This is a genomic window from Shewanella fidelis ATCC BAA-318 (assembly GCF_000518605.1).
Lineage (GTDB): Bacteria > Pseudomonadota > Gammaproteobacteria > Enterobacterales > Shewanellaceae > Shewanella > Shewanella fidelis.
The window spans coordinates 1-57,671 of record NZ_JADX01000023.1; the positions used below are offsets into that span (position 1 = coordinate 1).

53 protein-coding genes and 1 pseudogene (1 of these 54 running past the window's edge) are annotated in these 57,671 nt (G+C 42.5%); 18 read left to right on the plus strand and 36 right to left on the minus strand.

The features are described 5' to 3' along the window. Positions 1 to 178: 178 nt before the first annotated feature. On the minus strand, positions 179 to 1,600 hold the full coding sequence (gene ccoG / locus L884_RS0112050) for a cytochrome c oxidase accessory protein CcoG (RefSeq protein WP_028767746.1): 1,422 nt from the start codon (positions 1,598 to 1,600) through the stop codon (positions 179 to 181). A gap of 88 nt (positions 1,601 to 1,688) precedes the next feature. Between ccoG and L884_RS0112055 the strand changes: the two genes are divergently transcribed. From L884_RS0112055 to L884_RS0112065, 3 genes are all read left to right on the plus strand, one after another. After that, a complete protein-coding gene (locus L884_RS0112055; protein WP_028767747.1) occupies positions 1,689 to 2,039 on the plus strand; it encodes a hypothetical protein in 351 nt (116 codons plus the stop codon). 130 nt (positions 2,040 to 2,169) lie between these two features. Continuing rightward, a complete protein-coding gene (locus tag L884_RS0112060; RefSeq protein WP_028767748.1) occupies positions 2,170 to 3,072 on the plus strand; it encodes a 1,4-dihydroxy-2-naphthoyl-CoA synthase in 903 nt (300 codons plus the stop codon). A gap of 175 nt (positions 3,073 to 3,247) precedes the next feature. Continuing rightward, entirely contained in the window at positions 3,248 to 3,445 is a 198-nt protein-coding gene (locus L884_RS0112065; RefSeq protein ID WP_028767749.1) for a DUF2061 domain-containing protein, read from the plus strand. On the opposite strand, the gene L884_RS0112070 is transcribed toward L884_RS0112065, so the two are convergent. Next, entirely contained in the window at positions 3,442 to 4,638 is a 1,197-nt protein-coding gene (locus tag L884_RS0112070) for a potassium/proton antiporter (protein WP_028767750.1), read from the minus strand. The genes L884_RS0112065 and L884_RS0112070 overlap by 4 nt on opposite strands. A gap of 548 nt (positions 4,639 to 5,186) precedes the next feature. On the opposite strand from L884_RS0112070, the gene L884_RS0112075 reads away from it, so the two are divergent. From L884_RS0112075 to L884_RS0112100, 6 genes are all read left to right on the plus strand, one after another. Continuing rightward, a complete protein-coding gene (locus L884_RS0112075; protein ID WP_028767751.1) occupies positions 5,187 to 5,996 on the plus strand; it encodes a phosphate ABC transporter substrate-binding protein in 810 nt (269 codons plus the stop codon). A gap of 67 nt (positions 5,997 to 6,063) precedes the next feature. Beyond that, positions 6,064 to 6,969: a phosphate ABC transporter permease subunit PstC gene (gene pstC / locus L884_RS0112080; protein ID WP_028767752.1), complete on the plus strand. Its 906-nt coding sequence runs from the start codon at positions 6,064 to 6,066 to the stop codon at positions 6,967 to 6,969. Beyond that, a complete protein-coding gene (pstA, locus tag L884_RS0112085; RefSeq protein WP_028767753.1) occupies positions 6,969 to 7,820 on the plus strand; it encodes a phosphate ABC transporter permease PstA in 852 nt (283 codons plus the stop codon). The genes pstC and pstA overlap by 1 nt, the downstream gene beginning before the upstream one ends. A 10-nt stretch (positions 7,821 to 7,830) precedes the next feature. Continuing rightward, a complete protein-coding gene (pstB, locus tag L884_RS0112090) occupies positions 7,831 to 8,580 on the plus strand; it encodes a phosphate ABC transporter ATP-binding protein PstB (protein WP_028767754.1) in 750 nt (249 codons plus the stop codon). A gap of 228 nt (positions 8,581 to 8,808) precedes the next feature. Next, on the plus strand, positions 8,809 to 9,084 hold the full coding sequence (locus tag L884_RS0112095; RefSeq protein WP_037410873.1) for a hypothetical protein: 276 nt from the start codon (positions 8,809 to 8,811) through the stop codon (positions 9,082 to 9,084). A 322-nt stretch (positions 9,085 to 9,406) separates the two neighbouring features. Continuing rightward, positions 9,407 to 10,450 carry a GMP reductase gene (locus L884_RS0112100; RefSeq protein ID WP_028767756.1) on the plus strand — a complete coding sequence of 348 codons (1,044 nt, stop codon included), beginning with the start codon at positions 9,407 to 9,409 and terminating at the stop codon, positions 10,448 to 10,450. A 138-nt stretch (positions 10,451 to 10,588) separates the two neighbouring features. Here L884_RS0112100 and glmS read toward each other — a convergent pair whose 3' ends face one another. The 19 genes from glmS to mioC all read right to left on the minus strand — a co-directional run bounded on the left by glmS (position 10,589) and on the right by mioC (position 30,570). Beyond that, entirely contained in the window at positions 10,589 to 12,418 is a 1,830-nt protein-coding gene (gene glmS / locus L884_RS0112105) for a glutamine--fructose-6-phosphate transaminase (isomerizing) (protein WP_028767757.1), read from the minus strand. Positions 12,419 to 12,493: 75 nt separating this feature from the next. Continuing rightward, entirely contained in the window at positions 12,494 to 13,264 is a 771-nt protein-coding gene (locus tag L884_RS0112110; protein ID WP_028767758.1) for a DeoR/GlpR family DNA-binding transcription regulator, read from the minus strand. A 160-nt stretch (positions 13,265 to 13,424) separates the two neighbouring features. Next, complete coding sequence (locus L884_RS0112115) at positions 13,425 to 15,557, minus strand: TonB-dependent receptor (RefSeq protein ID WP_028767759.1); 2,133 nt, start codon at positions 15,555 to 15,557, stop codon at positions 13,425 to 13,427. 265 nt (positions 15,558 to 15,822) lie between these two features. Next, positions 15,823 to 17,187: a bifunctional UDP-N-acetylglucosamine diphosphorylase/glucosamine-1-phosphate N-acetyltransferase GlmU gene (glmU, locus tag L884_RS0112120; protein ID WP_028767760.1), complete on the minus strand. Its 1,365-nt coding sequence runs from the start codon at positions 17,185 to 17,187 to the stop codon at positions 15,823 to 15,825. A gap of 118 nt (positions 17,188 to 17,305) precedes the next feature. Further along, positions 17,306 to 17,662, minus strand: coding sequence for a DsrE/DsrF/TusD sulfur relay family protein (locus L884_RS0112125; RefSeq protein WP_028767761.1), 357 nt, complete (start codon positions 17,660 to 17,662; stop codon positions 17,306 to 17,308). 381 nt (positions 17,663 to 18,043) lie between these two features. Next, positions 18,044 to 18,472 carry a F0F1 ATP synthase subunit epsilon gene (locus L884_RS0112130; protein ID WP_028767762.1) on the minus strand — a complete coding sequence of 143 codons (429 nt, stop codon included), beginning with the start codon at positions 18,470 to 18,472 and terminating at the stop codon, positions 18,044 to 18,046. 31 nt (positions 18,473 to 18,503) lie between these two features. Then, a complete protein-coding gene (atpD, locus tag L884_RS0112135; protein ID WP_028767763.1) occupies positions 18,504 to 19,880 on the minus strand; it encodes a F0F1 ATP synthase subunit beta in 1,377 nt (458 codons plus the stop codon). Positions 19,881 to 19,915: 35 nt separating this feature from the next. Then, positions 19,916 to 20,776, minus strand: a complete 861-nt coding sequence (gene atpG / locus L884_RS0112140; protein WP_028767764.1) for a F0F1 ATP synthase subunit gamma — start codon at positions 20,774 to 20,776, stop codon at positions 19,916 to 19,918. A 48-nt stretch (positions 20,777 to 20,824) separates the two neighbouring features. Then, complete coding sequence (gene atpA, locus L884_RS0112145; protein WP_028767765.1) at positions 20,825 to 22,366, minus strand: F0F1 ATP synthase subunit alpha; 1,542 nt, start codon at positions 22,364 to 22,366, stop codon at positions 20,825 to 20,827. 14 nt (positions 22,367 to 22,380) lie between these two features. Further along, positions 22,381 to 22,914: a F0F1 ATP synthase subunit delta gene (atpH, locus tag L884_RS0112150; RefSeq protein WP_028767766.1), complete on the minus strand. Its 534-nt coding sequence runs from the start codon at positions 22,912 to 22,914 to the stop codon at positions 22,381 to 22,383. A gap of 16 nt (positions 22,915 to 22,930) precedes the next feature. Beyond that, entirely contained in the window at positions 22,931 to 23,401 is a 471-nt protein-coding gene (gene atpF, locus L884_RS0112155) for a F0F1 ATP synthase subunit B (RefSeq protein WP_028767767.1), read from the minus strand. Positions 23,402 to 23,428: 27 nt separating this feature from the next. Further along, entirely contained in the window at positions 23,429 to 23,686 is a 258-nt protein-coding gene (atpE, locus tag L884_RS0112160; protein WP_012157432.1) for a F0F1 ATP synthase subunit C, read from the minus strand. A gap of 33 nt (positions 23,687 to 23,719) precedes the next feature. Continuing rightward, entirely contained in the window at positions 23,720 to 24,550 is an 831-nt protein-coding gene (gene atpB, locus L884_RS0112165) for a F0F1 ATP synthase subunit A (protein WP_028767768.1), read from the minus strand. A gap of 12 nt (positions 24,551 to 24,562) precedes the next feature. Further along, positions 24,563 to 24,946: an ATP synthase subunit I gene (locus L884_RS0112170; protein WP_028767769.1), complete on the minus strand. Its 384-nt coding sequence runs from the start codon at positions 24,944 to 24,946 to the stop codon at positions 24,563 to 24,565. 223 nt (positions 24,947 to 25,169) lie between these two features. Further along, complete coding sequence (locus L884_RS0112175) at positions 25,170 to 26,057, minus strand: ParB/RepB/Spo0J family partition protein (RefSeq protein ID WP_028767770.1); 888 nt, start codon at positions 26,055 to 26,057, stop codon at positions 25,170 to 25,172. Positions 26,058 to 26,066: 9 nt separating this feature from the next. Further along, the gene (locus L884_RS0112180) at positions 26,067 to 26,855 is read right to left on the minus strand and encodes a ParA family protein (protein WP_028767771.1); all 789 of its coding nucleotides are present in this window, start codon (positions 26,853 to 26,855) and stop codon (positions 26,067 to 26,069) included. Between the two features lie 183 nt (positions 26,856 to 27,038). Further along, on the minus strand, positions 27,039 to 27,662 hold the full coding sequence (gene rsmG, locus L884_RS0112185) for a 16S rRNA (guanine(527)-N(7))-methyltransferase RsmG (RefSeq protein WP_028767772.1): 624 nt from the start codon (positions 27,660 to 27,662) through the stop codon (positions 27,039 to 27,041). Between the two features lie 118 nt (positions 27,663 to 27,780). Next, a complete protein-coding gene (mnmG, locus tag L884_RS0112190; RefSeq protein ID WP_028767773.1) occupies positions 27,781 to 29,670 on the minus strand; it encodes a tRNA uridine-5-carboxymethylaminomethyl(34) synthesis enzyme MnmG in 1,890 nt (629 codons plus the stop codon). Positions 29,671 to 30,129: 459 nt separating this feature from the next. Further along, positions 30,130 to 30,570, minus strand: coding sequence for an FMN-binding protein MioC (mioC, locus tag L884_RS0112195; RefSeq protein WP_028767774.1), 441 nt, complete (start codon positions 30,568 to 30,570; stop codon positions 30,130 to 30,132). A 359-nt stretch (positions 30,571 to 30,929) separates the two neighbouring features. Here mioC and L884_RS0112200 point away from each other — a divergent pair, with 359 nt between their 5' ends. Further along, positions 30,930 to 31,901, plus strand: coding sequence for a nucleoside hydrolase (locus tag L884_RS0112200; protein ID WP_028767775.1), 972 nt, complete (start codon positions 30,930 to 30,932; stop codon positions 31,899 to 31,901). A gap of 62 nt (positions 31,902 to 31,963) precedes the next feature. On the opposite strand, the gene L884_RS0112205 is transcribed toward L884_RS0112200, so the two are convergent. Then, positions 31,964 to 32,608, minus strand: a complete 645-nt coding sequence (locus L884_RS0112205; protein ID WP_028767776.1) for a LysE family translocator — start codon at positions 32,606 to 32,608, stop codon at positions 31,964 to 31,966. Positions 32,609 to 32,891: 283 nt separating this feature from the next. Here L884_RS0112205 and L884_RS23310 point away from each other — a divergent pair. Together L884_RS23310 and L884_RS0112210 are read left to right on the plus strand one after the other, a co-directional pair. Continuing rightward, positions 32,892 to 32,939, plus strand: a pseudogene (locus tag L884_RS23310) (prepilin-type N-terminal cleavage/methylation domain-containing protein); the annotation flags it as partial. A 93-nt stretch (positions 32,940 to 33,032) separates the two neighbouring features. Next, positions 33,033 to 33,401 (plus strand): MSHA biogenesis protein MshA, encoded by a 369-nt coding sequence (locus L884_RS0112210; protein ID WP_245603121.1) that lies wholly within the window; start codon positions 33,033 to 33,035, stop codon positions 33,399 to 33,401. Between the two features lie 622 nt (positions 33,402 to 34,023). Here L884_RS0112210 and mnmE read toward each other — a convergent pair. The 5 genes from mnmE to rpmH all read right to left on the minus strand — a co-directional run bounded on the left by mnmE (position 34,024) and on the right by rpmH (position 37,866). Continuing rightward, positions 34,024 to 35,385: a tRNA uridine-5-carboxymethylaminomethyl(34) synthesis GTPase MnmE gene (gene mnmE, locus L884_RS0112215; RefSeq protein ID WP_028767778.1), complete on the minus strand. Its 1,362-nt coding sequence runs from the start codon at positions 35,383 to 35,385 to the stop codon at positions 34,024 to 34,026. A 113-nt stretch (positions 35,386 to 35,498) separates the two neighbouring features. Then, positions 35,499 to 37,133 (minus strand): membrane protein insertase YidC, encoded by a 1,635-nt coding sequence (yidC, locus tag L884_RS0112220; RefSeq protein WP_028767779.1) that lies wholly within the window; start codon positions 37,131 to 37,133, stop codon positions 35,499 to 35,501. A 3-nt stretch (positions 37,134 to 37,136) separates the two neighbouring features. Further along, entirely contained in the window at positions 37,137 to 37,391 is a 255-nt protein-coding gene (gene yidD / locus L884_RS22885; RefSeq protein ID WP_084221438.1) for a membrane protein insertion efficiency factor YidD, read from the minus strand. After that, complete coding sequence (gene rnpA, locus L884_RS0112225) at positions 37,358 to 37,714, minus strand: ribonuclease P protein component (RefSeq protein ID WP_028767780.1); 357 nt, start codon at positions 37,712 to 37,714, stop codon at positions 37,358 to 37,360. The genes yidD and rnpA overlap by 34 nt, the downstream gene beginning before the upstream one ends. A gap of 14 nt (positions 37,715 to 37,728) precedes the next feature. Beyond that, positions 37,729 to 37,866, minus strand: a complete 138-nt coding sequence (rpmH, locus tag L884_RS0112230) for a 50S ribosomal protein L34 (RefSeq protein WP_011867659.1) — start codon at positions 37,864 to 37,866, stop codon at positions 37,729 to 37,731. A gap of 445 nt (positions 37,867 to 38,311) precedes the next feature. On the opposite strand from rpmH, the gene dnaA reads away from it, so the two are divergent. The 5 genes from dnaA (at position 38,312) to L884_RS0112255 (ending at position 45,555) form a co-directional block, all read left to right on the plus strand. Next, complete coding sequence (dnaA, locus tag L884_RS0112235; protein ID WP_028767781.1) at positions 38,312 to 39,697, plus strand: chromosomal replication initiator protein DnaA; 1,386 nt, start codon at positions 38,312 to 38,314, stop codon at positions 39,695 to 39,697. Positions 39,698 to 39,716: 19 nt separating this feature from the next. After that, positions 39,717 to 40,817, plus strand: a complete 1,101-nt coding sequence (gene dnaN, locus L884_RS0112240) for a DNA polymerase III subunit beta (RefSeq protein ID WP_028767782.1) — start codon at positions 39,717 to 39,719, stop codon at positions 40,815 to 40,817. Positions 40,818 to 40,918: 101 nt separating this feature from the next. After that, the gene (recF, locus tag L884_RS0112245; RefSeq protein ID WP_028767783.1) at positions 40,919 to 42,001 is read left to right on the plus strand and encodes a DNA replication/repair protein RecF; all 1,083 of its coding nucleotides are present in this window, start codon (positions 40,919 to 40,921) and stop codon (positions 41,999 to 42,001) included. Between the two features lie 16 nt (positions 42,002 to 42,017). Beyond that, a complete protein-coding gene (gene gyrB, locus L884_RS0112250) occupies positions 42,018 to 44,435 on the plus strand; it encodes a DNA topoisomerase (ATP-hydrolyzing) subunit B (protein ID WP_028767784.1) in 2,418 nt (805 codons plus the stop codon). Positions 44,436 to 44,514: 79 nt separating this feature from the next. Further along, positions 44,515 to 45,555 carry an HDOD domain-containing protein gene (locus L884_RS0112255; RefSeq protein WP_037410878.1) on the plus strand — a complete coding sequence of 347 codons (1,041 nt, stop codon included), beginning with the start codon at positions 44,515 to 44,517 and terminating at the stop codon, positions 45,553 to 45,555. Positions 45,556 to 45,613: 58 nt separating this feature from the next. Here L884_RS0112255 and glyS read toward each other — a convergent pair whose 3' ends face one another. After that, positions 45,614 to 47,683 carry a glycine--tRNA ligase subunit beta gene (gene glyS / locus L884_RS0112260; RefSeq protein WP_028767786.1) on the minus strand — a complete coding sequence of 690 codons (2,070 nt, stop codon included), beginning with the start codon at positions 47,681 to 47,683 and terminating at the stop codon, positions 45,614 to 45,616. An 11-nt stretch (positions 47,684 to 47,694) separates the two neighbouring features. Continuing rightward, a complete protein-coding gene (glyQ, locus tag L884_RS0112265; RefSeq protein ID WP_028767787.1) occupies positions 47,695 to 48,600 on the minus strand; it encodes a glycine--tRNA ligase subunit alpha in 906 nt (301 codons plus the stop codon). Between the two features lie 117 nt (positions 48,601 to 48,717). Here glyQ and L884_RS0112270 point away from each other — a divergent pair, with 117 nt between their 5' ends. Continuing rightward, on the plus strand, positions 48,718 to 49,284 hold the full coding sequence (locus tag L884_RS0112270; RefSeq protein ID WP_028767788.1) for a DNA-3-methyladenine glycosylase I: 567 nt from the start codon (positions 48,718 to 48,720) through the stop codon (positions 49,282 to 49,284). 2 nt (positions 49,285 to 49,286) lie between these two features. Here the strand turns inward: L884_RS0112270 and L884_RS0112275 are convergent, their stop codons facing one another. The 7 genes from L884_RS0112275 to fadB form a co-directional block, all read right to left on the minus strand. Next, positions 49,287 to 49,940, minus strand: coding sequence for a hypothetical protein (locus L884_RS0112275; protein ID WP_028767789.1), 654 nt, complete (start codon positions 49,938 to 49,940; stop codon positions 49,287 to 49,289). Positions 49,941 to 50,152: 212 nt separating this feature from the next. Continuing rightward, the gene (locus tag L884_RS0112280; protein WP_028767790.1) at positions 50,153 to 53,344 is read right to left on the minus strand and encodes an amidohydrolase family protein; all 3,192 of its coding nucleotides are present in this window, start codon (positions 53,342 to 53,344) and stop codon (positions 50,153 to 50,155) included. 358 nt (positions 53,345 to 53,702) lie between these two features. Next, positions 53,703 to 54,140, minus strand: coding sequence for an MOSC domain-containing protein (locus L884_RS0112285; RefSeq protein WP_028767791.1), 438 nt, complete (start codon positions 54,138 to 54,140; stop codon positions 53,703 to 53,705). A 37-nt stretch (positions 54,141 to 54,177) separates the two neighbouring features. Continuing rightward, positions 54,178 to 54,423, minus strand: a complete 246-nt coding sequence (gene tusA, locus L884_RS0112290) for a sulfurtransferase TusA (RefSeq protein ID WP_028767792.1) — start codon at positions 54,421 to 54,423, stop codon at positions 54,178 to 54,180. Between the two features lie 147 nt (positions 54,424 to 54,570). Beyond that, positions 54,571 to 55,038, minus strand: coding sequence for a Cys-tRNA(Pro) deacylase (gene ybaK / locus L884_RS0112295; protein ID WP_028767793.1), 468 nt, complete (start codon positions 55,036 to 55,038; stop codon positions 54,571 to 54,573). A gap of 331 nt (positions 55,039 to 55,369) precedes the next feature. Next, positions 55,370 to 56,533 (minus strand): acetyl-CoA C-acyltransferase FadA, encoded by a 1,164-nt coding sequence (gene fadA, locus L884_RS0112300; RefSeq protein WP_028767794.1) that lies wholly within the window; start codon positions 56,531 to 56,533, stop codon positions 55,370 to 55,372. An 18-nt stretch (positions 56,534 to 56,551) separates the two neighbouring features. Beyond that, positions 56,552 to 57,671, minus strand: the 3' portion of a protein-coding gene (gene fadB, locus L884_RS0112305; protein ID WP_028767795.1) for a fatty acid oxidation complex subunit alpha FadB. The gene runs 1,034 nt beyond the window's last position; the window shows 1,120 of its 2,154 coding nt (coding positions 1,035-2,154); its start codon lies beyond the right edge, outside the window; its stop codon occupies positions 56,552 to 56,554.

Here is a 57,671-nt window from a genome sequence, read left to right on the forward strand (position 1 = left end):
TTTCGCTAGGTAGTTGGCCTGCTGTGCCGTGTCAGTGGATGCGCATTATAGGGATATCTCAGATCGGCGCAAGCCCCTTTTGTAATAAAATTAGCTTTTTCGAATCAAACGCATGGATATTAAACGATACGTACAAAAAAGGGGCTAAAAGCCCCTATTTTAAGGTTTATTGCGAAATCTAATTACCAAAGAAGCGTGATTCTTGCTTCGCTTCTATCAAGCCATCATCGGTTACGACTTCAAAATTGATATGAGTCATGGTTCGGGAAAGGTCTACTGGGTCAACGGCGATGCTAATTGGTAGAGTAAGTACTTCTCCGCCTTTAATTGTTACCTGCTGAGGGCCAATCCAATCATAATTAGGTAAACCTTCAACACTCATATTATATACATGAGTATTCTCTGTCTTATTGAGGATCTTTAAAGTGAAGGTGTTTTCAACTAATCCAGCATCGGTTTCACGGAACAGTTGGTTACGGTCACGAATAATATCAATACGAATTGGCTCTATTGTTGCCGTCGCATAGATAAAGATTAAGATCATTACAGAAAGAACAACACCGTAGCCAACTAACTTTGGCCGCAATACCTTTTCTTTTACCCCCTCTAGTTTGTTCTCGGTGGTATAACTAATGAGCCCTTTATCGTATCCCATACGTTCCATAGTGGTGTCACAGGCATCAATACAGGCACCGCAGTTGATACACTCGTATTGTAAACCGTTACGGATATCGATGCCGGTTGGACAAACTTGTACACATAAGTCGCAATCAATACAGTCCCCAAGTCCCATTGCTTTCGGATCTGCTTTTCTTGATCTTGGTCCACGAGTTTCACCACGTTTAGCATCATAACCCACTATATAAGTGTTCTTATCAAACATTGCTGCTTGGAAACGCGCATAAGGACACATATGAATACACATGATTTCACGCATCCATCCAGCATTACCGTATGTCGCAAAGGTGAAGAAAATAACCCAAAAGTAAATGGCACCGCTTGCATTAAGCGTAAATACATCTCTGTAAACTTCGCTTGTCGGCACAAAATACGACACAAACGTCATAGCGGTAAGCAACGAGACTAATATCCACGCGCTATGTTTTGCCGCCTTGCGCCACAGCTTATTGAAGCTCCACGGCATTTGATCAAGCTTAATACGCTTATTACGCGCTCCCTCAAGTTTTTCTTCAAACCAGATAAAGATAAAGGTCCACACGGTTTGCGGACAAGTGTAGCCACACCATACCCTACCTAGGTAGGTAGTAATAAAGAACAAGCCAAATGCCGCTATCATCAAAACAGCTGCCAATAGCGTTAAATCTTGCGGCCAAATAGTTAAGCCAAAGATATGAAACTTTTGCTCAGCAAGATTAAACCAAACTGCTTGGCGATCACCCCATGGGATCCAAGGCAGAACTAAAAAGAACAGCATGGCTATCCAACCGATACGTCGGCGTAATGTACTCCAAATCCCCTCAACTGCACGCACATAAATACGATTGCGCGGGTTAAAGCGGTCGGCTTTGTTAGCATCGGGTTGGTGAATTTTAATTCTTTCTGCTTTTGAGAAGTCTTTTTTATTTTGTTCTGCGTTCATTTTGCAGCCTTACAGCTTTAATATTGCTAGAAAACTAGCTTATTATAACGCTTATACTACAAGTTATTCACCTAGATAGGACTAAAAGATGAAGGGCTGGATCATATTAGCGATAATTGGTGGCATTCTTTACTACCTTTATACAGAAACCGATACGCTTGATGAGCCTATTGCTGATGTTAAAGCAATATTCCAGCAGGCTGAGGATAAAGTCGATAGTATGACAGGCACTCAGCTACAACGAATTGATAATACCGTTGAGCTACTTAAGACAGATATTAAAGACCGACTTTCAACCGCCGAAGCCAAGGCTCTAGAGTCAATTAGCCAATCTCAAGCAACTCTTAACCGCTATAAAGATGACTTTTGCGGTAGCCAAGCATCAAGACACCCAGTTTTTAGTAAAGACAATCAAACTTACATCTGCGATCAGCTTTAATATTGCTCTTTATATAATGCAGCAGATCTCAGTTAATGGATTCAACGATAAACTAGATTGACCTGAGATCTGATTCAGCCTAGCCTTTAGCTATATTAGGTAATTCAACCAAGTAAAAGGCTATAGGTTCATGACACAACAAGTATCTGACATTTTTGATCCCGAGCTATGGGATGTCGTTCCTGGATTTGATTTTGAAGATGTTACCTACCACAGAGCCAAAGATCAGGGCACGGTGCGTATCGCAATCAACCGCCCTGATTGCTTAAACTCTTTCCGCCCTAAAACTGTTGATGAGCTATACGTAGCACTTGACCATGCACGCCAATGGTCAGATGTTGGTTGTGTATTATTAACAGGAAATGGTCCATCAGCTAAAGGTCAATGGTCTTTCAGTGCTGGCGGTGATCAGCGTATTCGCGGCAAAGACGGCTATAAATATGAAGGTGCCGAAGAAGGTACACCTGACGTAGCACGTATGGGGCGCTTGCACATATTAGAAGTACAGCGCTTAATCCGCTTCATGCCTAAAGTTGTCATTGCTGTTGTACCGGGCTGGGCAGTTGGCGGTGGTCATAGTTTACATGTCGTGTGCGACTTAACTTTAGCCTCTAAGGAACATGCTGTATTTAAGCAAACGGATCCTGATGTAGGTAGTTTTGACTCAGGCTACGGCAGTGCATATCTAGCTAAGATGATAGGCCAAAAGCGTGCTCGCGAAATCTTCTTCTTAGGCTTTAACTATTCAGCAGAAGAAGCCTTTGATATGGGCATGGTTAACCGTGCTATTCCTCATCAAGATCTAGAAACTGAAGCACTAAAGTGGGCTAAGGAGATTAACTCTAAATCACCTACTGCTATGCGCATGTTGAAGTATGGTTTTAACTTACCTGATGATGGTTTAGTTGGTCAGCAATTATTTGCTGGTGAAGCGACTCGATTAGCTTATGGCACAGAAGAAGCACGTGAAGGACGTGATGCATTCTTAGAAAAGCGCGACCAAGACTTCTCATCTTTCCCTTGGCACTACTAATTTACAACTAATTAGTCAGCATATGTAAACCCATCATTACGTGTATTATATTGATGGGTTTATATCCAAAGCTTATTTCCAATCTATAAATCCAATCAAACTAATCTATACAAGCCTCTTTTAATTGTAAATGATAACCATTATCATTTAAGCATCTTAAATAGGAGGCTATATTATGATTAAGACAATGACATTCGCGATTCTTCACTTCAGTGTGGCTTTTACTATTACCTACTTATTAACCGGTAGCATAGTGATTGGTGGTGCAGTTGCCTTAATCGAGCCTGCTATTAATACCGTAGTATTCTATTTCCATGAAAAAGTATGGAAAGGCATTGAGTCTAAAAATGCTGTGGCAGCAGTTTCAGCCTAAACTTTATCGCTATTGTTTAAGCCCAATTTATTTGCCAGAGGTGCTATCGCCCCTCCTTGAATAAATACCGAAAACAATACAATAAAGAACACCATATGCACGATATCTAACGCACCTGGCACACCTGCTGCGGCGGGAATAAGGGCAAACACAATTGGGGTTGCTCCCTTTAACCCAATCGCTGAAATAAACATACGCTTTTTCCAACTCGCTTTGACAAATGGCAAATAACACAGCTGCACTGCCAGCGGTCTAGCGACCAAGATAAGTAAAATAGCGGGCAATAGTGAACTAACAAACACCGAAGCTAGCGACTGTGGGAAAATTTGTAATCCGAGTACGATAAACATTAGCGCCTGAGCTAGCCAAGATAAGCTATTAAAGAAGTGCAGGTTCACCGCCTGACCACGCTTAATACCATTACCAATAACTACACCAGCAATATAGGACGCTAATAAGATATTGCCGCCGAGCAATTCAGCGCCATAAGTCGCAACAACAAAGCTTGCCAACACAAATACAGGGATAAGACCAAACTCTGATAAGTGGATGCGATTAAGTAGCGATACCGCAATTTTAGCCACCAGCCAACCCACAACCATAGCGACGCCTATTTGAGTCACAAGCTCGATAGCGATTTCTGACGCCACGACACTTTTCCCTGTCGACAAGGCCATATCCGTTAAGAAAATCACCAATAACATAGCTACGGGGTCATTGGTTGCGGATTCGAATTCCAAGACGGTATCTGTTTGCTCTTTGAGTTTAAGCTTTTTAGATTCGAGAATAGAAAACACCGCCGCAGCATCAGTTGACGACACAATAGCTGCAAATAGCAAGCAAGTAATGAAATCAAACTCGAGTAGCCAATATAAGATGACCGCAAAAAACAGTGTGGTAAACAACACACCAAACGACGCCAGCACTCCCCCCTCTTTATAAGCCACTTTAATTTTATCGGTTGAGGTATTAATACCGCCAACAAACACAATCATGTTTAGCGCTAATCCACCAATCCAAGCGGTTTTGTCTAAATCATCATATACAAAATTAAACTCGCCATTACCTAACATTAAGCCTACGCCCATAAAGATAAGCAGCGATGGGATCCCTAAGGTACGAGATGGGTGATGCAACAAAATACCGACTAAGATCAAAATCGACATACCAATCATGACCATCTCAGTCGTCATAGAAGCACCTTATTTAATATTTATGTGTGAGAGTTCATGCTTACGCATTAGAGAATAGACGCCAAAACTAATTTGGTTTGAATATATAGATTATTGCGACTCATAATTTGTACAAATATGTGGCAAACACATACTGTCATAAAAGTTTAATAATAAATTTATCCTGCGTTCTAATAACCGAAACATAACATATTTGGCCTGTCGATTTGTTAAATATAGCTTAACTTGACGTTAAACCCAGCTCGCGCCAACAAAGTGCATTTTGCGTAACCTCACGCCAACACCTAACTACAGCGGCCTTTAGCAATAGCTATCACCACTTAATAAACGCTTACTGAAATTTTGTTCATGTAACAAAAAGCAATAAAAAGCCAAAAGTAGCACTTACTAATATAGGCGAGATTAGATTTTCAAATTAATCGGCTCCATTTTTTCGTCACATAACTGTCATATAAGTCTGTCTTAATGCGCTTGCCTTCAGTGAGGCACTAACTTGGTTTTGTAAATAACTCGTATCTAAGCGACCAAACAATAGAGTGGAAATCGTAATGAAAAAAGTATTTGGCTTGTTAACTGCAGTAGGTCTAATGACAGCACCACTTGCTCATGCAAGCACAGTAACAGTATCAGGTTCAACATCTGTAGCGCACGTAATGGAAGTGCTAGCAGAGAATTATCAAAACAGCACTAACACCAATGTTGAAGTACAAAGCACTGGCTCATCAGCTGGTATTCGTGCCGCAAAAGATGGCACCAGCATGATTGGCATGTCTTCACGTAATGTAAAAGATAGCGAGCTAAACAGCGACACCAAAGAAATTGTTATCGCTCGTGACGGTATTGCCGCAGCAGTAAACAAAGCAAACCCAGTTAAAAATCTAACCCAAGAGCAAATCTCTAAGATATACCGTGGTGAGATTAAAAACTGGAGCGAAGTCGGTGGTGAAGCTCGCCCTATCGTTGTTGTTACTCGTGAAAATGGTTCTGGCACCCGTGGGGCATTTGAAGAGATCATGAAACTACAGCGCACCATCAATGGCCACAAAGTCTCAGCCATCTCACCAACTGCTCAAGTGGGTAACGGCAATGGCATGATCAAAACGATTGTTACCAATAACCCATATGCAATTGGTTATATCTCTCTAGGCAGTGTTGATGACAGCTTACGTGCTATTGACGTCAATGGTGTGGCAGCAACCGAAGCTAATATCGCCGCAGGCGACTACCAAATAGCTCGTCCATTTATCGTCCTAATCGATAAGAATGCACCAGATAACGCTAACAACTTTGTGGAATATATTCTTTCAGAAAATGGCCAAAGCATTGTGGCGAATGAAGGTTACATCCGCATTAAATAAGCAATGATACGACACAGAGAAACATCAGTTTCTCTGTGATCATTTTAATAGATGTTGAGGTTAAGTGATGACCACTGCAAGTAAAACGCACTCGCAAGGAATGCAGCTTGCCCCCGCGAAGTCTTACGACTGGAAAGAGATGGTATTTCACGCTCTTTTCTTAAGCTGCGCCATGGTCGGCGTATTGTCAGTTGCAACCATAGGGTGGTTTGTCTTTAGTGAAGGCCTACCGGCTTTTAAAGAGGCTGGCGTCTCACAAATGCTATTTGGTAAAGAGTGGCTGCCACCAGCATTATTCGGTCTATTGCCAATGGTAGTCGCCTCAATAATTTCAACCGCTGGTGCTGTGATAATTGGCGTCCCCATTGCACTGTTAACCGCAGTGTTTTTAGCTGAGTTAGCGCCTAACTGGCTGGCTAACATCATTCGCCCAGCAGTAGAGCTGCTCGCGGGTATTCCCTCAGTGGTATACGGTTTTTTCGGTCTAGTTATTATTGTTCCTGCTATTGAAAGTATATTTAACATTCCTGCAGGTAATACCATTTTGGCTGGGGTAATTGTATTGGCAATTATGATCTTACCGACTGTTATTACTATTTCAGAAACATCACTACGAGCCCTACCATCAACTTATAAAGAGGGTGCACTCGCCTTAGGTGCATCACATATTTACAGTATTTTTAAAGTACTCATTCCTGCGGCACGCAGTGGTATTTACACAGGGATAGCCTTAGGTGTGGCCCGCGCAATAGGCGAAACCATGGCAATTATCATGGTGATGGGTAATGCCCCAGCAATGCCAGGTTCAATATTAGAACCCGCAAGAACACTCACAGCCAATATTGCGATGGAGATGTCTTACGCAACCGGCATCCATGCAAGCGCACTTTACTCAACAGGTATCGTGCTATTGGCCTTTATCGTTTTACTTAACGGTTCACTGCTTTATCTCAACAGAAAGCGAGCTCACTAATGTTAAAACTTTCACGAGACAATCAAGATAAGCTGATGCTTGCGGCCATCTGGGGCGCAGCAGCAACAACGTTATTGTTCTTACTTTGGGTCGTATGGCACATCTTAAGTAATGGTTTGAGCCATGTTAGTTGGGAATTTATCACCGGAGCCTACACCCGCATTGGTGAAGCTTCAGGCATTTGGGCAATGATTGTGTCAACGGTTTATATGGTGGGGTTATCACTCGCCTTTGCCGCACCTATTGGTATTGTGACGGCAATTTACCTCACCGAATATGCCGCGCCAGGTAGCCAAGTGGTAAAGATGATCCGCTTCTGTACTGAGTCACTTGCAGGTATTCCATCGATTGTTTACGGTCTATTTGGTATGACCTTTTTTGTGACAACCTTAGGATTAGGCTTCTCAATTTTATCAGGTGCACTAACACTAGCGATGCTAATTCTGCCAGTGATCATCCGAACTACTGAAGAAGCGTTACTTGCAGTACCGATGAGTTATCGTGAAGGGGGCTACGCCCTTGGTAGTTCAAAAATCTACACTATCTGCCGCCTGGTGCTGCCAAGTGCACTACCGGGCATTGTTACCTCAATCATTTTAAGTACTGGCCGAGTCATTGGTGAATCAGCTCCAGTATTTTTAACTGCGGGTATGGTCACTCAGATCCCTGAATCGGTACTCGAATCAGGACGTACCCTTACCGTACATTTATATAAATTAACTCAAGAGCTGTTTACCCAGCATGAATGGGATCAAGCTTACGCTACAGCCACCATTCTGATAGTGCTGGTTCTAATGCTAAATATGGCAACTAAAGTCATTGCCGCTCGTTTGAATAAATCATCTAAGTAAGGTTATCTCCATGAATAAGCTAGAAGTGAACAACTTAAATCTATTTTACGGCGAAAACCATGCGCTAAAAAATATCTCATTAGCGATTCCAGCACGCCAAGTTACTGCGCTTATTGGCCCATCAGGCTGTGGTAAATCAACTTTGCTGCGTACACTAAATCGCATGAATGATTTGGTATCTGGAGTAAAAATTAATGGTGATGTGATGTTTGAAGGCAACAACATCTATCAAGATGTCGATGTAAAACATCTTAGAATGCGGGTAGGTATGGTGTTTCAGAAGCCTAACCCTTTCCCTATGAGTATTTACGAAAACGTAGCCTTTGGCCTAAAAGCCCAAGGTATTAAAGACAAAAAAGTCCTTGATGATACCGTTGAAGAATCACTGCGCAGCGCAGCACTATGGGATGAAGTGAAAGATAGATTAAACACTCCAGCATTTGGCCTTTCAGGTGGACAGCAACAGCGCTTATGTATAGCCCGTACTATAGCAATGAAGCCAGAGGTCATTTTGATGGATGAACCCACCAGCGCATTAGATCCAATAGCAACTCATAAAATTGAAGAGCTAATGGACGAACTTCGTAAGCAATTTACCATCGTAATCGTCACACATTCGATGAACCAAGCGAAACGAATTTCAGATAAAACTGCTTTCTTCTGGATGGGAGAACTGGTCGAGCACGGTGAAACCACGCAAATCTTCAACCAACCAATCGATCAACGTACTCGAGGTTATGTCAGCGGCGAATTTGGCTAACCTTCACCTACAGGATTTGAATCTGATTGCGCTTTACAGTTTTAAAGCGCAATCCCCCTACTTTTTAACTAATTCATTAAGTTAACGAGCCTTGGCTACTAGCTCATACATAAGTTTTATTTGTTTTTAATCAACGAATAAAAACGTCAATAATAAACTTACCTCTTGTTTAAGATATATTTTTAATATAGCTTCGGAAAAAGGTTCATTGATAAAGAGGCCTTGAATATGGAAAGGATCAGAGAAGCTCAAGCACATCTGCAGAAAGAGTTTGAAATCTACAATAATGCATCTGAAAAAAAGCTTCCCCCTATCGATGTTGATTGCCCTGATAACCTAGAAAGCATGCTAGAGTTTGTTACCCGTAGAGAGTCTCTTAAACAAGCAAAAAAGCTCAGTTCACCTCCTGCTGCCAAGCTAAAATCAGCAATCGCAGATACCCTATTATTACTCGACAACTTTGATATAAAGCTCTCGAAAGCAAAAGGAGCTGCAGAAGGTTAAATTTAATAACATTTCACTTTTTATAGTGATTAAGGTAATACTTTATATATTATTACCTTAATCATTTATGTAGCTAAAAATCCGCTACAACATAAAGCAAACAGCCGTAAACAATAAATTAACCGTCTTATTTTTAGGAATGTCTATTCTAATTTCAGAACTTGCTAACTGAAAATCTGTTCCTATAATGCCTAAAACCGGAGCGCCCACAAACGCTCCGGTTTTTTTGTGCCTGAAATAAGCTCAGGAAATTAATTTAATGCCCGATAAAAGTTTTTTATCGGCGGTTTTGCTGCGCGCAAATCCATGTGAGGAATATAAAATGCGTATTGAACAAGATCTAAAGTTAGGCTTCAAAGATGTTTTAATTAGACCTAAGCGTTCAACGTTAAAGAGCCGTTCTCAAGTCGATCTAAATCGCCAATTTACCTTTAAGCACAGTGGTAAAACTTGGACTGGCGTACCTATTATTGCCGCAAACATGGATTCTGTAGCAAGCTTTGAAATGGCAACTAGTCTAGCTCAGCATAATATTATGACAGCTGTTCATAAACATTACAGCGTTGAGCAATGGGGTGAATTTGTAGCAAACCAAAGCCCTGATGTATTGCAGCACGTTATGGTTTCAAGCGGTACTTCAGATGCCGACTTTATTAAATTGAGTGAGATTTTAGCGCTTTCTGATGCACTTAACTTTATCTGTATTGATATCGCTAACGGCTACTCAGAACACCTTGTTGATTATGTTCGCAAAGTGCGCCAAGCCCACCCAATGAAAGTCATTAGCGCGGGTAACGTAGTAACTGGCGATATGGTTGAAGAACTGATTATTGCCGGTGCAGACATAGTTAAAGTTGGTATTGGACCTGGCTCAGTATGTACTACTCGCGTTAAAACAGGTGTTGGTTATCCGCAACTTTCAGCCATCATTGAGTGCGCAGATGCAGCTCATGGTCTAGGCGGCCAAATCATCGGTGACGGTGGTTGTAGCTGTGCTGGTGACGTAGCAAAAGCCTTTGGTGGCGGTGCTGACTTTGTCATGCTTGGCGGCATGCTAGCAGGCCACGAACAAAGTGGCGGAGAAATCATAGAACAAGATGGCAAAAAACTCGTTAAGTTCTATGGTATGTCTTCACAATCTGCCATGGATAAGCATTCTGGTGGCGTTGCTAAATACCGTGCAGCAGAAGGTAAAACGGTTTTATTACCATTTAAAGGCAATGTAGATAATACGGTAAACGATATTATGGGTGGCGTTCGCTCAACCTGTACTTATGTTGGTGCAGCATCACTAAAAGAACTGACTAAGCGTACAACCTTTATTCGAGTTCAAGAACAAGAAAATAACGTTTACGGTAAAGAGTAAATAATTAATATCGCTAATTTAATTAATTTTAGCGGTCTAATTAAATATAAATTAAAACAGGTTTATATTTACAGTTACCAAATAAAAACGGCTACCTAAGTAGCCGTTTTTATTTATATAAATATCTATAGATTATATTTACTCAACCGTAACTGATTTAGCTAAGTTACGTGGTTGATCCACATCTGTGCCTTTAATTAGCGCAACGTGATATGACAATAACTGTAATGGAATGGTGTAGATAAGCGGCGCCATAAACTCATCACAGTGTGGTACAGGGATCACCTTCATGGTTTCATCAGACTCAAACTCAGCATCTTTATCTGCAAACACATACATCAAGCCACCACGCGCACGCACTTCTTCAACGTTCGACTTCAGCTTTTCTAAAAGTTCGTTATTTGGTGCAACCACAATAACTGGCATATCTGCGTCGATTAGCGCTAGTGGACCGTGCTTTAACTCACCCGACGCATACGCTTCAGCGTGAATATAAGAGATCTCTTTCAGCTTAAGTGCACCTTCCATCGCGATTGGATATTGATCGCCACGACCTAAAAATAGCGCGTGATGCTTATCAGCAAAGTCTTCTGCCAATGCAGCAATCGCATCATCTAAACCTAGTGCTTGTTCAACTTTAGCTGGCATTGAAAGTAGGCTCTGGCTAATTTCAGCCTGCATCTCATCTGACATACCGTTATAGCGACCAATAGCCGATGTCAGCATTAATAAACCAGCTAACTGCACGGTAAAGGCTTTAGTTGAAGCGACACCAATCTCTGCACCGGCTTTCATCATGTAAGCCATATCTGATTCGCGCACCAACGATGAACCTGGTGCATTACAGATTGTCAGCGTTGCTTTGTAGCCCATCTCTTTTGCTAAACGCAGTGCAGCTAATGTATCCGCGGTCTCACCAGACTGCGAAATAGTCACTAGCAAGCTATTTGGAAATAGATGCGACTTGCGGTAACGAAACTCTGAGGCGATTTCAACGTTACAAGACACACCCGCCCAATCTTCTAACCAGTAACGCGCAGCCATACCTGCATGGTAGCTGGTACCACAAGCGATGATCTGTACGTGTTTAATATCTTTTAAGAATTCAGCAGCATTATCACCAAATGCAGTATCAAGCACTTTGCCACCAGCAATGCGGCCTTCAAGTGTACGTGAGATTGCCGTTGGCTGCTCGTAGATCTCTTTTAGCATGTAGTGACGGTATTCACCTTTATCACCCGCATCATGAGTGACTTCAGATTCTTTGATTTCACGCTCAACCGCGTTGCCATCAACGTCAAAAATGTTAACGCTACGACGGGTCACTTCAGCCACATCACCTTCTTCTAAGAAAGCGAATGAACGAGTGACAGGCAAGAGTGCTAATTGATCAGAAGCGACAAAGTTTTCACCAAGACCGTAACCGATAACTAGTGGGCTACCTGAGCGAGCGACAATCATGCGCTCGCTATCTGTACGATCGATAACCACAGTGCCATAGGCACCTTCAAGCTGCTTAACTGTTGCTTGAACTGCTGCAAGTAGTGTGTTGTGTGTTTTTAATTCGTGATGTACTAAGTGGCAGATCACCTCAGTATCTGTGTCTGACTCAAACACGTAACCTAAGCCTTTAAGCATCTCACGTAGCTTGTTATGGTTTTCAATAATACCGTTGTGAACAACTGCGATATCGCCATTTGACTGATGCGGGTGAGCATTACGCTCGCTTGGCTCACCATGAGTAGCCCAGCGAGTATGAGCGATACCCGTACCACCAACAAGAGGAGCTGCTTCTAGTGCTGCAGATAACTCCTGTACTTTACCAACGCGACGAGTGCGATTGAGTTCACCATCATTAAGTACAGCAACGCCTGCCGAATCATAACCGCGATATTCTAAACGTCTTAAACCTTCAACAAGAATTTCAGCTACATCTCTTTGTGCTACAGCACCTACGATTCCACACATATTTATACCTAGACTCTCGATACGAGAGATAAAATTGAAGTTAATATTTGAATTTTTTGGATTGGCTCTTACGAGTTATCCGGCATAAGGAGCAAGAATGACGCGCACCCCATGTTGCGTAATACTGTCTAGCGCTTCGCTTGGTAACCTGTCGTCGGTAACTAATACGCTAACCTTACTCCAAGGCAGCTCGAGGTTAGGTATACGGCGACCAAGCTTGGTTGACTCAAGCATGACGACCACTTCTCGTGATACTTCCGCCATCACCTTACTTAAGCCGGTGAGTTCATTAAAGGTAGTTGTACCGCGCTCAAGGTCGATACCATCTGCACCGATAAATAATTGATCGAAGTTATATGAGCGCAATACTTGCTCAGCTATTTGCCCTTGGAAAGATTCAGAGTGAGGATCCCAAGTACCACCAGTCATTAACAATGTTGGCTCATTTTCAAGCTCATGAATAGAATTAGCTAACGCTAATGAGTTGGTCATGACTAGCAAGCCACGCTTATTATTCAGCTCACCAATTAAACCAGAGGTCGTACTGCCACTATCGATAATAATGCGATTGTGATCTTTAATCAGCTCAGCTGCAGCTTTGGCAATTGATAACTTATTTGGCGCAATTTTAGCGGAAAACTGCTGAGTCACCTCATCTGGCACGGCAACAGCCCCACCGTAACGACGCAACAGCAAGCCAGTTTTTTCCAGCGTAGCAAGATCTTTGCGAATAGTGACTTCTGAAGTTTCAAAACGTAAGGACAACTCTTCAACACTCACTTCGCCTTGCTGATTAAGCAGGCTAATAATGCTGTGACGTCGCTGTTGAGTGTTTCGTTTATTCATAAAACCTTTCGCTAACTTTCGATTCGAAAGATGCATTATAGTAAAACGAAACTTAATTACCAGTTTTTGTATACGATAAAATGCAAAAAGCGGCAACGCAGACACAAAAAAGCCCCAACCAAAGGTTGGGGCTTTTACCATAAAGCGATGAGGCTAAGGATTAGAACTTAGCTTCTAACGCTAAGCTGAAGTGACGACCTTGACCAACAGTCACATCAGTATTTGTACCACCAGCTAGGTAATCTTTATCAAATAAGTTCTTCACGTTTACACGCACACTAACATCACTACCCATTACGTCCATAGTGTATGCCGCACCCATATCAAAGCGCACATAACCATCTTTGCTAATAGTATTATCGGTGTTAGCAAAACGCTCACCAACATAGATAGCACCGAAGTTTAATGCTAAATCATCAGTCATCTCGTAACGAGTCCAGATATTTGCAGACCACTCAGGCGCATCTACTGGAGTCTTACCATTTAAACTATCGGTCTCAGGACGAACGTATTCTGCATCTAAGTACATCATAGAGCCCGTCATGAACCAGCTTTCACTAACTTGACCTTGAGCGCCCATTTCGAAACCTTTATGGCGCTGCTCACCAGACTGAGTTGTAATAGTGTCTTTATCGCCAATAGGTGTTTCTAGCTGCTCAGTAACAGTAACATTAGATACTGTAATATCGAATACTGCACCGGTTAATAATAAGCTGCCATCAAATAGCTCCCACTTAGTACCAATCTCATATTGCTCACCGTATTCTGGGTCTAAATTTAGTTTGTCGTTAATATCATTTTCATCATTCACACTACCTTGAGGAGTAAAACTCTTAGAGTAGTTAACGTAGATACTACCGTTATCAGCTGGCGAGTAAATCACGCCAAACTTAGGTGATACAGCATAGCTGTTATTACCTGCGCCATCTTTTTTCTGCTCGTCATAACGCACACCAGCAAGTAGTTGCCATTGATCATTAAGCGTCACTAAGTCCTGTACATAGAAACCGTAGTGCTTATATTCACTTTCGTACTTACCATCTGGATCATCGTGATAATCTAGACCTGGATTTGGAACAGGTTGACCAACCTGAACAACTTCAGAAGCACCTTTAACACGTAGCATGCCATAGTAATAATCAAGTATGTTGGCACCAATTAATAATTGATGCTCTACGTCACCAGTATAGAAGTTACCAGTGAAATCAACGTAACCAGTTTTATGTTGCCAATCGTCATAACGGTCAAATGGGCTGATCTTATAGCCATCCGTCAATGCATCTTCAGAGTAAGATGGTGACGAATCTAAACGCTGACGATTAAACTGCTGGTCGTTATAACCTGCTTTAACTTTCCAATCATCCGTAATGTTGTAAGTTAGTTCAGCGCCTAGGTTAGAAATTGTATTATCGGTAAATGCCCATGGCTGATCCCAGATAAGGTCACGACCACCAATCAAATCACCACTGCTATCTAACCAACCGCCACGGTCAATACCGGTTTTATCTTGAGTATGGTCATACTTTAATGACAGAAGTAAATCATCGGTAATATCAAACTCTAGATTTAAGTAACCTAACCAACGATCGCGCTCTTGGTTAGTACCGTCTTGATATTCACGCCAGTATTTTGTGTCTTGCTTAACAAGCACAGTACGGTAACGAATCGTTTCTGATTCATTTAAACTACCACCTGCATCTAACTGGAAGCGAGTTGAACCGTTCTCGTCGGTATCAAAACCCAATTCAAACATGTTTTCATAAGTTGGTTTTTTGGTCACCATGTTGATCAAACCACCTGGGCCTGATTGACCGTAAAGCATGCTTGATGGACCCTTTAATACTTCTACCTGCTGTAGAGTTTCAATAGGCTGAACATAGTGAGACCATTGTTGCTGGCCGTTGATCAAGTAACCAGAACCTGAATCTAATTCAAAGCCACGAATATTGAATACTTGACGGTTCCACTTTTCAGAGCCACCAGTAACACTCGAGTCGTTAACCAATACTTCAGAAAGGTTGGTTGCAAGTTGTTCGTCAGTAACAAAATCAGGAATAACAGTCACAGACTGAGGAGTATCCATAATATCGATATCACCGCGCATAGCGCCTGAAGATGAACCGACTTTATAGTCATTAAAGCTACGGCCTGTTACAGAGATACGCTCAATATTGCTATCAACAGTAACCTGTGACTCTGAAGCAGCTTCTTCAGCAAAAGCAGTAGATGAAGCCAATGCAGCAACGATAGCTAAACCTACGCGAGAAAACTTAAATGACGTCCCAACAGACATATCCAACCCCAACAATGAAACATGAATGTAATATTTGAGTCGCAATATAAATGAGAACTATTTTTATTTAAGCTTCTTTACAGTTCTTTACAAAAGCAAGTGACGCACCTCTAATAAATAGAAAAGCCGCAACATAAACAACTACAAGCGTATCAAAATGTATCGAGATTTTTGTTGAGTAATTATTAATGCTGTACGCATTTTGCTGTATAAATTTAAAGCAAAAAGGCGACCTGTAGGTCGCCTTTTCAGTGTAATATTTAAGTTATTTTTTTAACTTAATTGGTCTTGCCCAGCCAGTTAAGTGGCGCTGTTTAACACGAGTAATAACTAACTCATCTGCAGCTACATCTTTGGTAATGGTAGAGCCAGCCCCTAAAGTCGCTCCTTTGCCAATTGTTACTGGTGCAACTAACTGAGTATCACTACCAACAAACACATTGTCTTCGATGATTGTTTGGAACTTGTTCGCACCATCGTAGTTACAGGTAATAGTTCCTGCACCTATGTTAACTCCAGAGCCAATTGTCGCATCGCCAATATAAGCTAAGTGGCCAGCTTTGGAGCCTTTACCTAGTACAGCCTTTTTCATTTCAACAAAGTTACCAATATGTGCATCTTCTTGTAACTCTGCACCAGGACGTAAACGCGCAAATGGGCCTGCACTTGCCGCTACACCCACTTTAGCATTTTCAACAATTGAATATGGCTTGATCACTGCATTGTCAGCAATATCACAATTAATCAAAATAGCGCCTGCACCAATAGTCACGTTATTACCTATAGTCACAGTGCCTTCGATAACCACGTTTACATCGATCATCACGTCCATACCGACGCTGACGTCACCACGGATATCGATACGAGCAGGATCACGCAGATTTGCCCCTTCAAGCATTAACTTTTCAGCAGCACGCACTTGGTATGCACGCTCAAGCTGTGCAAGCTGTACTCGGTTATTAGCGCCTTCAACCTCAATTGCAGATTCAGGTTGAGCAGTGGTGATAGCCACCCCGTCTCGATGCGCCATCGCAACGATATCCGTTAGGTAGTATTCGCCTTGAGCGTTATCAGATGAAAGCTGGCCTAACCATGCTTTTAATTGCTTACCTGGCGCCGCCATAATGCCGGTATTAATCTCATTAATCGCAAGTTGCTCAGCATTAGCATCTTTTTGTTCAATGATCCCCACTACGCTACCTTGCTCGCGTACGATGCGACCATAGCCTGTCGGGTTAGGTAGGTTTACCGTAAGGATTGCCAAACCATTCGCTTCGCGAGCTGCTAACAAAGATTCAAGTGTTGCAGCTTGAATTAATGGTACGTCGCCATAAAGGATAAGTACTGTGTCGTCATCGGCTATATTGTCATTTGCTTGCGCAACCGCATGACCAGTGCCTAACTGCTCAGCTTGTAGCACCCAATTCAGTTGCTGCTCACCTAATTTAGCTTGTAATTGCTCTGCACCGTAGCCGTAAACTAGCTGAATCGCATCACTGCCCACTTGATGTGCAGTATCGATAACGTGCTGAACCATGCTCTTGTGAGCAATAGGGTGAAGAACTTTTGGGAGATCTGAGCGCATGCGGGTTCCCTTGCCTGCGGCTAAAATCACTACATTAAGTGCCATGGGTTTATATCCTTGAGCTAATGCTTAAGCTTGTATTGAAGCTAAAGTAGAAAATGAGGTCATTATGTGGCTATGGATTTTAAGCGATACCAAGATTAAAAGCGACTCGCTAAGCCTTTTAAAAAGTAATGGTTTTATCCGCCACCAGCACCCATTGCGCTAAATCATCCATAGTCGCCATCTCGCAACCTTCGATAACCTTTAAATCCGTTAAGCCACGAGCATGCATACATGAACCGCAAAACTTCACTTGTGCTTTTTGCGCGATAACGATTTCGAGCATCTGTTGAATATTGTACCCCTCAACAGGCTTTTGTTTAGGCAGTACTGCAGATACTGCATCTGATAGTAAAAATAGACTCACTTTGACGGGAGAATAGTCTTGCTCATTAAGCTGTATAGCTAGGCGGAGTGCGTTAAACAGTTTTTCTGAGCCATAAGGCGCGTCATTAACGATAATAAGTATATGCTGCATGGGAAAGGTCTCAGAGATTAAATTAGTGCCAGAGGGTAGCACTCAAACGAGGTAAGGGGTCTTACTTAGATCACGTTCAAAGATAAATATAGGTTCAAGCAAAACGTTACTAGGCCCTAGGACGCTGCGCTGCGAGTGCGGGCTAAAGCCCTGCTAGGAAGAGCAAAAGCAAAAGTCAGTACCATGTTCCGCTTCGGTCTACGCACTTCCATCTTTTCCGTCAGCGTAGCGTTCCGTAAGTGACGCAGTCACGTTCCCTAGGCCGAGGGGCGTTCATCTTTGCTTTCCTAGAACCTAGAACCTTTCTTAGCTTTTCCTAGGGCCTTCTTTTAGATACAAAAAAAGCGCCCTAGGGCGCTTTTTTTTCATCAAACAATAACCTTATCTGGCAATGTTCTTTTTGATGGTCTCGACAACGCGAAGCTGAGCAATCGCTTGAGCTAGCTCAACCGCTGCTGCTGCATAGTTGAAGTCAGCGCCTGCACCCGCCATAGCGGCTTCAGCACGGCTCTTAGCTTCTGCAGCTGCTTGCTCGTCAATCTCATCGGCACGCATAACGACGTCAGCCAATACTGAAATTGAAGAAGGTTGTACTTCCAGGATACCACCTGAAAGGTAAAACACTTCTTCGCTTCCATCTTGCTTGACGATGCGCGCCATGCCAGGTTTGATACTTGTTAGCAGAGCGGCGTGACCAGGCATAATACCTAGCTCACCTTCTGTTCCTGATACTTGTAGCTGAGCTACTCGACCAGAAAAGATATGATTCTCTGCACTTACCATATCAAGTTGTACTGTCATGGCTGCCATCCGTTCTCCTTAAACTAAGTCAAAGACTCAGTTATTTTTTGTTAGCTTTCTCAACGGCTTCGTCGATTGAACCAACCATGTAGAACGCTTGTTCTGGAAGGTGATCGAACTCACCCTCTAGAATGCCCTTGAAGCCACGGATTGTGTCTTTAAGAGAAACGTACTTACCTGGAGAACCGGTGAATACTTCTGCTACGAAGAATGGCTGTGAAAGATATTTTTCAATCTTACGAGCACGGAATACAGTTGTCTTATCTTCATCAGATAATTCATCCATACCTAGGATCGCAATAATATCTTTCAGCTCTTTGTAGCGCTGAAGTACAGTTTGAACACCGCTAGCAACATCGTAATGTTCTTGACCAACAATTTGTGGATCTAGCTGACGTGAAGTCGAATCCAATGGGTCAACCGCTGGGTAAATACCTAGCGAAGCAATGTTACGAGACAATACAACAGTCGCATCTAAGTGAGCGAAGGTTGTTGCTGGTGATGGATCCGTTAAGTCATCCGCAGGTACGTATACAGCTTGAACAGAGGTAATAGACCCTGTCTTAGTAGATGTAATACGCTCCTGAAGAACACCCATCTCCTCAGCCAATGTTGGCTGGTAACCTACTGCTGATGGCATACGGCCTAGCAGTGCAGATACTTCAGTACCCGCCAAGGTATAACGGTAGATGTTATCCACGAAGAAAAGAACGTCTTTACCTTCGTCACGGAACTTCTCAGCCATAGTTAGACCAGTCAGTGCCACACGTAGACGGTTTCCTGGAGGCTCGTTCATCTGACCATAAACCATGGCCACTTTATCTAGAACGCCAGAATCTTCCATCTCGTAGTAGAAGTCGTTACCCTCACGAGTACGCTCACCTACACCAGCGAAAACTGATAAACCAGAGTGTGCTTTAGCGATGTTGTTAATAAGTTCCATCATGTTAACGGTCTTACCAACACCAGCACCACCAAACAGACCAACTTTACCACCCTTAGCGAATGGACATACAAGGTCGATAACCTTGATACCCGTCTCTAAAAGTTCAGTTGTGTTTGACTGATCTTCGTATGAAGGAGCTTCACGGTGGATCACATAGCGATCTTCTTCACCGATTGGACCCGCTTCATCAACAGGCTCACCCAATACGTTCATAATACGGCCTAGGGTCGCAGCCCCAACCGGAACGGTAATTGGTGAACCAGAGTTTACAACCTCTAGGCCACGACGCAGACCATCTGAAGAACCCATAGCGATGGTACGAACTACACCACCACCAAGTTGCTGCTGAACTTCCAGCACCAAGCCTTCACTTTTGATCTCTAGAGCGTCATATACCTGAGGTACGGCATCATGTGGAAACTCTACGTCCACAACCGCGCCAATTACTTGGACAACAGTACCTGTGCTCATGATTAATCCTCTAAAACTTGTATTCGTTACCTAGCCTAAACGGCGGCAGCACCTGAAACAATTTCCGACAGTTCTTGCGTAATCGCAGCCTGACGGGCTTTGTTATAGACCAACTGCAAGTCACCGATAAGTTCACCAGCGTTGTCTGTCGCAGCTTTCATAGCAACCATACGGGCCGCTTGCTCAGATGCGATGTTTTCAACAACACCTTGATAAACTTGAGATTCAACAAATCGAACCAACAAAGTATCTAATAATAACTTTGGATCTGGCTCGTAGATGTAATCCCACTGATGAGTAAACTCATCTTCTTCTGACTTAGGCAAAGGTAGCAGCTGCTCGATCACTGGGGTTTGTGTCATAGTATTAACAAACTTGTTGAATACTACGTACAAACGGTCCAGCTTGCCTTCGTTGTATGCTTCTAGCATCACACGTACAGTTCCGATCAGGTCGGCTAGCTTTGGCGCATCACCTAAACCTGAAGCAGAAGCAGATACTTGTCCGCCAAAGCTACTGAAGAACTGGGCACTACGTGCACCAATTGTGCAGAATTCAACTTCTGCACCAGCTTCACGCTGCTTCTTCACGTCTGCGACAACCTTTTTGAAAAGGTTAACGTTCAGACCACCACAAAGACCACGGTCGGTTGACACAACAATGTAACCAACACGCTTAGCTTCTCGCACTTCCAAATATGGATGCTTATATTCGAGAGAACCTTGCGCCACGTGACCGATCACCTTACGCATATTTTCTGCATATGGACGACTAGAAGACATGCGATCCTGCGCTTTACGCATTTTACTCGCAGCAACCATCTCCATTGCAGACGTGATCTTCTGAGTGTTTTGAACACTCGCGATCTTGGTTTTAATCTCTTTAGCGTTGGCCATCTTTACTCTCCAATTCTGGACCTGAGGTGCCTATGGCACCTCTAAAATTTACCAGGTTTGGGTTTCTACGAACTTGTCCAAGCTAGCCTTCAACTCACCTTCGATATCAGCGTTATAATCGCCAGTCTCGTTGATGGTCTTCATTAGGTCAGCATGTTCACTGTTCATGAAAGAGAGCAGAGACGCTTCGAAGCTACCGATTTTGCTTAGCTCAACACTCTTCAAGTAGCCTTTTTCAGCTGCGAAAATAGACACAGACTGTTCAGCGATACTCATTGGAGCATATTGCTTTTGCTTCATTAGTTCGGTAACACGCTCACCGTGCTCAAGCTGAGCACGAGTTGCATCATCTAAGTCAGATGCAAACTGTGAGAACGCTGCAAGCTCTCGATACTGTGCTAGCGCAGTACGGATACCACCAGACAGTTTCTTGATGATCTTAGTCTGAGCTGCACCACCAACACGAGAAACCGAAATACCAGGGTTAACAGCTGGACGTAGGCCAGAGTTAAATAGGTCAGTTTCTAGGAAGATCTGACCATCGGTAATCGAAATTACGTTAGTCGGTACGAACGCAGATACGTCACCAGCTTGAGTTTCAATAATAGGTAGAGCTGTTAAAGAACCTGTTTGGCCTTTAACTTCACCGTTAGTGAACTTCTCAACATACTCGGCGTTAACACGTGAAGCACGTTCCAACAGACGAGAGTGAAGATAGAATACATCACCTGGGTATGCTTCACGTCCTGGAGGACGCTTAAGAAGCAATGAGATTTGACGGTAAGCAACAGCTTGCTTAGACAAATCATCATATACGATTAGTGAGTCTTCACCGCGGTCACGGAAGTATTCACCCATTGTACAACCAGAGTATGGAGCCAAGTATTGTAGTGCAGCAGCTTCAGAAGCTGTAGCAACAACAACAATGGTGTTCGCCAAAGCGCCGTGCTCTTCTAGCTTACGTACTACGTTAGCGATTGTAGAAGCCTTTTGGCCTACAGCTACGTATACACACTTAATGCCAGAATCTTTTTGGTTGATAATCGCGTCGATCGCTAGAGCGGTTTTACCGATCTGGCGGTCACCAATGATCAATTCACGTTGTCCACGACCGATTGGGATCATAGAGTCAACAGCTTTATAACCAGTTTGAACTGGCTGATCTACTGATTTACGCTCAATTACACCTGGTGCAATTACTTCAACAGGAGAGAAACCATCGCTATCGATAGGTCCTTTACCGTCAATTGGCTCACCTAGCGTGTTGACTACACGGCCTAATAGACCACGGCCAACAGGTACTTCCAAAATACGGCCTGTTGTTTTAACTTTATCGCCTTCTGCCAAGTTGGCATAAGGGCCCATTACTACGGCACCGACAGAATCACGTTCTAAGTTCAACGCGATTGCAAAACGGTTGCCAGGCAGCTCGATCATTTCACCCTGCATCACGTCGGCTAGGCCGTGGATGCGGATGATGCCGTCACTTACTGCAACGATAGTACCTTCGTTGCGAGACTCACTAACGACTTCGAACTGCTCGATCCGCTGTTTAATCAGATCGCTGATTTCAGTGGAATTCAGTTGCATGCTCAAACTCCCAATTACGACTGCAGCGTATCAGACAGACGCGAAATTTTTCCGCGGACCGAGCCATCAATGACTAAGTCTCCTGCCGTGATAATTACACCAGCAATAAGGCTGGCATCTATGCTGCAATTCAGCTTAACTTTGCGTGCTAGACGTTTCTCTAAAGAAGCGCTCAGCTCTTGTAGTTGCTCTGAGGTTAGCTCAGTAGCTGAAACAATTTGTGCTTCAACTTCTTTCGCATACTCACGTTGCATCTCAACAAATTGTTGAGCAACAGCAGGTAGCGCAACTAAACGACCGTTTTCAGCCATTACCTTTAACAGGTTCTGAGCTTGCTCATTGATTTGCTCACCACAAACTCCAATAAAGAGTTCTGCAAGCTTATTGCTGGCCATAGCGCCAGACAGTAGTGGCTGCATAGCTTCGTTTTCACTTACTAATGCGGCAAAGTTCAGCATTTCTGCCCAACTATCTACTGCTTTCTGCTCAAGAGCAAAGTCAAAAGCTGCCTTTGCGTAAGGACGAGCGATGGTGGTTATTTCAGCCATAACTCAAGCTCCTTATTTAAAGTTCAGCAACAAGTTTGTTAACTATGTCACTGTGTGCGGCTTCATCAATCGAACGTTCAAGAATCTTCTCTGCGCCAGCGATAGCTAATACAGCTACTTGCTTACGTAGATCTTCTTTCACGCGATTACGTTCGTTTTCAATTTCAGCGTGGCCTTGAGCGATAATTTTCGCACGCTCGGCGTCAGCTTCAATTTTTGCTTCATCAACAATTTGAGCTTTGCGTTTGTTCGCTTGCTCAATGATTTCATTTGCTGTTGCTTTAGCGTCTTTTAGCTGCTCTGTGGCTTTCACCTGAGCTAGCTCTAAATCTTTTGCAGCACGTCCTGCATCAGCTAGCCCATCAGCAATTTTCTTCTGGCGTTCTTCGATAGCGTTCATCAATGGCGGCCATACAAACTTCATGCAGAACCACACAAAGAGAAGAAAAGAAATCGCTTGGCCTAGCAGGGTAGCGTTAATACTCATAACGACAACTCCTTCTAAGGGGGACGATTAGCCTGCCAATTGACCTAAGAACGGGTTAGCGAATACGAAGAATAGTGCAACACCAACTGCAATCATAGAGATCGCATCAAGTAGACCAGCTACGATGAACATTTTAGTTTGAAGTGCAGGAGCAAGCTCAGGTTGACGAGCAGAAGCTTCTAGGAATTTACCACCTAGGATAGCAAAGCCAATACCAGTACCTAGCGCTGCTAAGCCGATCATAATTGCAACAGCTATTGCTGTAAAACTAATTACAGTTTCCATTTTATCTCCGATAAATATCTAATTTTTAATAAATTAATGGTCTTCATGTGCCATGCTTAGATAAACAATCGTCAGCATCATGAAGATAAACGCCTGCAGCACAATTACCAAAATATGGAAAATGGCCCAAGGCACTGATAACGCAAACTGAGCCCACCAAGGCATCAGTGCAATCAGAATAAAGATCAACTCACCTGCATACAGGTTACCAAACAGACGAAGCGATAATGAAATCGGCTTCGCAACCAAGGTTACTGTTTCCAAAATAAAGTTAATTGGAATTAGTGACCAATGATTGAAAGGCTGTAAGGTTAGTTCTTTAGTGAACCCGCCTATGCCCTTAACCTTAATACTGTAGAAAACAATTAACGCGAACACGCTTAAAGCTAAGCCTAAAGTTACGTTCAAGTCAGTTGTCGGTACAATCTTTAGGTAAGGTACGCCTAAGAATCGTTTGGCGGCCTCAGGTACAAAGTCAACAGGGATCAAGTCCATTAAGTTCATCAGGAAAACCCAGACGAAAATAGTTAGACCTAATGGTGCGATAAGTGCATTTTTCCCATGAAATGAGTCTTTTACAATTTTATCAACACCTTCCACGCACATTTCAACGAAACATTGAAGCTTGCCTGGAACACCAATTGTTGCCTTTTGTCCTACTTTGTAGAATAACCACAAAAATAGAACCCCTAGACCAACTGAAAACAAAAGTGAGTCAATGTGCCAAGTCCAAAATCCTGCATCTTGACATGCATAGTTAAAAGCAATCCCGCCATCAGCGGAACACATTTTCGCATTAGTCAGGTGATGCTGGATATAGTCGGAAGCCGTTACAGTTAACGTGTCATCCCCAGTTGTCGCCATGATTAATCTCACTTAATTTTGTTTGAAGTATAAAGGAGCTATCCAAGGTACGATTAACACTAGTAGATAACTGACGAATAACGGCATAAATGCCGACTTCATCAAACCAAATGCAAGCGAAAACAACACAATGGTTAATAGCAACTTTACCGCTTCCCCCAGGAAAAAAGACCGTACGACTTTTCCTGACGCTTGTGCTCCCGCATGGGAAAAAGCAAGGGTTGCGAATACAAAATTAGGGAGTACTGCAATGACACCACCTGCCAAAGCAGATAAGCCATACGGCCCCCCCCACATAGCAAAAAAGAAAATTGAAACACATCCAGCCATCGCTGCCTGTAGTAAAACCAATTTATAGGCTGACCATCGGCCACGACGTGCTAAAACCTTGCTCAATTTATCTTCTCCGCATTATAACTTCTTGTTTCGATGACCGGATTACAAATATCCGTCCAAACTCGAGGTACAAAAAGCTTGCGAAAGTATACCGTTTCAAGCTTTCAAAGCAAGTTTAACTGTTAGAAAAAGGAGACTTTTAGCGTGATCTACGCCAAAAGTCTAAAAGTATAAGATTAACGAATGTCACAAAATTACATAATATAGTGTTAACTTTGTTTTTTTAGCGGATCTTGCTGATAATACCCTCTAATTCAGCCAAGTTCTGGTAGTTTATTACCATTTTGCCTTTGCCCTTTTTATTGTGGCTCAAAGACACCTTAGCACCCAGCCTTTCAATTAATTGGCTCTCCAAACGTACTACATCATGATCTTTAGCTGGTTTTTCGACGATTTCAGTTTGGTTTAAGGTTTTATTGACCAATCGTTCTGTTTCGCGAACTGTTAATTCTTTAGATACAACCAATCTAGCTAAATTAGTTTGCTCATCACCGCTAATTGCAAGCAGTGCACGACCATGGCCCATATCAATATCGCCATACTCAAGCATACGCTTTACTGGCTCATTTAATCCATTGAGTCGTAGTAAATTTGAGACCGTTGCCCGAGATTTTCCTACTGCATCAGCTATTTGCTGATGTGTTAGCTCAAACTCTTCAATTAAACGGTTTAATGCAATCGCTTCTTCCATTGCATTAAGGTCTTCACGTTGAATATTTTCGATTAGCGCAATAGCAACTGCTGCTTCATCAGGCACTTGCTTAACAATACACGGGATCTGGGTTAAACCAGCCAATTGCGAAGCTCGCCAACGGCGTTCACCGGCAATGATTTCGTAGCTTTCAGGAGAAACTTTACGCACAACAATCGGCTGAATAACACCTTGGGCACGAATAGACTCAGCAAGCTCTTCTAATGCTTCTGGAGCCATATCTTTACGAGGCTGATATTTACCGGGTTGTAATCGATCAATATCAAGCATAACCAAATCATCATTCTTGATATCTTGTTCTTGAGCGACTGTAGCAGGTTCAGCACGCTTACTTGCTGCTTGGCTAGTACTTAACAGGGCATCAAGTCCTTTGCCTAAGCCTCTTTTCTTTAATGTCATTTTTTATCCTTAAACTTGCTCAGCCTGGGTAAGTTGCTCTGCACGGCGAATAATTTCGCCCGCTAGTGCTAGATAGGCTTTGGCCCCTGCGCTCGATTTATCATAATACATTGCTGGAGCACCAAAACTCGGTGCTTCTGCTAAACGAACATTCCTTGGGATCACAGTGCGGTAAACTTTCTCACCAAAGTGCTGTTTTAATTGGTCTGAAACATCATTAGACAAGCGATTACGCGGATCGTACATAGTACGTAAGATCCCTTCGATATGCAGACCAGGGTTAACCATTGCAGCCAATTTACTGATTGTGTCCATCAATGCCGTTAGGCCTTCCAATGCGTAATATTCACACTGCATCGGCACTAATACTGAGTCTGCAGCAGACATAGCATTAACGGTTAACATATTAAGAGACGGCGGGCAGTCGATAAAAATGAAATCGTAATCATCTTTGATTGGGGCAAGTGCATTGCGAAGGCGGATTTCGCGGGCAAAAAACTCCATCAGTTTAATTTCTGCCGCAGTTACATCACCGTTACCAGCAATAAGATCATACTTACCATTGGTATCTCGGCAAACAACCTCTTCAAATGCTTTTTCCTCAACCAATAATTCATAGGCGGTATTTTCGACTTCATACTTGTCGATCCCACTGCCCATAGTCGCATTACCTTGCGGATCGAGATCGATCAACAAAACACGGCGTTTAGTTGCTGCTAATGAAGCGGCTAAGTTTACACAAGTTGTTGTTTTTCCGACGCCACCTTTCTGGTTGGCCACGGCAATCACTTTACCCACAATATCACCCTGTAAGTCACTTTATAATATTCCTAAGTTGTATATGACTTAGAAATTTAGCGCACAAATCTAATGGTTATTCCTTAAATTGCTTGAAGCACTAAAAAATTGCAAATTTCAGCGGTTCAAGCAACATAGCTTACTCCATCTAGTCTTTAATTATCGTGACTTAGACAAACAAGCTTAATCTTGCTTGATCACACGCAGCAAATGACGCTGCTCATCAAGTTTAGGTACTTTTAACTCAAATGTATCTGTTACCACAAAGCCAGCTGGCAACTGTGACATCTCTTCTTCGCTTAATTGGCCTTTTAGCGCGTAAAAGCAACCATCAGCTTTTGGCAAATGATGGCACCATTGCAACATATCTTGAATAGATGCGAACGCGCGACTCAACACACCATCAAACAGTTCTTGCGGCTGATAAGCTTCAACGCGACTTTCAACTGAAGAGATGTTGTTGATCCCTAGTTCAAACTGTACCTGCTTTTGAAAGCGAATACGTTTGCCCAAACTATCAAGCAATACAAATTCTTTATCAGGATTTAAGATTGCTAATGGGATCCCCGGTAATCCGGGGCCGGTTCCCACGTCAATAAAGCGATTACCTTGAAGATGAGGTGATACCACTAGGCTATCCATTATATGACGGATAAGCATTTGTTCAGGATCGCGCACTGAAGTGAGATTAAATGCCTTATTCCATTTGTTTAGCATGCCAACAAAGTCTACTAGCTGCTGTTTTTGATGTTCAGTAGCAGTCAAGCCTACTTCGGCTAAATAATCATTTAATTGGGCAGATAACACTGTATGTGTCCTCAAAATAAAGCAAATAAAAATCTCTCGGTATTATGAAGTGCCGAAATGATGAAAGGAAGTCCCAAGACTTCCCTTTATCATACAAAACTACCGAATATGGCTAGCGTTAAGCGCTTTTACGTAACAATCCGCGCTTTTTAAGGTGCACTAACAAAATTGAGATAGCTGCAGGCGTCATACCTGAAATTCGTGAAGCTTGACCAATCGTTTCAGGTTTATGTTCATTCATCTTAGCAATCACCTCATTGGATAAACCTGGAACCTCTTGATAATCCAGTTCTAATGGTAATAGGGTGGTTTCGTGGCGGATCGCTTTATCGATCTCACCTTGCTGACGTTGAATATAACCAGAATATTTAACTTGGATCTGTACCTGTTCAGCAGCTCTTTGATCTTCAAGCGCTGGGCCAAATCCTTCAATTGCCATCAGTTTAGGATAATCCATTTCTGGACGACGCAATAAATCTTCAAATGTTGCTTCACGGGTGATCGGCGTATTTAAATGTGGATTTAGTGCATCAACAAGTGGCGATTTAGGATGGATCCACTGACTACGTAAACGCTGTAGTTCAGTCTCAATAGATTCCATTTTTTCGCTGAACATTGCCCAACGGTGATCATCAACTAAACCAAGTTCACGACCTTTTTCAGTTAAACGTAAATCAGCATTATCTTCGCGAAGTAATAAGCGATACTCTGCGCGGCTAGTAAACATGCGGTATGGTTCTTTAGTACCTAAAGTTGATAAGTCATCAACCAGTACGCCTAAGTAGGCTTGATCACGGCGTGGGCACCAAGCTTCTTTGCCTTGTACTTGCAGTGATGCGTTCATACCTGCCAACAAACCTTGTGCACCGGCCTCTTCGTAACCCGTTGTACCATTGATTTGACCTGCAAAGAACAAACCACTAATAGCTTTTGTCTCTAATGAGTTTTTAAGATCACGCGGATCAAAATAGTCATATTCAATCGCATAACCAGGGCGCATGATCTCAGCATGCTCCATACCTTTGATTGAACGCACTAAGTTCAACTGAACATCAAACGGTAGACTTGTAGAAATACCATTTGGATAAATCTCTGTGGTATTTAACCCTTCAGGCTCGATAAAGATCTGATGCGATGTTTTATCAGCAAAACGATTGACCTTATCTTCGATAGAAGGGCAATAACGTGGGCCAATACCTTCGATTACCCCTGAATACATAGGGCTACGATCTAAGCCTCCACGAATAATATCATGGGTGCGCTCATTGGTATGAGTGATATGGCAAGAGACTTGCTCTGGATGATCGTTTACATCACCAATGAAAGACATCACAGGTAATGGATCATCACCTTTTTGCTCAGTCATTAACGAAAAATCGATAGTGTTTGCATCGATACGTGGTGGTGTACCTGTTTTTAAACGGCCAACACGAATTGGTAACTCACGTAATCTATGGGCTAGAGCAATAGCTGGTGGATCACCTGCGCGACCGCCGCTGTAATTTTCAAGACCAATGTGGATCTTACCGCCAAGGAATGTACCGGCAGTTAATACAACAGCTGGAGCCTCAAAGGCTAAGCCCATTTGTGTGACTACACCAATAACTTTTTCGTTTTCAACAACAAGATCGTCAACAGCTTGCTGAAAAATACGTAAGTTAGGCTGGTTTTGTAAGATCGCTTGGATCTTATTGCGGTAAAGGGATCTATCAGCTTGTGCTCGGGTTGCACGAACAGCAGGGCCTTTACTTGAATTCAATGTACGAAATTGAATACCGGCAAAATCGGTTGCAACCGCCATTGCGCCACCTAGGGCGTCAATTTCTTTGACTAAGTGTCCTTTACCTATGCCGCCGATAGCAGGATTACAGGACATTTGCCCTAAAGTATCTATGTTATGGGTTAGTAATAACGTTTTGGATCCCATTCTAGCTGAAGCTAACGCCGCTTCAGTACCAGCATGACCACCACCAACAACGATTACATCAAACCGTTCATGAAATTGCATTCGACAGCCTTTGACTCTTAAAAAGGATAAATAGTTTTTGAGCAGATCATTTTAGCACTTGCTTTGCGTAAGGTGAACGATCTATTTCGCTTGTTTTGATCAGCATGGATCGACTTAATAGATCTTAAGATCTTTATATAGATCTCTTATTATGTTTACTATTAAGATCGCGCTTTTCAGTGGATAACTGTATTTTACCTTTAAATTCAACAGTTAACATCAAAACGATCTTGTGATCTGATCACGATCTAACTGAGTTAAGCTTGTGGGTAGATCGCTTAGTTATCCACAAGGTGGATCATTGAGCAGATCCGATGTGAATTAATGCAGGTGTTGATCAGATCAAAATAATAGTTTATCCACAAATTTATTAAATTAATTATTAATATGTGGATAAACTAGATCTAATCTGTGAGTTGTTGAGCGGTTATGTAAGAGTGAAGGGTGAAAAAGAAGATCTTAAATTTTCTCTTGCCACTCATTAAGCCATGATATTGCTGCTTCTTCAGCGATTGGGTTGTACTGAACGTCGATCTGGATCTTATCCACAAAAACTTGTGCACCGCATAAATTTAGTTGTTCGACGAGCTTCTCAGGCCCTTGGCAGAAAGTGTCATAACTTGAATCACCAATGGCACACAAAGCATATTTTACTGAGCTTAGATCAGGAGTATTGGCTTGGATCTCGTCGAAAAAAGGTACGATATTGTCCGGTAGATCTCCGGCTCCATGGGTTGAAGATACAATGATCCATAGTGAATTAGGGTCAAGATCCGTTAGTTGTGGGCGTAAATGAATTGCTGTTTCATGGCCTAATTCTGTTAATTGATCGGCTATTTCATCTGCGACATATTCGGTTCCACCGAGTGTTGTCCCTACCAAAATCTCTACTTTTGCCATTGTTAATCCTAATCGTAAATATTAAATATGCTTAAATAGTCAGCTGTTTAGCTGCTTAATTTAGTCTGGCGATAAAGCGCTTCGCACTTTTATAAAGGTGTAATAATAATTGAATTACTGCGCTAATTCGCAGCTTTTATCTCCTAGCCTGTATTTATAGCTTAGCTTGAGCGGTATTTATTGGCGCCATAAAGCTTGATTATTTAGCTGGAAAGGGTTGTTTTTAAATCAGTTGGCGTATTAGCCGACGACTGTTTTATGTAGCTTAAAACCCAAATCACGTTTATCGAGAAACGATAAAGGTATCTTTACAGGTTACCTACATACAAAAAAGATCGACTGATAGGATTTTTACAAAAATGATAAATAAAATAATTCTCGATAGTGACCCAGGCATTGATGATGCAATGGCAATACTTTTTGCAGAAGCGCATCCTGCAATTGAATTAAAGGCCATTACTACAGTTTACGGTAATGCGACAATCGAAAATGGCACAAATAACGCATTATATTTAAAAGAAAAGTATGGTTTTAAAGCTGACATCGTCCAAGGTACAGACAGACCTTTAGTGCGCGATCCTGTTGGACCAACCGTTATTGTGCATGGTGAAACTGGATTTGGTGACGTTCACGCGCCAAAAGTCACAACACTACAAGCTGATCCGCGTCCTGCATACCAATATATTATTGATGCAGTTAAAGCTGAGCCTGGTGAGATCACCTTAGTTGCTGTTGGTCCCTTAACGAACTTAGCACTTGCGCTAGAAGCGGCACCTGAGATCACTTCTCTTGTTAAAGAGGTCGTGATTATGGGCGGTGCGTTTGGTATGAATGAGCATCGAGGTAATGTAACACCTTATGCTGAGGCTAATATCCATGATGATCCTCATGCAGCGGACATTGTCTTTACAGCGCCTTGGCCTGTTGTTGTTATTGGTCTGGATGTCACTGAAGAAAGTTTCTTTAGCAAAGACTACTTAGATCAGTTACGTGATGATGCTGGAGAAGTAGGGCAGTTTATTTGGGATATTAGTCGATATTATCTTGATTTTTATTCTAAAAAAGTCGGTTTAGAAGGCTGTCATGTACATGATCCATCGGCTATCGCCTATGTTATTGATCCTAGTTTATTTACGCTTCGAGAAGGGCCGATCCGAGTTGTAACCGATGGTCCTGCAGAAGGACTGACAATTCAGAAGTTTGATGGCCGCAAACATCCCCATGATGACTGGGGATCAAAACCTGCTCAAAAAGTTGGGGTTAAAGTAAGAAATGAAGCATTGCTAGAGCTGTATCGTGAAACCATTATCGATTACGGTCATCAAAAATAGTTTGTGCTAGCTAATCTATAAAGCGGAGATTTATCTCCGCTTTTTTGTGGTTATTTTCTTGTTTAGCTTATGTTTTGCACTTGTGATGCTAATAACCAAATGGCGAGTATAAAGAAAATCCCGCCCATAAATTTATTCTGGTATGTTCTAAATTTATCATTTGATAACAGCGGCTTGCCAATTGTTCCAACCAAAGCTACTAGCATTAAATTGAATGCTAAGCCCATTACATTAAGTAGTAACCCTAATGCGAGCATTTGTTCCCCAGAGCTGGCTGTGAGTTGGCTAGACACAAATTGCGGTAAAAATAATACAAAGAATATTAATGCTTTAGGGTTTAACAGGTTGCTAATTACAGCTCGTTTATAGAGTTGTTTTGCTAAATTATTCTGCTGTGCTATTTCCGGCGCTTCGGCTGCGCTACTTCTAATGCAATCCCAGCCCATTTTTAATAAATAAGCTGCACCAAGAATTCGTAATACCTCTAAGGCCATAGGGTTCATTGCAATAACTGCAGAAACGCCCATAGCTGCAAGTAACGTTAATATTAAACCTGATGTGGCATTACCAAAACTGGCATAAACACCGACTTTTTTGCCATAGCTTAAGCTCGAACTCGCTATAAGTAGCATGTCTGGTCCGGGAATTAATAGCAGGGCAATAACAGTGGTTAAATATAGTGGCAATAAGCCTAAATCGATCATCATATCTATGTTGGTATAAATCTATACGCTGAAACAAGGCGCGGATTCTACAGCTATCGAGGTGGAATGAAAGTGATACAGCTAGTAAAAATGATGACGAATTTGGCAGGCTTTGTTTACAGTAATTAGTCTTTCATTACTTCTGTTATGGACACGGAATATTTATCAAATATTTACAGCAATAATCTGTTGTATTCTTGAGATAAAATCAATTTTCTTGATATTAAAGTATTATGCTGTTTTGTATAATGGTGTATGAAATTTGTTAATGTGAATGTAGGCTTAAATGAAAAAAAATGGTTTTACTCTTATAGAGTTAGTCGTAACTATTATTATATTAGCCATACTCTCAGTTATCGCAGTACCTCGATTTATTAGCTTACAGTCAGAGGCTAGAGTTGCTTCGTTACAAGGATTAAATGCGGAAATGCACGGAGTAATGAGCGTGCTTTATCCTAAGTCTGTTCTGCAAGGACTTGAAACTAAACCTAGACCAAATCCTGGTGAAGAAAACGTCATCATTATTGATGGTGAAAAAGTTCACTTGGTCTATGGTTATCCAGCTGCGGATGCCGCGAATGCATGGAGTAAGTTGATCATGGCTAAGTTTGAAGATTCTGTTTTCAACCCTGAACGTCCAGCTGATTGGTATTTTCAAAATAACCCAGCAGATCCCTATATTATATTCATGCCACAAACAAAGAAGTTTAAATCCGATAGTTGCTACCTTAAATATACAGAAGCGCAAAGCCCTTCAACACCACCAACATTTGAAATAGTCGATATTGGCTGCTAGTTAGTTTAGCTATGTCTAAACTAATAAGTATTGATTGTTATACCAATCATCTAGCCAGAGTCATTTTCGGCAAACGAATTCAAGGCATTTTACAGCAAGAATGTATACATCCTTGTGCAGTAATTCAATGCAGCATAGGCGGGAAATTGATTGGTATTGCATAGGTTTCACGTGGAACTACGTAGCGCTATTTTGCAGTGTTTATATCGTAAATTGAATGGTTTTATACACAGTTTTAAAGCGAGTTTTATCTCTTTTAATTGATATAAGCTGAATATATCGATCGTTAGTGTTTTTTTCTGAGTATAACTTATTGCTGAAGATCTATTTTATAGCGGTAAAATTAGTATCTAAAAACTAAGATCTAAATTATAAGTCCATATAAATCATCAGCTTGGGGTTAGGTTGTTAGATTTGTTATGATCTATCCACAGATCCGATTTACTTGTTGATATCTCTGTTGATACTTATCGTGAATTTGGTGATAACGATCTTTATTTTGCCGTAAATGATCGTTATTGATCGAGTTGGTGCCAGAAGGACCGAAAATAAAAACGCGACAGAATGGCTAAGACTGTCGCGCTGGTTTCTATTACAGATATTTTGCTGAGTTGGAGACTCGCTATTTACCGATACAGAATGAACTGAAGATTTTACCGAGCAGATCATCTGAAGTGAATTTACCTGTGATTTCAGACAATGCCATTTGGCACATACGTAACTCTTCAGCAAGTAATTCTCCAGCTTGGAAGACTTCGAGTTGCTCTTTACCTAACAATAGGTGGCTACTTGCTAGATCGAGTGCTTCCAAGTGACGACGACGGGCAATAAAACCACCTTCTAAGTTACTTTGGTAGCCCATAAGTGATTTTAAATGTTGCTTGAGATCTTCTACGCCTAAACCTGTTTTAGCTGAAATACGATATACGCTGTGGCCGGCTTCTTCGGTCACAGCAAGATCTTCGCCTGTCAGATCGGCTTTGTTGCGTACTACAGTCACGCCTAGGTTGCTAGGTAGACGATCTATAAAGTCTGGCCAAATCGCACGTGGATCAACGTCATTCGTAGTTGTACCATCAACCATAAATAACACACGATCAGCTGTTTTTATTTCATCCCAAGCACGTTCAATACCGATCTTTTCTACCATATCAGTGGTATCACGCAAACCTGCTGTATCGATAATATGCAGCGGCATTCCATCTAAGTGGATGTGTTCTCGCAGTACATCACGTGTTGTACCGGCAATTTCAGTCACAATGGCAGATTCTTTACCTGCTAATGCGTTGAGTAAGCTTGATTTACCTGCATTAGGGCGGCCAGCAATAACGACTTTCATCCCTTCACGAATAATAGAGCCTTGTTTTGCACTGGCTTGTACACCGTCTAATTGGCCGATAATGCCGTTCAGTGAAGCAGCTATTTTACCATCTGATAAGAAGTCGACTTCTTCATCTGGAAAATCAATTGCTGCCTCGACGTATAAGCGTAGGTTGGTGACCTTTTCGACTAAGTCATGTACTTGAGTAGAGAACTCGCCTTGTAACGAGTTAAGAGCGCTTTTAGCGGCTTGTTCACTGGTGGCATCAATTAAGTCGGCAATAGCCTCTGCTTGGGTTAAATCAAGCTTGTCGTTCATAAAGGCTTGTTCGCTGAATTCACCAGGCTTTGCGATACGTAAGCCATCGACTTCCATAACGCGTTTAATCAGCATATCGAGAACGATTTGGCCACCATGACCTTGAAGTTCCAATACATCTTCACCAGTAAACGAATTTGGGCCTTTAAAAAATAACGCAATACCTTGGTCAATAACCTCGCCATCTTGATCTTTAAAGTCACAGTAATCTGCATAACGAGTTTTAGGAATATGTCCTAATACGGCCATAGCAACATTACTGGCTAGGTCGCCTGATACGCGAATAATACCTACGCCACCACGTCCAGGAGCGGTCGCTTGTGCCACGATAGTATCTGTAGTCATTACTGTGTTTCCTAATCTGATTTTCAGCGGTTGAAAAATATAGTCTCTACATAGAAAGCAAAAAAGCGGTCAATACTCAGTATTGACCGCTTTTTTTTAGTCAGAGTTAAAGGTTATTTTAACCCTTTTTTCTCTAGACCAGCATAGATAATTTTCTGCTGGGTAATCGCTACTAAGTTACCTACCAACCAGTATAGAACCAGACCCGCTGGGAACCATAGGAAGAATACGGTAAAGATAACTGGCATCCACTGCATCATCTTAACTTGCATTGGGTCCATAGTCGGTGCCATTGGCTGCATCTTCTGCATAATGAACATCGAGATACCCATTAAGATAGGCAATACGTAGTAAGGGTCTTGAACTGATAAGTCAGTGATCCATAACATGAATGGCGCATGACGCAATTCAACACTTTCTAGTAGTACCCAGTATAGAGCGATGAAAATTGGCATCTGTAGCAAGATTGGAAGACAGCCACCCATAGGGTTAACTTTTTCTTTCTTGTACAACTCCATCATTGCTTGACCCATCTTTTGACGGTCATCACCAAAACGATCTTTTAATTCTGCAAGCTTAGGCTGTAGATTGCGCATTTTTGCCATAGAGGTGTATTGCGCTTTCGTTAGCGGATATAGCAAGCCACGAACGGTTAGGGTGATTAGGATAATTGCGATACCCCAGTTACCAACGATTGATTGGAAGAACATCAATAGTTTGTAAATTGGTACTGCTAACCACCAAAGGAATCCATAATCAACTACTAGATTTAAAGAATCTGATAGTGCAGAAAGTGCTTTTTGATCTTTAGGACCCACATAGAATTCAGCTTTGATGCTTTGCTCGCTACCTGGTGCGATATTATATAGTGCACCACGGAAACCGATATTAGCTAGGCCACCAGCACTGATACTAGAGAAGATAATATTTTTATCATCTGCAGGCGGAACCCAAGCTGATACGAAGTAATGCTGTAGCATTGCAACCCAGCCGCCTAATGTAGACTTGTCTAGGTTCTTATCAGCCATATCATCAAAGGTGTACTTCTCGTAGCGAGTATCAGTCGTTGAAAACGCTGCGCCACGGTAAGTCGGCATCATCATGCTGCTTTCGCTTTCTTTGATGCTATGTTTAATCTGGCCATACATCTGCACTTGAAGTTGCACATCTGATGTGTTGTTGATTTGGTAATCAACAGCAATGTTGTATTTTCCACGAGTAAATACAAACACTTTAGTGTAAGTCACACCTTTATCGCTTACATAAGTTAGCGGTACCGTAAGGGTGTCTTGACCATCAGCAAGCTTGTATTCGCGTGATGCGCTGTCAAAGTGAGCTCGACCATTTACGGTGCTGTCGATGCCGTCACGACCAATTAGGCCACTTTGCGCAATGTAATAGATATCATTTGTTTGCTCTAAAAGAACGAATGGGTCATCGCCATTTTCTTCAAGCTTATGGGCAAGCAGAGCTGAATAAACAATATCGCCACCAACTGGATCGATTTTAATTTCTAGCTGGTCAGTGTATACGGTGATCAGTTCTTTTGATGCGGTAACTGTTTCAGGTACAACAGAATCAGCATCAGGTACATCTGAACTGTGTGCATCAGCCACTGTTGAAGCAGGGATTGAAGATTGAGTTTGAGCTGCTACCGGTTGAGGAGCTTTATCTGCTTGCCACTGTTGCCACAGTAGAAAGCTGACAAACAGCAAACCGATCAGCAATATATTGCGTTGAGATTCCATAACCTATTTATCGCACCTATGTTTTTTGTTAGGGACGGGGTCTTCTCCGCCCGGATGTAAAGGGTGACATTTTAATATGCGTTTACCTGCAAACCAACACCCTTTCACCACTCCATGCAATCGAATTGCTTCAATTGCGTAATGTGAACACGTTGGATTGAACCTACAACGAGGCCCCAGCATGGGGCTTATGAGTAGTTGGTAACCACGAATAATCGTAGTTGCTAGCCATTGTAACGGCGAGAGAGTTTTCGCCATAGCTTTTCTACTAAGTTTTTAAGTTCTGCGTTTTCCATATCTACGACGCCATTCCTTACAAGCACCACGATATCCACAGCGGGTAAATCATGCTGGTGTAAACGGAAATTATCTCTAATTATGCGTTTTATACGGTTACGTTGGTTTGCTTTTTTGACATAACGCTTAGCAACAGTTAGTCCTAAACGTGGATGTTGTTCAGAATTAGGAATTGCAAGAAGTGTTATTTCAGCGGAGGACGCTTTGATAGGTTTGGTAAATACAGATTTAAATTGCGCGGGAGTTAACAAACGTAACTCCCGCGTAAAGGTGTAGCTAGTCACTTGCATTTCTACGATTACGCAGAAAGACGAGCGCGACCTTTAGCACGGCGACGTGCGATGACCTTACGGCCACCTACTGTAGCCATACGAGCGCGGAAGCCGTGAGAACGCTTGCGCTTCAGGTTGCTAGGTTGAAAAGTACGTTTACTCATTATGGCAATCCGTCTTTGTTAGGTTAATAATCCTTAAATTCTATAAAATAGAACTAAGGGCAAAAAAGAGGCCGAATTGTAATCACTTTAGTTATGCGCGTCAACTATGAATCAGCGCAACTGATTAAATATTGGTTACTCTAAAAGTGCTTCGAATGTTTAGCTCTACAAGAATGTGTGGATAACTCTGTGAGTTAGCACAACATGTAGTGGTTTAGCAGATCAAAAAGCAGATCGAACGCTAGCTATTATAGATCGATCTGGATCGCTTTATAAAGCTGGATTTGCAGCTTTGCTAATATTTTTCGATCGCAAGGGATCTTTTTGGATCAAGATATTCAAGATTAGATGATCTATCTGGGGATAAATCTATTTAAAGGATAGCGATCAGCGTGATCTCATTATAGAATAGTCCTCTTTTGTATGATCTTTTGGGGATAACTACGTGGCGGTTTCACTTTGGCAACAATGTATCGCAAGGCTGCAAGATGAGCTTTCTGCTCAGCAATTCAGTATGTGGATAAGACCGTTACAAGCAGAAATGGAAGGCGATACACTCGTCATCTATGCGCCTAATCGTTTTGTGTTGGATTGGGTTAGGGATAAATACCTAAATATCATCAACCAATTCTTTACTGAACAAATGGGTAACGATGCGCCAAGTTTGCGTTTCGATATTGGTAGCCGTCCTTCGGCTAAACCGGCTGTTCAGGCCACAGCAGCAGTAAAAACTAGCAGACCCGCTAGTAAAGAAGCCGTTAAGCCTTCTTTTAATACTCCGCATGCAGAGCCGATGGCGAATGCAAATCATCGCAGCAATATTAATCCGACTTACCAGTTTGATAACTTCGTAGAAGGTAAATCAAACCAATTAGGTAAAGCGGCTGCTTTGCAAGTGGCTGAAAATCCTGGTGGAGCGTATAACCCGTTGTTCCTTTATGGGGGCACCGGTTTAGGTAAAACTCACCTATTGCACGCTGTTGGTAATGGCATTATTAAGAACAAGCCAGATGCAAAAGTGGTTTACATGCATTCTGAGCGTTTTGTGCAAGACATGGTTAAGGCGTTACAAAATAACGCTATCGAAGAATTTAAGCGTTACTACCGTAGCGTTGATGCATTATTTATTGATGATATTCAGTTCTTCGCTAACAAAGATAGATCTCAAGAAGAGTTCTTCCATACCTTTAATGCTTTATTAGAAGGTAACCATCAGATCATTTTGACTTCGGATAAGTATCCGAAAGAGATCGACGGTGTTGAAGATCGTTTGAAATCACGTTTTGGTTGGGGTCTAACGGTTGCTATTGAGCCACCAGAGTTAGAAACCCGAGTTGCGATCTTGATGCGTAAAGCACAAGAGAGTGGCATTAACTTACCTGACGAAGTGGCTTTCTTTATTGCTAAGCGTTTACGTTCAAACGTACGTGAGCTTGAAGGCGCATTGAATCGTGTTATTGCTAACGCTAACTTTACTGGTCGCCCGATTACTATCGACTTTGTGCGCGAAGCACTACGTGACTTACTGGCTCTGCAAGAAAAGCTAGTGACTATCGATAATATTCAAAAGACAGTAGCTGAATACTACAAGATTAAGATGGCTGACATGTTATCTAAGCGTCGTTCACGCAGTGTGGCGCGCCCAAGACAGATGGCAATGGCGTTATCAAAAGAGTTAACCAATCAGAGCTTACCTGAAATTGGTGATGCGTTTGGTGGTCGTGACCATACGACTGTTTTACATGCATGTCGTAAAATTGCGCAGTTGCGTGAAGAAAGTCATGACATTAAAGAAGATTATGCTAACTTGATAAGAACCTTATCTTCTTAATATCAGGGATATTTGATCAATGAAATTTTCAATTGATAGGGACGCTTTATTAAAACCGCTGCAACTAGTGAGTGGTGCGGTTGAAAGACGTCACAACTTGCCTATATTGGCAAACCTTTTAGTGGAAGTGAGTGGTCACTCACTTAAGCTTACTGGTACCGACTTAGAAGTCGAGTTGGTAGGTGAAGTCCAGCTAGAAGGTGAAATCCTTGAGGGACGCACGACTGTCCCTGCGAAGAAGTTTTTAGATATCGTTAAGTCTTTACCTGATCAAGTCGAACTAAAGATTGAGCAGCAAGAAAACCGCTTACTATTACGTTCAGGTCGTAGCCGCTTTACTCTTGCGACGCTGCCTGCTGAAGAGTACCCGAATGTTGAAGCATTCGAGGCTGAACTTGAGTTCACTTTGAAACAAGGCACGATGAAGTCATTGATTGATGCGACTCAATTTTCAATGGCTAACCAAGACGTACGCTATTATCTCAATGGCTTGTTATTAGAGACTGAAGGTAATGTATTACGCGCTATTGCGACAGATGGCCATCGTTTAGCGTTAAGTCATCGTCAAATTGAAGCTCAACTACCAGAAAAGCAAGTCATTGTACCGCGTAAAGGCGTGCTTGAACTTATGCGTTCGTTTGAAGCTGATGATTTAGATGTGACAATTGCCATTGGTGATAATGCAATTAGAGCAACTACTGCAACAGTGGTGTTTACCAGTAAGTTAGTTGATGGACGTTTTCCGGATTACCGTCGAGTACTGCCAAAAGGTGGTGACAAAATCGTTATCGCGAGTCGTCAGCAACTTAAACAAGCGTTATTGCGTGCTTCTATTTTGTCTAATGAGAAGTTCCGTGGTGTGCGAGTACAGTTAGAAAACAACCTGATAAAAATTACTGCTAACAACCCTGAACAGGAAGAAGCAGAAGAAATTTTAGATGTTGAGTACGATAACGCACCATTAGAGATCGGCTTTAACGTCAGCTATTTGCTCGATGTACTTAACAACCTGCCAGCTGATGATGTTCGTATCACGCTGATTGACGGTAACTCAAGTGCATTAATCGATAATCATGTAGAGCAAGACTCTATGTATGTCGTAATGCCAATGAGACTGTAGTCTCGTACAACTTTTCTATATTCTAAGGCTAGTCCGTTTACTCAACTGACTAGCCTTATTTTTTGTTAGATTATGCTTCCTGTTGCTTTATAAGGTTATTAATGAGTCTTAACCGTCTTCATATTGAAAGTTTTCGAAATATAGCTGCTGCTCAGTTGCTGCCAGGTGAAGGGCTTAATTTGATTTACGGCCAAAATGGCAGTGGCAAAACCAGTATTTTAGAAGCTATTTATTTCTTGGGAATGGGGCGTTCTTTTCGCAGCCATCTTTCACAGCGAGTTATTAATAACGAAGCTGAAGCACTGACATTATTTGCTAGCATGCAAGGTGAGGACGAGCTTAGTAAAATTGGCTTACGTCGTTTTAGAAGTGGTGATATTGAAGTAAAAATTAATGGTGATAAAGTAAAACGTTTATCGACATTAGCTGAAACATTACCGATTCAGGTGATTACCCCTGAAAGCTTCTCTTTGCTTTTTGAAGGACCCAAGTCGAGACGACAATTTATCGACTGGGGCGCGTTTCATTCTGACCCGCGCTTTTATGCCGCTTGGGTAAATGTTCGTAGAATTTTAAAGCAGCGAAATCAATTGCTCCGAGATGGATCGCCTTATAGTGCGATTCAATTTTGGGATAAAGAATTTATTCGCTATGCTGAGTTAGTTACCGACATAAGAAAGCAATATGTAGACTCGTTAAATGAGCTACTTAAGGGTATAATCGGAGAGTTTTTACCTCAGGTTGATGTTAATGTTTCTTTTACCCGAGGATGGGATGCAAAAACCGAGTATGCACAGCTACTCGAGACGCAATATCCTAGAGATTTAGCTACAGGCTTTACAGTTAGCGGCCCGCATAAAGCGGATCTACGTTTGCGAGTAGGAACCCTACCTGCGCAAGATGCGTTATCCCGAGGTCAGCTGAAATTGTTAGTCTGTGCATTACGCATTGCACAGGGAAAGTTGCTCAAACAGCAAATAGATAAAAAGAGTATTTATCTGGTGGATGACCTTCCATCGGAATTGGATGCACAGCATAGAAAACTATTGTTACAGCAATTAGCGGATACCGGGGCACAAGTTTTTGTCACGGCTATTGAGCCAGCATCAATAGTAGATTCGTTAATCACGCCGCCAAGTAAGATGTTCCATGTGGAACACGGTTGTGTAACGGTAATTGAATAACCGACGAGAGAATAATATGTCAGAGAATAGTTATGATTCTTCGAGTATTAAGGTTTTAAAAGGCCTTGATGCGGTACGTAAGAGACCAGGAATGTACATCGGTGATACAGACGATGGTACCGGTCTACATCACATGGTATTCGAAGTAGTCGATAACTCTATCGATGAAGCGTTAGCAGGCCACTGTAACGACGTTCATATTACCATTCATGCCGATGGCTCAGTATCTGTACGCGATGACGGCCGTGGTATCCCTGTAGCAATTCACCCTGAAGAAGGTGTTTCAGCTGCACAGGTTATTATGACGGTACTGCACGCTGGTGGTAAGTTCGATGATAACTCTTATAAAGTATCTGGTGGTTTGCACGGTGTAGGTGTATCGGTAGTTAACGCGCTTTCTAAGAAGCTACAGTTAACTATTCGTCGTGACGGCAAGGTGTATGAACAGTTCTACACTATGGGTGAGCCAGATGAGCCGATTAAAGAAGTGGGTGAAGCAAGCAATACCGGTACAGAGATCCGTTTCTGGCCGAGTGAAGAGACTTTCTCTGACGTTAACTTCCATTTCGATATTTTAGCTAAGCGTGTTCGTGAGTTATCTTTCTTGAACTCAGGTGTGGGGATCCGCTTAGTTGATGAGCGTGAGGACCGCGATGAATTCTTCAAGTACGAAGGCGGTATTAGCGCATTTGTTGACTTCTTAAACGTTAACAAGACCCCTGTAAATAAAGAAGTTTTCCATTTCTGCCAAGAGCGTGAAGACGGTATTACTGTTGAAGTTGCTATGCAGTGGAACGATGGTTTCCAAGAAAACATCTTCTGTTTTACCAACAACATTCCACAGCGCGATGGTGGTACTCACTTAGCGGGCTTCCGTGGTGCGTTAACACGTAACCTGAACAACTATATGGAACGTGAAGGCTTTAACAAGAAAGGCAAGACTGCTGCTACGGGTGATGATGCTCGTGAAGGTCTAACTGCCGTTATTTCTGTAAAAGTACCGGATCCTAAGTTCAGTTCGCAAACTAAAGACAAGCTAGTATCTAGTGAAGTGAAGTCTGCGGTAGAGCAAACAATGGGTGAGCAATTAGGTGATTACCTAATGGAACATCCAAATGAAGCTAAATTGATTGTTGGTAAGATTATCGATGCTGCACGTGCTCGTGAAGCTGCACGTAAAGCACGTGAAATGACACGCCGTAAAGGTGCATTAGATTTAGGTGGTTTGCCGGGTAAACTTGCTGACTGCCAAGAGAAAGATCCTGGTCTTTCTGAAATTTACATAGTGGAGGGTGACTCTGCGGGCGGTAGTGCTAAGCAGGGTCGTAATCGTAAGAACCAAGCGATTCTGCCACTGAAAGGTAAGATCCTAAACGTTGAAAAAGCACGTTTTGATAAGATGTTATCTTCACAAGAAGTTGCAACTCTTATTACCGCATTAGGTTGTGGTATTGGCCGTGATGAGTACGATCCTGATAAAACGCGTTACCACAACATCGTTATCATGACCGATGCTGACGTCGACGGCTCGCACATCCGTACCTTGCTGTTGACTTTCTTCTTCCGTCAAATGCCTGAATTAATTGAACGTGGTTATGTTTACATCGCACAACCACCGCTATACAAGGTTAAAAAAGGTAAGCAAGAGCAGTACCTTAAAGATGATCCAGCATTAACTGAGTACTTAACAACTCAAGCGTTAGATAATGCAAATATTTATCCATCGCAAGGTGCGCCAGGCATGTCTGGTCAGCCGCTAGAGCGTTTAGTGAATCAGTACCGTGAAGTAGAGGCTATCATTGCTCGTCTTGAGCAGCGTTACCCAACTAACTTAACGGATCTAATGCTATATCACCCGGCGTTATCTAACGAAATGCTAGCTGATGAAGCACAAGTTAAAGCGTGGGCAGATGCATTCGTTGCAGACCTAACCAATAAAGAAACTGGTGGTATTTTATATAGTGGTGAGCCAGTACTAGACCCTGAGCGTCAGTCTTACTTACCAAAAATTACTATCCGTAAACATGGTATCGATACACACTACTTGTTCTCGTATGACTTCTTCCAGTCTGCTGATTACCAACGCATCGTTAAGATGGGCGCTGAAATCAATGGTCTAATTGAAGAGGGCGGCTATGTTCAACGTGGTGAGCGTACTAAAGATGTAGTGAGCTTTGTTGAAGCGCTAGACTGGTTAATGACTGAATCTAAGCGTGGTTTATACATTCAGCGTTATAAAGGATTGGGTGAGATGAACCCTGAGCAGTTGTGGGAAACGACAATGGATCCTGAGTCACGCCGTATGCTGCAAGTGACTATTGAAGATGCGATTGCTGCTGACCAACTGTTTACCTGTTTGATGGGTGATCAAGTAGAGCCGCGCCGTGATTTCATTGAAGCTAATGCTTTGAATGTGGCAAACCTAGACGTTTAAGTCTGTTTGCTACACATAGTAAAGAATTGAATCGGTGCTATATGCACCGATTTTTTATTAATTAATCGGTCATCATAAATTGTTTAGTAAAGCCTTTAAAAAGCTGTTCAACATTAGAGAAAATGTGGTTGTTGAGAAACCAACTAGCTTTAATGGTCCAATGGAGCAGTTACCTATACACTCAACTGAGCAAATTGCTGAAGTTAAACCTGCTACAAGTTCTCCTGTAGTTGCTATCGATCTATCTGCACTATTTTATAGTTTATTGTTTCCTAGTACCCAACTAAGTGGCAGTGCCAACGAACTAGAGAAAAGTGTATTTAGGCGTGTTGAAGCCGCGCTTGCTTCACCAAAGGCTATTGCTGAGCGGGTATTAAAAATGCCGACTCAAGTGGCGGCTTTAGATAAACAACTTGCTGATGAGAATACCGATACTAAAGCATTATTAGCCTTAATAGAGAAAGATCCTGTATTGAGTGTTGAGGTGCTTAAACTATGTAATTCGCCATTATTTAGGCGTAGTGATAAAGACGTTACTAGTTTGCAATTAGCATTAGTGCAGTTAGGCCGAGATCAAATCCGCCGATTTGTCACTACGGCTATGATGCGTAAGATCATTGATGTTAAGCCAATCTACTTTAGACGTTTTGGTAGCCAAATTTGGCGCCATTCGATGCAGGTTGCTTTTTTAGCAAGTGAACTAACTGATGAAGACCCCGATAGTGCGTTCTTATTGGGCTTAGTCCATGACGTAGGTAAAATCGCCATTTTTAAGCTGTTGTTAGAGGCTTTTAAACAAGCTGAACCCGGTGAACAGCCTTGTTCTAGTTTGTTTCGTCAGGTGATGACTACTAAGTCATTAAGTTTAAGTGCGTTATTAGCGCGCTACTGGCAACTACCATCACTATTTGAGTCTGAGTTAAGTCGTTTAGCAGTCGTTGACTCTAAACCTGCTGGTGGTCTTGCTGAAGTCATATGGCGGGCAAACTTAATAAGTGAATGCTCGATGCTATTTGAAGCGGGTAAGCTGCAACCGGATCAATTAAATAGGCTTTTATTTGATGCTGGTATGGATCGAGCTGCATTTGATGATATCCATAAAAAACTCGTATTGTTCTGACCGAGTTTCATAAATAAAAAACGCGCCTTTCGGCGCGTTTTTTATATCAGCTATTTAGTTACTGAAGTAACGAAATATCAGCAGCATGTAAGAACTGTTCGCGTAGGCTAGATAGTAGCGCTAGGCGGTTATTCTTCAATGCTTCATCATCAGCCATCACCATTACATCTTCGAAGAAGGTGTCAACACTGTCACGAAGGGTAGCAAGTAGTGCTAACGCTTGTTGGTAGTTTGCTTCAGCAAATAGCGGTGCTAGTTGTGGTTGCAGTTCTGCAAGTTTAGCTGCTAGTGCTTTTTCTGCATCTTCAACAAGTAACTTAGCATCGATAGCTGCAGGTAGTTCACCTTCAACTTTAGCCAAAATGTTAGATACACGCTTATTGGCAGCAGCCAGAGCTGAAGCTTGTTCAAGAGTTCTGAAGTGAGCTACAGCCTTGATACGACTTTCAAAATCAGCAGGTGAAGTAGGGCGACGTGCTAATACCGCTAGGATAACATCAACACTTACACCTTGATCTTGGTACCAAGCACGGAAGCGAGCCATAAAGAACTCTAGCACTTGATCTGCAACTTCACTGTTAGTTAGGTTGTCAGCGTGTAATTCTTGTGCCTTAGCAATTAGGTCAACAAGATCTAGCGGTAAATTGTTTTCTAAACAAATACGTAGTACACCAATAGCTGCACGGCGAAGTGCGAATGGGTCCGCTGCGCCTTTAGGGGCTTGGCCAATACCAAAAATACCCACTAACGTGTCTAACTTTTCAGCCAATGCTACACAAATCGAGATAGGTGCAGTAGGAACTGTATCGCCAGAGAATTTAGGCTTATATTGCTCAGACAATGCTACGGCAACTGCTTCTGTTTCACCGTCTAGGCGGGCGTAATGCATACCCATGGTGCCTTGAAGATCGGTAAACTCCATTACCATATTCGTCATTAGATCTGACTTAGATAACAGACCTGCGCGAGCTGCTTCTTCGCTGTTCGCATCAATGCTAGTAGCGATATAACCAGCCATAGCTGAAATGCGCTCAACACGTTGCTTGATGGTGCCAAGTTGCTTTTGGAATACCACGGTTTCTAAGCTTGCTAGGCGTGCTTCAAGCGTATCTTTCTTGTCTGTTTCGAAGAAGAACTCAGCATCAGCAAGACGTGGACGAACCACCTTTTCATTACCTGAAATAATTTGCTGAGGATCTTTAGATTCGATGTTGGTGACGAAGATAAAGTTAGGTAATAGCTGACCAGCATTATCAAATACTGGGAAGTATTTTTGGTCACCTTTCATGGTGTAAACCAACGCTTCTGCTGGAACATCTAAGAACTTTTCTTCAAAGTTGGCTGTTAGCACTACTGGCCATTCAACAAGAGAAGTCACTTCTTCTAACAGATCGTCTTCAAGATCTGCCACGCCGCCAATGTTAGCTGCAGCAGCTTCTGAATCGGCTTTGATAATCGCTTTACGTGCTTGGTAATCAGCAAGTACCTTACCTTTCTCTTTAAGCGCTGCAAGGTAGTTGTCAGCATGATCTAGCTCGAAACTAGACTCACCCATAAAGCGGTGACCACGGATAACACGGTCAGACTTAATGCCTAATAGCTCACCTTCAACAACTTCGCTACCTAGTAGCATAGTTACTGTGTGGACAGGACGGATAAATTGTGTGGTGTTACTTCCCCAACGCATTGGCTTTGGAATAGGTAACTTGTCTAATGAGCGTTGCGCCATATCAGCGATTAAACTCTTAGTTTCAACACCAACTACGCGAGCTTGGTGAAGTAACCATTCGCCTTTATCAGTTTTTAAACGTTCAGCTTGCTCAACAGTAATACCGTTACCACGAGCCCAGCCCATAGCAGCTTTTGTTGGATTGCCGTCAGCATCGAAAGCTTGAGCAACTGCCGGGCCGCGTTTCTCAACCACTTTGTCTGCTTGTGCAAGTGCAAGTTGGTTAATGCAAACCGCTAAACGACGCGGTGCTGCGTGCCATACTGCTGATTCAAAGCTAAGTTCTGCTTTAGTGAGTTCTTCAGTAAAGTTAGCTAGAAATGACTCAGCTAATTTACGTAGTGACTTCGGTGGAAGTTCTTCTGTGCCTACTTCAATGAGTAAGTTTTCAAAATTCATCAGTTATACCTCTACTTACACATTGGGAAGCCTAGTGCTTCACGGGCTTGATAGTAAGATTCTGCAACACCTTTTGCCATAGTACGAACGCGTAAGATATAACGCTGGCGTTCTGTAACTGAGATAGCGTGGCGTGCATCAAGTAAGTTAAATGCGTGAGAGGCTTTCATTACTTGCTCGTAAGCAGGTAGTGGAAGTGGCTTTTCTAGGCTCAATAAGCGTTGGCAAGCTTGTTCGCAGTCTTCAAACATCTTAAATAGCACTTCAACATCTGCATGTTCAAAGTTATAGGTTGATTGCTCAACTTCATTTTGATGGAAGATATCGCCATACATAACTTTGCCCATTGGGCCATCGGTCCAAACAAGATCATAAACGCTGTCTACTTCTTGAATGTACATTGCAAGACGTTCTAGACCATAAGTGATTTCACCTGTAACAGGCTTACACTCAAGACCACCAACTTGCTGGAAGTAAGTGAACTGAGATACTTCCATACCGTTTAGCCAAACTTCCCAGCCAAGACCCCAAGCGCCCAGAGTAGGTGATTCCCAGTTGTCTTCTACAAAGCGAACATCATGCACATTCATATCAACGCCTAGCGCCTCTAATGAACCTAAATAAAGTTCTTGAATGTTACTTGGTGATGGCTTTAGTACTACTTGATACTGGTAGTAGTGCTGAAGACGGTTAGGGTTTTCACCATAACGGCCGTCAGTTGGGCGACGACATGGTTGAACATAGGCACTGCTCATTGGCTCAGGGCCTAATGAACGTAAGAATGTCATAGGGTGGAATGTACCCGCACCTACTTCCATGTCCAATGGTTGAACGATTGCGCAACCTTGCTGCGCCCAGTATTCCTGCAGGGTCATAATGAAGCCCTGGAATGTTTTTACGTCGTGTTTCGTCGTCATATCCGCTTGTCTACTGCCTGGAAGCCTTAATAGAAAATGGTTTCGATTATACCTTGTAGAATAACGCTTATGTAGGTTATTTTTTATCTGGTTGACTAAAAATTTAGGAATTAGCTAATGGAAGTGACACGTTGTGCTTGGGTTGGGCAAGATCCCATCTACCAAGAGTATCATGACAAAGTATGGGGCAGGCCCGTTTATGACAGTCGCGAGTTGTTTGAAAAGCTGTGTTTAGATGGCCAACAAGCAGGACTATCATGGATTACTATTCTTAAAAAACAGCAAAATTATGAGGCTGCATTTGCCAATTTTGAGCCAAAAATTATTGCGACGTTTGATGAAACTAAAGTTGCAGAGTTGATGCTCAACCCAGGGATTGTGCGTAACCGACTTAAAATTAATTCGATAATTAAGAATGCCAAGGCTTATTTAGCTTTTGTCGAGCAGGGCCATGATTTCTCAACATTCTTATGGGGCTTTGTTGGTGGTAGTCCAAAGCAAAATCATTTTCAGTCGATGGAGCAAGTGCCTGCACAAACACCTGAATCAGAGGCTATGTCAAAAGCACTTAAAAAGATGGGCTTTAATTTTGTTGGACCAACAATTTGTTATGCTTTTATGCAAGCAGTAGGAATGGTCAATGACCACACCACTGATTGCTTCTGTTTTCAGGATAAAAGTTAATATTAGGATTGGGTCATCACCATTTGTGAAGGGTCATCGGTGTAGATATAAATTGCTTTAAACTCTAGCTCACCAGTAGCATTTTCTGTTGCCGTTACAAAGCTATGATTAGTGTCGAAGTTTTGTAGCAACAGTTTGTTGTCTTCGGTTAGTTCATTAGCCGTTATCGAGAGTGCGCAAACTCTGCCAGCACAGCCAATATGTTGTTCAAACAAGGTCATATTATTAAGCTGCAGTAGTTGTTGGTTAAGCTTATTTTGTCTCTCGATAGCAAATTCACTATTTGTTGGAAGGCTAGATACTTGCTCTAAAAAGTCATTCATTCCGGTAGTTAATACATTGACTAGCGCCTTACGTTCAATTGCGCCGGTGTCATTAACGAAAAATGTGTTTATTGCAATTTCATCATTTAATGTGAAATACGGGTTAGCGGGGTCATTTGGTTTTATGTCGATGACCTCTGCTGTGTCAGTCGCAACGTGTTTAGGGTTTACATTTCGTATTGTCGCTTGCTGGTGGCTTTTCACTGTAGGCTTAACAACATCTTGTTGTGTTGTCATTGCTATTTGTTTTTGTGGTTTAAAAAATAGTAGGTTGGCTAATGTTAATAAGGTGATGCTAATAATAACTAAAGTAATTACTCTAGATAGTGACATACTTAAATTCCTTGATTCATTAAAGAGATCCATTCTCAGTTCATCAAGATAAAATATTAGCTAGAGTTAATAAAGCTATTAAAAAAGGATGTTCCACGTGGAACATCCTTTTTGTTTTGCGTCAAATTAATCACTTTTCGTTCAAAAAATAATTTTTCTCAAATTTAAAAATCCTAGTTGAGTTAGCCAGATTTTAAATTTAAAAACGGGATCTATTTTTCAAAAAAGAAAGCTTCTCTTTGCTTACCTTTATTTTTTGCACCACCATTTAGCTGATCCATTGTTTCAGCATTAAACAGTTTACCGTTAACCATGGTGTAGGTTACGCGATCGGTTACGCGAATATCTTCCAGCGGGTTACCATCGATAACGATTAGGTCAGCGAGTTTACCTTGCTTGATTGAACCAATTTGATGGTCCATTGCAAAATGTTTAGCAGGGTTAATGGTCGCTGTTTTTAGTGCTTCCATATTGCTCATACCGCCTTGAGCAAACATCCAAATCTCCCAGTGGGCGGCTAAACCTTCTCGCTGACCATGGGCACCGATATTTGCCTTTACACCTACTTGGTTTAACTCGTTGGCTACGCGAGCTACGTTAAAGTGGTTGTAATGTTCATCAGGTGCTGTAGGGCGACGCATTGAGCGAGCGTTTAAGATATCAGATGGAACATACATAGACAGACGAGGGTGTGCCCATACATCTGTTTTGTCGTACCAGTAGTTTTCACCCCAAATACCGCCGTAGGCAACGACTAAGGTTGGAGTGTATCCCACTTCAGTTTGTCCCCAGAACTGCTTTATATCATCGTAGATATTGGCTGCGGGTAGTGAGTGTTCAATACCCGTATGGCCATCGGCAATCATACTAAGGTTATGTTGCAGTAAGCTACCGCCTTCAGGGACGACCATCATCTCAAGCTCTCTAGCTGCAGCAATCACTTGTTGACGTTGGTTACGTCGAGGTTGGTTATAACTCTTAACACTGAACGCACCGACTTTTTTTAGTCTTTCTAAATGAAATTTAGCATCATCTAACGAGTCGATGTGCGATGTATAGCCGGGAGCATTTGCGCCATACAAAATAGTACCGGTTGAGAAGATACGTGGCCCAGCTATCTTACCAGCCTTCTGTTGCTCTGAAGCAGCGAAAATCTCAGTGGTGTCATTTGATGGATCGTGAATAGAGGTAACACCTAAAGATAGATTTGAATACATCTCCCAGTTTTGTTGTGGGATGATTTCGCTCTCACCTTGAGCACCATGAGCATGGGCATCAAACAAACCAGGCATTAAGGTTTTACCCTTAATATCAATGATAGTTGCGTCACTTGGGATATCGATAACTGATGCTGAACCAACGCTCACGATATGGTTGTCTTTGACTACCACAGTACCATTTTCGATGACTTGGTCATTTTCCATAGTGATAATCTTGCCGCCGACAAAGGCTATGGTTCCACGTGGAACATCTGCTTTTTGACTGAAACCAAGATCGGTAATTGTTGGCTTAGATTTGTCTTCTTCAGCAGTTTGATATTGCGTATCGACATTGACTTGATAGAGCTCAGGACCCAGTGTCCAATAAAGCTGGTTACTATCAGTATTCCAACTAATGCTTTCACCGGCACGCACACTTAACTGTTCTACAGGCAGGTTATTAGCTTTAGGTCCAATTTGAATTGTTTCACCATGCTTAGCAAAAGGGGTGACAAACACTTTGAAGCGTTCAGCAAAGGCCAGTTGTTTACCGTCTGGCGAGACTCTGAACTCAGTGGCATGTTTGCTAGTGTAGTGCACTCGCTTTTCGAAACCATTGAGACCAATAGAAGCTAGCTGCGGAGTTTCACCACTTTCCATAAAGTAGACACGATCATTATCGGCACCAAATTGTGGCTGGTATCCTGCAGAGGTGATTTTAGTATTTTTATCACCATCAATATCGACTTGGTAAAGACCTGTTTCTTGCGACCAAGTACGTGGCGTGATGTAGCCGCCTTTAGCCTTACGATAAACCACTGTTTCGCCATCAGGCGAGAAGGTTGGTTCTACGTATTTACCAGGTTCACTAGTTAGTACTTTTACCCGTTTATTTCGCACGGTAGCTAAACTTACAGTACCCTGTTGTTGATCATCCCAAGTGGTGAATACGATACGCTTACCATCGCGAGACCATTGAGGAAATAGTTCGCGTAGTTCACTATCTAGTTTGGTTAGGCGTGACATCTTGCCATCGGGTAAGCTCTTAACCCAGATTTTACCTAGTGCTTCAAAAGCGACTTTTTTACCATCTGGAGATACTTGCGCCATACGCAGCATCTTCACATTAAATACGTCTTTATCTAGATCTTGGGTGAAGCGCACAGCTGGCTGAACAGCTCGCTCTGTTTTAACTGTAAATGGAATTTGTGCGACTGACTTAGATTCAACATCGAGCTTATTGATTTTACCGTTAGCCCAAAACAGGATTTCATCATTATCAGCTGTCCAACTCATGCTAGGGTACACGCCGTGAATTGCCCAAGTTTCTTGCATATCCCGGTCTAGATCACCATAGAGTTTTTCAGTTTCACCAGACTTTAAATCCAATAGGTAAAGCGAAGATTGGAAACCATCACGTTTAATGTATGCAAGCTTGTTTCCATCTGGGCTTGGTGTTGGTCGAATTGCACCGCCTGTACCTTGAATCAATACCTCAATATCACCAGTTTGAGTATCGTAACGCTTAATCTTATAGATCCCTTTTACTGAATCTTTTGAGTAGTGGAAGGTCTTACCCGGTGTCGCATCTTGACTAAAATAAATATATCGACCATCGGGTGAGTAAGCAGGTTCACCTAAGTCCTTTTGTTCATTCGGGCGCTCGGTAAGCTTTACACCGTCGCCACCCGCAACGTGGTACATCCAAACTTCGCCCGCACCTAAGCTGCGACTACCAGTAAAGTGTTTACGCGCGACTAAGTATTGGCCATCAGGACTCCATGCAGGGCTGTTTAATAAGCGAAATGTTTCTTTGGTTACTGGGCGAGGATTGCTGCCGTCAGCCTCCATAATCCAAATATTGTCCCCGCCATCTTCATCAGAGGTATACGCAATGTATTTTCCATCTGGGCTATAAACAGGTTGCATCTGCCATGCAATACCTTCGGCTAACGGTTTAGCTTCGCCGCCTTCAATTGGCATTTGATAGATATCACCAAGTAGATCGAACACAACATGTTTGCCATTTGGGCTAACACTGACGTTCATCCAAGTACCTTCATTAACTTCGATTTTTACTTGTTCTAACGGCGCGTTGGTTGGTGCATTCACTTGCCAAGTTTGTTTATCTTCTTCGGCAATAATAGGGGCGCTAAAACTTAACGCAATAGCGGTATATAAAGGGGTAAGCTTGTTCTTTAACATGATAATCCTGATTTGTTGTTATCGTTTTAAGGAGTGGCGTTTAATTCCATTTAGTTGATTGTTAGGTGTCGGGCTTAAATAGATATTAATTTGCGTAACAGTTATCGCACAAAACTGTTAACAGTAAAACAAAAAATCTGTTTCAATTAGTTAAGCTCAATATCGTTACAAGGACTTAATTAGACACACCATTATGGGACTAAGTGGATAGTGGAGGTGAGCAAGTGACTATTGCTAATAATGGACGATTACAGGTGATGCTTGGAGCACATCAGGTAAATGGACGTGATTTAAAGATTTTAATATCAGCATTCGCTTGTATCTATTCGATACAAGCGGGTAGGTTATGTCAGTAAAGCTAGGTCAAACTGACAGGATCGTTAAGTTGAATATTGGCGTCGTTGAGTACTCGACAAGTTACACCACCACGCCACTCAGGTAATAGCGCTGCCTCTAACCCCGGGTAAGCTTGCTCCATTTTTTTGCATGGATCAGTTTCACCGGTAATTTCCAATTGCAGTCCAGCAATGATTAGTCGCTTGCCAACATCACTGGAAGTGAAGCAAAGCCCATCAACTAACAAGTTGGCTCTACGAGTAAACCAAGGTAATGTTTTACCAACTTCATTGCATGCTATTTGCCATTGCTGACTAGACATTACCGTTACTTGGCGCTTGCCCGGACGACCAAAAATATCGTTCTCAACGCCTTTCGCTTGAGTAACACTGGCTTGATCAACCGTGAGCATTTGACCGCGCTTTTCAGTTTTATAAGCAATACCTTTAAGTGATGCCATGATAATTCCTTTTATCTTTGTTGGTTGGTCGTTATGACTATAGGCCTTTCTTTATCAGATACTGGTAAGGCGTCGATTCTGTCTGGCTAGCGACTAAGGTGTGATCCATAAACTCACAAAAGCTTGGAATATCGCGAGTCGTTGCTGGATCGTCGGCAATGATAAGCAGTGTTTCGCCATCGTTCATGCGTCGTACAGATTTGCGCACCATCATTACCGGTTCTGGGCAGCGTAGACCTAAAGCGTCTAGTTGATGTTGAGCATTGTTAAATAGGTCGTTCATATTACCTCAGCAGAACGATTAAACAGAAGTGGCTAATATTACTCCAGCGCTAATGTTTATCCAAGTTGCTAGCTGTAATTTGTGAGCCTTTAGTCGTTTCTGTTTTACAGTGTTCCACGTGGAACACTGCAACTCGTGCTCTAATCATTATGCTGTTAGTGGAGCAAAACTGGCTTTCAGTAACTGCTTTAGATCTTCTGGAGCCAACGCAATATCCAGCCCTCGGCGACCGCCGCTAACGTACATCTGCAGCAGATTAACTGCAGAGTCATCTATCACTGTTGTCAGTAGTCGTTTTTGCCCCAATGGACTTACACCACCTAACACATAACCTGAGCTGCGTTGAACCTCGGCAGCTTCAGCCATTACGGCTTTCTTCGCTTTTGCCGCTTTTGCTATCGCCTTCATACTTAGCTTTTCAGCTACAGGAATAATGGCAACCGCGAGGCTTTTTCCGTCTAGTTTTACCACTAACGTCTTAAACACTAATTCAGGTGCAACCCCAATTTTCTCTGCGGCCTCTAAGCCATAAGCTTGGCATGATGGATCATGTTGATACTCATGGATCTGATGTGCAATTTTGTGTTTAACGAGCAGATCGATAGCGGGGGTCATATGTGGTTACCTTTTTTGAGAGCGCTAGCTTTGTCGCTTATATGGAGCAGGTTTGGCTTTGATAGGCATTTTTTCATAATTATCGCTTGAATACCGTGATTGCAGCTCTGTTCTATTGGATATTAATGAGCACAAACATTTCATTAAGTGGCTCTGAGTTCTTTGCTTATTTTGTCAGACAGCTGTGATATCAGTTTGTCGTATTCCAAGTTTAATAGCATTGTTGGATTTACCAGGTATTTTTAGAACTGGTTTATACTAATTGGTATTATTACGGCCTAAATGAAAAAGCCAGCTTACGCTGGCTTTTGTTAATTTCAAATCTAAGGCTTTATGGGCGCTCGAAGATAGTCGCGATACCTTGGCCTAAACCGATACACATAGTCGCTAAACCATACTTAGCATCTTTAGCTTCCATTAGGTTAATCAAGGTGGTTGAGATCCGTGTACCTGAACAACCAAGTGGATGACCAAGAGCAATAGCGCCACCGTTAAGGTTAACTTTTTCGTCAACCACATCCATCAAACCTAAGTCTTTAACGCAAGGTAGAGATTGAGCTGCGAAAGCTTCATTAAGCTCGATAACGTCTAAGTCATCAATGTTTAGTCCTGCACGCTTAAGCGCTTTTTGGGTTGCAGGAACAGGACCATAACCCATAATCGCTGCGTCACAACCGGCAATTGCCATTGAACGAATTCGGGCTCGAATTGGCAAGCCTAACTCTTTAGCTTTTTCCTCTTCCATAACTAACATGGCAGATGCACCATCTGATAGTGCTGATGACGTACCCGCTGTAACTGTGCCGTTTGCAGGGTCAAAAGCAGGGCGTAGGCCCGATAGTGATTCCATCGATGTTTCAGGACGGATCACTTCATCAAAATCAACTTTAATCAGTGCTCCATCGGCATCGTGACCTTCAATAGCCACTATCTCGTTAGCAAAGCGACCTTCAACTGTTGCTGCATGAGCGCGCTGGTGTGATCGAACAGCAAATGCATCTTGTTGTTCACGGGTGATGCCGTGCATCTTACCTAGCATCTCTGCAGTTAGCCCCATCATGCCTGATGCTTTAGCCACGTTGTTAGCTAGCCCTGGATGGAAGTCGACACCATGGTTCATCGGTACGTGACCCATATGTTCAACGCCACCAACGATAAAGGTATCGCCTTGGCCAGTCATAATGGCGCGGGCAGCTTGGTGCAGCGCGTCCATAGATGAACCACATAAACGGTTTACAGTAACCGCGCCAACTTGCTTTGGAATGCCTGCAAGTAGGGCAGCGTTACGAGCAATATTAAAGCCTTGCTCTAGAGTCTGTTGTACACAACCCCACATCACATCTTCAATAGTGTTTGGGTCCAGTTTGGGATTGCGCTTAAGTAGCGCCTTCATTAATTCAGCAGACAGAGTTTCTGCGCGAACATTTCTAAATACACCAGCCTTTGAGCGGCCCATTGGCGTACGGATACAATCTACGATAACGGCGTTTTTCATTGTTCTAATCCTTTCTGCTTAAGCCTGCTGGTAATAGCTGCCATTGTTGGCGGCAAGTTCGCGCATAGTGTCGGTGACTTGATATAGCCCCCCTAAGTGAGCATATTTGTCGGCAAGCGCCACAAAGTTAGCTACACCCATAGTATCTAGATAACGGAATACACCGCCTCTAAATGGTGGGAAACCAAGACCGTAAACTAGGCCCATGTCAGCTTCAGCAGGTGAAGCTATGATTCCTTCTTCAAGACAACGAACTGTCTCGATAATCATTGGGATCATGGTGCGGGCTATGATCTCGTCTGGTGCAAATGTTTTTTGCTCGCCAAATTCTGCTTGCAGTAGTTCATAGCTGGTAGGGTCTAACTCTTTCTTTGGCTTACCGCGACGGTCTACCGAATATTGGTAGAAGCCTTTACTGTTTTTCTGACCAAAGCGCTCAGCTTCAAACATCACATCGATGGCGTCTTTACCTGATTTACCCATACGATCCGGGAAACCCTCCGCCATTACAGCTTGTGCATGATGCCCTGTGTCTAGACCAACTACGTCAAGTAAGTAAGCTGGGCCCATCGGCCAGCCAAACTGTTTTTCCATCACTTTATCGATAGCTGCAAAATCAGCACCATCTGCTAGAAGGCCACTAAAGCCTGCAAAGTAAGGGAAGAGAACACGATTAACAAAGAAACCTGGGCAATCATTTACCACGATAGGGGTTTTGCCCATTTTGCTGGCATACGCCACAACTGAAGCAATGGTTTCATCTGAGCTGTTTTCGCCACGGATCACTTCGACTAATGGCATTTTGTGCACAGGATTGAAGAAGTGCATGCCACAGAAGCGTTCAGGTTTTTTGAGACTCTTGGCTAACAGATTGATTGAGATTGTCGACGTGTTAGAAGTAATGATGGCATCTTCGCTGACATGCTCTTCGACTTCAGCAAGCACCATGGATTTGACTTTTGGATGCTCAACAACGGCTTCAACCACTACATCGGCATCTTTAACTGGAGCGTAATCGAGTGCGGGAGTGATATTATTTAGTACTGCAGCCATCTTAGCTGGGGTTGAACGGCCACGCTTTACTTGTGCTGTAAGTAGTTTAGCTGCTTCACCTAGGCCTAGGTCAAGGGCTGGTTGA

Excerpts from the sequence above, each read along its gene's own strand:
- ccoG (WP_028767746.1), bottom strand. The coding sequence starts at position 1,600 with ATGAACGCAGAACAAAATAAAAAAGACTTCTCAAAAGCAGAAAGAATT.
- L884_RS0112055 (WP_028767747.1), top strand. The coding sequence starts at position 1,689 with ATGAAGGGCTGGATCATATTAGCGATAATTGGTGGCATTCTTTACTAC.
- L884_RS0112060 (WP_028767748.1), top strand. The coding sequence starts at position 2,170 with ATGACACAACAAGTATCTGACATTTTTGATCCCGAGCTATGGGATGTC.
- L884_RS0112065 (WP_028767749.1), top strand. The coding sequence starts at position 3,248 with ATGATTAAGACAATGACATTCGCGATTCTTCACTTCAGTGTGGCTTTT.
- L884_RS0112070 (WP_028767750.1), bottom strand. The coding sequence starts at position 4,638 with ATGACGACTGAGATGGTCATGATTGGTATGTCGATTTTGATCTTAGTC.
- L884_RS0112075 (WP_028767751.1), top strand. The coding sequence starts at position 5,187 with ATGAAAAAAGTATTTGGCTTGTTAACTGCAGTAGGTCTAATGACAGCA.
- pstC (WP_028767752.1), top strand. The coding sequence starts at position 6,064 with ATGACCACTGCAAGTAAAACGCACTCGCAAGGAATGCAGCTTGCCCCC.
- pstA (WP_028767753.1), top strand. The coding sequence starts at position 6,969 with ATGTTAAAACTTTCACGAGACAATCAAGATAAGCTGATGCTTGCGGCC.
- pstB (WP_028767754.1), top strand. The coding sequence starts at position 7,831 with ATGAATAAGCTAGAAGTGAACAACTTAAATCTATTTTACGGCGAAAAC.
- L884_RS0112095 (WP_037410873.1), top strand. The coding sequence starts at position 8,809 with ATGGAAAGGATCAGAGAAGCTCAAGCACATCTGCAGAAAGAGTTTGAA.
- L884_RS0112100 (WP_028767756.1), top strand. The coding sequence starts at position 9,407 with ATGCGTATTGAACAAGATCTAAAGTTAGGCTTCAAAGATGTTTTAATT.
- glmS (WP_028767757.1), bottom strand. The coding sequence starts at position 12,418 with ATGTGTGGAATCGTAGGTGCTGTAGCACAAAGAGATGTAGCTGAAATT.
- L884_RS0112110 (WP_028767758.1), bottom strand. The coding sequence starts at position 13,264 with ATGAATAAACGAAACACTCAACAGCGACGTCACAGCATTATTAGCCTG.
- L884_RS0112115 (WP_028767759.1), bottom strand. The coding sequence starts at position 15,557 with ATGTCTGTTGGGACGTCATTTAAGTTTTCTCGCGTAGGTTTAGCTATC.
- glmU (WP_028767760.1), bottom strand. The coding sequence starts at position 17,187 with ATGGCACTTAATGTAGTGATTTTAGCCGCAGGCAAGGGAACCCGCATG.
- L884_RS0112125 (WP_028767761.1), bottom strand. The coding sequence starts at position 17,662 with ATGCAGCATATACTTATTATCGTTAATGACGCGCCTTATGGCTCAGAA.
- L884_RS0112130 (WP_028767762.1), bottom strand. The coding sequence starts at position 18,472 with ATGGCAGCCATGACAGTACAACTTGATATGGTAAGTGCAGAGAATCAT.
- atpD (WP_028767763.1), bottom strand. The coding sequence starts at position 19,880 with ATGAGCACAGGTACTGTTGTCCAAGTAATTGGCGCGGTTGTGGACGTA.
- atpG (WP_028767764.1), bottom strand. The coding sequence starts at position 20,776 with ATGGCCAACGCTAAAGAGATTAAAACCAAGATCGCGAGTGTTCAAAAC.
- atpA (WP_028767765.1), bottom strand. The coding sequence starts at position 22,366 with ATGCAACTGAATTCCACTGAAATCAGCGATCTGATTAAACAGCGGATC.
- atpH (WP_028767766.1), bottom strand. The coding sequence starts at position 22,914 with ATGGCTGAAATAACCACCATCGCTCGTCCTTACGCAAAGGCAGCTTTT.
- atpF (WP_028767767.1), bottom strand. The coding sequence starts at position 23,401 with ATGAGTATTAACGCTACCCTGCTAGGCCAAGCGATTTCTTTTCTTCTC.
- atpE (WP_012157432.1), bottom strand. The coding sequence starts at position 23,686 with ATGGAAACTGTAATTAGTTTTACAGCAATAGCTGTTGCAATTATGATC.
- atpB (WP_028767768.1), bottom strand. The coding sequence starts at position 24,550 with ATGGCGACAACTGGGGATGACACGTTAACTGTAACGGCTTCCGACTAT.
- L884_RS0112175 (WP_028767770.1), bottom strand. The coding sequence starts at position 26,057 with ATGACATTAAAGAAAAGAGGCTTAGGCAAAGGACTTGATGCCCTGTTA.
- mnmG (WP_028767773.1), bottom strand. The coding sequence starts at position 29,670 with ATGCAATTTCATGAACGGTTTGATGTAATCGTTGTTGGTGGTGGTCAT.
- mioC (WP_028767774.1), bottom strand. The coding sequence starts at position 30,570 with ATGGCAAAAGTAGAGATTTTGGTAGGGACAACACTCGGTGGAACCGAA.
- L884_RS0112200 (WP_028767775.1), top strand. The coding sequence starts at position 30,930 with ATGATAAATAAAATAATTCTCGATAGTGACCCAGGCATTGATGATGCA.
- L884_RS0112205 (WP_028767776.1), bottom strand. The coding sequence starts at position 32,608 with ATGATGATCGATTTAGGCTTATTGCCACTATATTTAACCACTGTTATT.
- L884_RS0112210 (WP_245603121.1), top strand. The coding sequence starts at position 33,033 with ATGCACGGAGTAATGAGCGTGCTTTATCCTAAGTCTGTTCTGCAAGGA.
- mnmE (WP_028767778.1), bottom strand. The coding sequence starts at position 35,385 with ATGACTACAGATACTATCGTGGCACAAGCGACCGCTCCTGGACGTGGT.
- yidC (WP_028767779.1), bottom strand. The coding sequence starts at position 37,133 with ATGGAATCTCAACGCAATATATTGCTGATCGGTTTGCTGTTTGTCAGC.
- yidD (WP_084221438.1), bottom strand. The coding sequence starts at position 37,391 with ATGGCGAAAACTCTCTCGCCGTTACAATGGCTAGCAACTACGATTATT.
- rpmH (WP_011867659.1), bottom strand. The coding sequence starts at position 37,866 with ATGAGTAAACGTACTTTTCAACCTAGCAACCTGAAGCGCAAGCGTTCT.
- dnaN (WP_028767782.1), top strand. The coding sequence starts at position 39,717 with ATGAAATTTTCAATTGATAGGGACGCTTTATTAAAACCGCTGCAACTA.
- recF (WP_028767783.1), top strand. The coding sequence starts at position 40,919 with ATGAGTCTTAACCGTCTTCATATTGAAAGTTTTCGAAATATAGCTGCT.
- gyrB (WP_028767784.1), top strand. The coding sequence starts at position 42,018 with ATGTCAGAGAATAGTTATGATTCTTCGAGTATTAAGGTTTTAAAAGGC.
- glyS (WP_028767786.1), bottom strand. The coding sequence starts at position 47,683 with ATGAATTTTGAAAACTTACTCATTGAAGTAGGCACAGAAGAACTTCCA.
- glyQ (WP_028767787.1), bottom strand. The coding sequence starts at position 48,600 with ATGACGACGAAACACGACGTAAAAACATTCCAGGGCTTCATTATGACC.
- L884_RS0112270 (WP_028767788.1), top strand. The coding sequence starts at position 48,718 with ATGGAAGTGACACGTTGTGCTTGGGTTGGGCAAGATCCCATCTACCAA.
- L884_RS0112275 (WP_028767789.1), bottom strand. The coding sequence starts at position 49,940 with ATGTCACTATCTAGAGTAATTACTTTAGTTATTATTAGCATCACCTTA.
- L884_RS0112280 (WP_028767790.1), bottom strand. The coding sequence starts at position 53,344 with ATGTTAAAGAACAAGCTTACCCCTTTATATACCGCTATTGCGTTAAGT.
- L884_RS0112285 (WP_028767791.1), bottom strand. The coding sequence starts at position 54,140 with ATGGCATCACTTAAAGGTATTGCTTATAAAACTGAAAAGCGCGGTCAA.
- tusA (WP_028767792.1), bottom strand. The coding sequence starts at position 54,423 with ATGAACGACCTATTTAACAATGCTCAACATCAACTAGACGCTTTAGGT.
- ybaK (WP_028767793.1), bottom strand. The coding sequence starts at position 55,038 with ATGACCCCCGCTATCGATCTGCTCGTTAAACACAAAATTGCACATCAG.
- fadA (WP_028767794.1), bottom strand. The coding sequence starts at position 56,533 with ATGAAAAACGCCGTTATCGTAGATTGTATCCGTACGCCAATGGGCCGC.